This is a genomic window from Neorhizobium huautlense (assembly GCF_030811685.1).
Lineage (GTDB): Bacteria > Pseudomonadota > Alphaproteobacteria > Rhizobiales > Rhizobiaceae > Neorhizobium > Neorhizobium huautlense_A.
On record NZ_JAUSRF010000024.1, the window covers coordinates 1 to 54858 of the forward strand.

Annotated in this window: 59 protein-coding genes and 1 tRNA gene (1 of these 60 only partly in view); 38 read left to right on the forward strand and 22 right to left on the reverse strand. The window is 59.8% G+C overall.

Translation table 11 applies throughout. The features are described from left to right. Positions 1 to 49: 49 nt before the first annotated feature. Positions 50 to 313 (reverse strand): hypothetical protein, encoded by a 264-nt coding sequence (locus tag J2T09_RS24730; RefSeq protein WP_306839649.1) that lies wholly within the window; start codon positions 311 to 313, stop codon positions 50 to 52. 199 nt (positions 314 to 512) lie between these two features. Here J2T09_RS24730 and murJ point away from each other — a divergent pair, with 199 nt between their 5' ends. Then, positions 513 to 2108: a murein biosynthesis integral membrane protein MurJ gene (gene murJ / locus J2T09_RS24735; protein WP_306839650.1), complete on the forward strand. Its 1596-nt coding sequence runs from the start codon at positions 513 to 515 to the stop codon at positions 2106 to 2108. On the opposite strand, the gene J2T09_RS24740 is transcribed toward murJ, so the two are convergent. Continuing rightward, on the reverse strand, positions 2109 to 2603 hold the full coding sequence (locus tag J2T09_RS24740) for a D-Ala-D-Ala carboxypeptidase family metallohydrolase (RefSeq protein WP_306839652.1): 495 nt from the start codon (positions 2601 to 2603) through the stop codon (positions 2109 to 2111). Positions 2604 to 3218: 615 nt separating this feature from the next. Here J2T09_RS24740 and trpS point away from each other — a divergent pair. From trpS to trmB, 15 genes are all read left to right on the forward strand, one after another. Continuing rightward, positions 3219 to 4283 carry a tryptophan--tRNA ligase gene (gene trpS / locus J2T09_RS24745; RefSeq protein ID WP_306839654.1) on the forward strand — a complete coding sequence of 355 codons (1065 nt, stop codon included), beginning with the start codon at positions 3219 to 3221 and terminating at the stop codon, positions 4281 to 4283. Between the two features lie 128 nt (positions 4284 to 4411). Beyond that, positions 4412 to 4903: a universal stress protein gene (locus J2T09_RS24750; protein WP_306839656.1), complete on the forward strand. Its 492-nt coding sequence runs from the start codon at positions 4412 to 4414 to the stop codon at positions 4901 to 4903. A gap of 138 nt (positions 4904 to 5041) precedes the next feature. Continuing rightward, positions 5042 to 5608: a NifU family protein gene (locus J2T09_RS24755; RefSeq protein WP_306839658.1), complete on the forward strand. Its 567-nt coding sequence runs from the start codon at positions 5042 to 5044 to the stop codon at positions 5606 to 5608. A 52-nt stretch (positions 5609 to 5660) separates the two neighbouring features. Next, entirely contained in the window at positions 5661 to 6344 is a 684-nt protein-coding gene (gene tsaB / locus J2T09_RS24760) for a tRNA (adenosine(37)-N6)-threonylcarbamoyltransferase complex dimerization subunit type 1 TsaB (protein WP_306839660.1), read from the forward strand. Between the two features lie 7 nt (positions 6345 to 6351). Beyond that, complete coding sequence (locus tag J2T09_RS24765) at positions 6352 to 6846, forward strand: GNAT family N-acetyltransferase (protein WP_306839662.1); 495 nt, start codon at positions 6352 to 6354, stop codon at positions 6844 to 6846. A gap of 40 nt (positions 6847 to 6886) precedes the next feature. Next, positions 6887 to 7315: a Fur family transcriptional regulator gene (locus tag J2T09_RS24770; RefSeq protein WP_112733765.1), complete on the forward strand. Its 429-nt coding sequence runs from the start codon at positions 6887 to 6889 to the stop codon at positions 7313 to 7315. Beyond that, complete coding sequence (locus J2T09_RS24775; protein ID WP_373458638.1) at positions 7312 to 8166, forward strand: lysophospholipid acyltransferase family protein; 855 nt, start codon at positions 7312 to 7314, stop codon at positions 8164 to 8166. The genes J2T09_RS24770 and J2T09_RS24775 overlap by 4 nt, the downstream gene beginning before the upstream one ends. 43 nt (positions 8167 to 8209) lie before the next feature. Then, on the forward strand, positions 8210 to 9613 hold the full coding sequence (gene miaB / locus J2T09_RS24780; protein WP_306839666.1) for a tRNA (N6-isopentenyl adenosine(37)-C2)-methylthiotransferase MiaB: 1404 nt from the start codon (positions 8210 to 8212) through the stop codon (positions 9611 to 9613). Positions 9614 to 9645: 32 nt separating this feature from the next. After that, positions 9646 to 10704: a PhoH family protein gene (locus J2T09_RS24785; RefSeq protein ID WP_306839669.1), complete on the forward strand. Its 1059-nt coding sequence runs from the start codon at positions 9646 to 9648 to the stop codon at positions 10702 to 10704. Between the two features lie 18 nt (positions 10705 to 10722). Next, the gene (gene ybeY / locus J2T09_RS24790; RefSeq protein ID WP_306839670.1) at positions 10723 to 11232 is read left to right on the forward strand and encodes an rRNA maturation RNase YbeY; all 510 of its coding nucleotides are present in this window, start codon (positions 10723 to 10725) and stop codon (positions 11230 to 11232) included. A gap of 9 nt (positions 11233 to 11241) precedes the next feature. Continuing rightward, positions 11242 to 12432, forward strand: a complete 1191-nt coding sequence (locus J2T09_RS24795; protein WP_306839673.1) for a hemolysin family protein — start codon at positions 11242 to 11244, stop codon at positions 12430 to 12432. Positions 12433 to 12583: 151 nt separating this feature from the next. Beyond that, entirely contained in the window at positions 12584 to 14185 is a 1602-nt protein-coding gene (lnt, locus tag J2T09_RS24800) for an apolipoprotein N-acyltransferase (RefSeq protein WP_306839675.1), read from the forward strand. Positions 14186 to 14337: 152 nt separating this feature from the next. Then, complete coding sequence (locus J2T09_RS24805; protein ID WP_306839677.1) at positions 14338 to 14757, forward strand: helix-turn-helix domain-containing protein; 420 nt, start codon at positions 14338 to 14340, stop codon at positions 14755 to 14757. 208 nt (positions 14758 to 14965) lie between these two features. Further along, positions 14966 to 16210, forward strand: a complete 1245-nt coding sequence (metK, locus tag J2T09_RS24810; RefSeq protein WP_306839679.1) for a methionine adenosyltransferase — start codon at positions 14966 to 14968, stop codon at positions 16208 to 16210. Between the two features lie 85 nt (positions 16211 to 16295). Further along, positions 16296 to 16997 (forward strand): tRNA (guanosine(46)-N7)-methyltransferase TrmB, encoded by a 702-nt coding sequence (gene trmB / locus J2T09_RS24815; RefSeq protein WP_306839682.1) that lies wholly within the window; start codon positions 16296 to 16298, stop codon positions 16995 to 16997. Positions 16998 to 17068: 71 nt separating this feature from the next. Here trmB and J2T09_RS24820 read toward each other — a convergent pair whose 3' ends face one another. The 4 genes from J2T09_RS24820 to J2T09_RS24835 all read right to left on the reverse strand — a co-directional run bounded on the left by J2T09_RS24820 (position 17069) and on the right by J2T09_RS24835 (position 20102). Further along, complete coding sequence (locus J2T09_RS24820) at positions 17069 to 17326, reverse strand: DUF1150 family protein (protein WP_112733747.1); 258 nt, start codon at positions 17324 to 17326, stop codon at positions 17069 to 17071. Between the two features lie 44 nt (positions 17327 to 17370). Then, positions 17371 to 17796 carry an Hsp20 family protein gene (locus tag J2T09_RS24825; RefSeq protein WP_306839685.1) on the reverse strand — a complete coding sequence of 142 codons (426 nt, stop codon included), beginning with the start codon at positions 17794 to 17796 and terminating at the stop codon, positions 17371 to 17373. Between the two features lie 127 nt (positions 17797 to 17923). Further along, on the reverse strand, positions 17924 to 18823 hold the full coding sequence (locus J2T09_RS24830; RefSeq protein WP_306839688.1) for a ribokinase: 900 nt from the start codon (positions 18821 to 18823) through the stop codon (positions 17924 to 17926). A gap of 58 nt (positions 18824 to 18881) precedes the next feature. Next, on the reverse strand, positions 18882 to 20102 hold the full coding sequence (locus J2T09_RS24835; RefSeq protein ID WP_306839690.1) for a DNA recombination protein RmuC: 1221 nt from the start codon (positions 20100 to 20102) through the stop codon (positions 18882 to 18884). Positions 20103 to 20263: 161 nt separating this feature from the next. On the opposite strand from J2T09_RS24835, the gene def reads away from it, so the two are divergent. The 5 genes from def to truA all read left to right on the forward strand — a co-directional run bounded on the left by def (position 20264) and on the right by truA (position 23279). Next, positions 20264 to 20776, forward strand: a complete 513-nt coding sequence (gene def, locus J2T09_RS24840) for a peptide deformylase (protein ID WP_306839692.1) — start codon at positions 20264 to 20266, stop codon at positions 20774 to 20776. 63 nt (positions 20777 to 20839) lie between these two features. Further along, on the forward strand, positions 20840 to 21130 hold the full coding sequence (locus tag J2T09_RS24845) for a FitA-like ribbon-helix-helix domain-containing protein (RefSeq protein WP_306839694.1): 291 nt from the start codon (positions 20840 to 20842) through the stop codon (positions 21128 to 21130). Further along, positions 21127 to 21546, forward strand: coding sequence for a type II toxin-antitoxin system VapC family toxin (locus J2T09_RS24850; protein WP_306839696.1), 420 nt, complete (start codon positions 21127 to 21129; stop codon positions 21544 to 21546). The genes J2T09_RS24845 and J2T09_RS24850 overlap by 4 nt, the downstream gene beginning before the upstream one ends. A gap of 21 nt (positions 21547 to 21567) precedes the next feature. After that, the gene (gene fmt, locus J2T09_RS24855) at positions 21568 to 22524 is read left to right on the forward strand and encodes a methionyl-tRNA formyltransferase (RefSeq protein ID WP_306839698.1); all 957 of its coding nucleotides are present in this window, start codon (positions 21568 to 21570) and stop codon (positions 22522 to 22524) included. Beyond that, entirely contained in the window at positions 22524 to 23279 is a 756-nt protein-coding gene (truA, locus tag J2T09_RS24860; protein ID WP_306839700.1) for a tRNA pseudouridine(38-40) synthase TruA, read from the forward strand. The genes fmt and truA overlap by 1 nt, the downstream gene beginning before the upstream one ends. Before the next feature lie 17 nt (positions 23280 to 23296). Here truA and J2T09_RS24865 read toward each other — a convergent pair whose 3' ends face one another. From J2T09_RS24865 to dapD, 3 genes are read right to left on the reverse strand one after another with little or no spacing between them, the layout of a single operon-like run. After that, complete coding sequence (locus J2T09_RS24865) at positions 23297 to 23893, reverse strand: hypothetical protein (protein ID WP_306839702.1); 597 nt, start codon at positions 23891 to 23893, stop codon at positions 23297 to 23299. Continuing rightward, on the reverse strand, positions 23877 to 25073 hold the full coding sequence (gene dapE / locus J2T09_RS24870) for a succinyl-diaminopimelate desuccinylase (RefSeq protein ID WP_306839704.1): 1197 nt from the start codon (positions 25071 to 25073) through the stop codon (positions 23877 to 23879). Before dapE ends, J2T09_RS24865 begins: the two co-directional genes overlap by 17 nt. A 26-nt stretch (positions 25074 to 25099) precedes the next feature. Next, on the reverse strand, positions 25100 to 25960 hold the full coding sequence (dapD, locus tag J2T09_RS24875; RefSeq protein WP_306839706.1) for a 2,3,4,5-tetrahydropyridine-2,6-dicarboxylate N-succinyltransferase: 861 nt from the start codon (positions 25958 to 25960) through the stop codon (positions 25100 to 25102). Positions 25961 to 26101: 141 nt separating this feature from the next. Between dapD and J2T09_RS24880 the strand changes: the two genes are divergently transcribed. Next, positions 26102 to 26962 carry an LOG family protein gene (locus J2T09_RS24880; RefSeq protein ID WP_306839709.1) on the forward strand — a complete coding sequence of 287 codons (861 nt, stop codon included), beginning with the start codon at positions 26102 to 26104 and terminating at the stop codon, positions 26960 to 26962. A 63-nt stretch (positions 26963 to 27025) separates the two neighbouring features. On the opposite strand, the gene J2T09_RS24885 is transcribed toward J2T09_RS24880, so the two are convergent. Then, positions 27026 to 27643, reverse strand: a complete 618-nt coding sequence (locus J2T09_RS24885; RefSeq protein WP_306839711.1) for a hypothetical protein — start codon at positions 27641 to 27643, stop codon at positions 27026 to 27028. 142 nt (positions 27644 to 27785) lie between these two features. After that, a complete protein-coding gene (locus J2T09_RS24890; protein ID WP_306839713.1) occupies positions 27786 to 28496 on the reverse strand; it encodes a pyrimidine 5'-nucleotidase in 711 nt (236 codons plus the stop codon). Between the two features lie 62 nt (positions 28497 to 28558). Here J2T09_RS24890 and J2T09_RS24895 point away from each other — a divergent pair, with 62 nt between their 5' ends. After that, complete coding sequence (locus tag J2T09_RS24895) at positions 28559 to 29098, forward strand: methylated-DNA--[protein]-cysteine S-methyltransferase (protein ID WP_306839715.1); 540 nt, start codon at positions 28559 to 28561, stop codon at positions 29096 to 29098. Between the two features lie 15 nt (positions 29099 to 29113). Here J2T09_RS24895 and argB read toward each other — a convergent pair whose 3' ends face one another. Further along, positions 29114 to 30001, reverse strand: coding sequence for an acetylglutamate kinase (argB, locus tag J2T09_RS24900; RefSeq protein ID WP_306839717.1), 888 nt, complete (start codon positions 29999 to 30001; stop codon positions 29114 to 29116). Between the two features lie 149 nt (positions 30002 to 30150). Here argB and J2T09_RS24905 point away from each other — a divergent pair, with 149 nt between their 5' ends. The 3 genes from J2T09_RS24905 (at position 30151) to J2T09_RS24915 (ending at position 32149) form a co-directional block, all read left to right on the forward strand. Beyond that, complete coding sequence (locus J2T09_RS24905; protein ID WP_306839720.1) at positions 30151 to 30693, forward strand: sigma-70 family RNA polymerase sigma factor; 543 nt, start codon at positions 30151 to 30153, stop codon at positions 30691 to 30693. Then, positions 30690 to 31403, forward strand: a complete 714-nt coding sequence (locus tag J2T09_RS24910) for an anti-sigma factor (protein WP_306839722.1) — start codon at positions 30690 to 30692, stop codon at positions 31401 to 31403. The genes J2T09_RS24905 and J2T09_RS24910 overlap by 4 nt, the downstream gene beginning before the upstream one ends. A gap of 191 nt (positions 31404 to 31594) precedes the next feature. Continuing rightward, entirely contained in the window at positions 31595 to 32149 is a 555-nt protein-coding gene (locus J2T09_RS24915; RefSeq protein ID WP_306839724.1) for a fasciclin domain-containing protein, read from the forward strand. A gap of 128 nt (positions 32150 to 32277) precedes the next feature. On the opposite strand, the gene yihA is transcribed toward J2T09_RS24915, so the two are convergent. The 4 genes from yihA to rpmH all read right to left on the reverse strand — a co-directional run bounded on the left by yihA (position 32278) and on the right by rpmH (position 35434). Further along, entirely contained in the window at positions 32278 to 32919 is a 642-nt protein-coding gene (yihA, locus tag J2T09_RS24920) for a ribosome biogenesis GTP-binding protein YihA/YsxC (RefSeq protein WP_306839726.1), read from the reverse strand. A gap of 149 nt (positions 32920 to 33068) precedes the next feature. Further along, positions 33069 to 34880 carry a membrane protein insertase YidC gene (gene yidC, locus J2T09_RS24925; protein WP_306839728.1) on the reverse strand — a complete coding sequence of 604 codons (1812 nt, stop codon included), beginning with the start codon at positions 34878 to 34880 and terminating at the stop codon, positions 33069 to 33071. Further along, positions 34864 to 35286, reverse strand: a complete 423-nt coding sequence (gene rnpA, locus J2T09_RS24930; RefSeq protein ID WP_306839831.1) for a ribonuclease P protein component — start codon at positions 35284 to 35286, stop codon at positions 34864 to 34866. The genes yidC and rnpA overlap by 17 nt, the downstream gene beginning before the upstream one ends. Before the next feature lie 13 nt (positions 35287 to 35299). Next, a complete protein-coding gene (gene rpmH / locus J2T09_RS24935) occupies positions 35300 to 35434 on the reverse strand; it encodes a 50S ribosomal protein L34 (protein WP_109458303.1) in 135 nt (44 codons plus the stop codon). 431 nt (positions 35435 to 35865) lie between these two features. Between rpmH and J2T09_RS24940 the strand changes: the two genes are divergently transcribed. From J2T09_RS24940 to J2T09_RS24950, 3 genes are all read left to right on the forward strand, one after another. Further along, the gene (locus J2T09_RS24940) at positions 35866 to 37923 is read left to right on the forward strand and encodes a methyl-accepting chemotaxis protein (protein WP_306839733.1); all 2058 of its coding nucleotides are present in this window, start codon (positions 35866 to 35868) and stop codon (positions 37921 to 37923) included. A 166-nt stretch (positions 37924 to 38089) separates the two neighbouring features. After that, entirely contained in the window at positions 38090 to 39592 is a 1503-nt protein-coding gene (locus tag J2T09_RS24945) for a sensor histidine kinase (RefSeq protein ID WP_373458640.1), read from the forward strand. A 158-nt stretch (positions 39593 to 39750) separates the two neighbouring features. Then, positions 39751 to 39827 (forward strand) — tRNA-Arg (locus tag J2T09_RS24950). A gap of 80 nt (positions 39828 to 39907) precedes the next feature. On the opposite strand, the gene J2T09_RS24955 is transcribed toward J2T09_RS24950, so the two are convergent. Continuing rightward, positions 39908 to 40117: a hypothetical protein gene (locus J2T09_RS24955; protein ID WP_306839735.1), complete on the reverse strand. Its 210-nt coding sequence runs from the start codon at positions 40115 to 40117 to the stop codon at positions 39908 to 39910. A 161-nt stretch (positions 40118 to 40278) separates the two neighbouring features. On the opposite strand from J2T09_RS24955, the gene hemN reads away from it, so the two are divergent. Continuing rightward, on the forward strand, positions 40279 to 41622 hold the full coding sequence (hemN, locus tag J2T09_RS24960; protein WP_306839737.1) for an oxygen-independent coproporphyrinogen III oxidase: 1344 nt from the start codon (positions 40279 to 40281) through the stop codon (positions 41620 to 41622). Positions 41623 to 41625: 3 nt separating this feature from the next. Here hemN and cysQ read toward each other — a convergent pair whose 3' ends face one another. Continuing rightward, complete coding sequence (gene cysQ, locus J2T09_RS24965; RefSeq protein WP_306839739.1) at positions 41626 to 42411, reverse strand: 3'(2'),5'-bisphosphate nucleotidase CysQ; 786 nt, start codon at positions 42409 to 42411, stop codon at positions 41626 to 41628. 115 nt (positions 42412 to 42526) lie between these two features. Between cysQ and J2T09_RS24970 the strand changes: the two genes are divergently transcribed. Next, positions 42527 to 43573 (forward strand): proline racemase family protein, encoded by a 1047-nt coding sequence (locus J2T09_RS24970; RefSeq protein WP_306839741.1) that lies wholly within the window; start codon positions 42527 to 42529, stop codon positions 43571 to 43573. A gap of 102 nt (positions 43574 to 43675) precedes the next feature. Here J2T09_RS24970 and J2T09_RS24975 read toward each other — a convergent pair whose 3' ends face one another. Next, a complete protein-coding gene (locus J2T09_RS24975; protein WP_306839743.1) occupies positions 43676 to 44539 on the reverse strand; it encodes a tetratricopeptide repeat protein in 864 nt (287 codons plus the stop codon). On the opposite strand from J2T09_RS24975, the gene J2T09_RS24980 reads away from it, so the two are divergent. From J2T09_RS24980 to J2T09_RS25005, 6 genes are all read left to right on the forward strand, one after another. Continuing rightward, the gene (locus J2T09_RS24980; protein ID WP_306839745.1) at positions 44538 to 44717 is read left to right on the forward strand and encodes a hypothetical protein; all 180 of its coding nucleotides are present in this window, start codon (positions 44538 to 44540) and stop codon (positions 44715 to 44717) included. The two genes, J2T09_RS24975 and J2T09_RS24980, sit on opposite strands and share 2 nt — an antisense overlap. A gap of 150 nt (positions 44718 to 44867) precedes the next feature. After that, complete coding sequence (gene pyrC / locus J2T09_RS24985) at positions 44868 to 45905, forward strand: dihydroorotase (RefSeq protein WP_306839748.1); 1038 nt, start codon at positions 44868 to 44870, stop codon at positions 45903 to 45905. A 166-nt stretch (positions 45906 to 46071) separates the two neighbouring features. Next, the gene (locus J2T09_RS24990) at positions 46072 to 47247 is read left to right on the forward strand and encodes a sensor domain-containing diguanylate cyclase (RefSeq protein WP_306839749.1); all 1176 of its coding nucleotides are present in this window, start codon (positions 46072 to 46074) and stop codon (positions 47245 to 47247) included. Between the two features lie 98 nt (positions 47248 to 47345). Next, positions 47346 to 48038: an orotate phosphoribosyltransferase gene (locus tag J2T09_RS24995; RefSeq protein WP_153352214.1), complete on the forward strand. Its 693-nt coding sequence runs from the start codon at positions 47346 to 47348 to the stop codon at positions 48036 to 48038. A 92-nt stretch (positions 48039 to 48130) separates the two neighbouring features. After that, positions 48131 to 49057 (forward strand): carbohydrate kinase family protein, encoded by a 927-nt coding sequence (locus J2T09_RS25000; RefSeq protein ID WP_306839755.1) that lies wholly within the window; start codon positions 48131 to 48133, stop codon positions 49055 to 49057. Positions 49058 to 49073: 16 nt separating this feature from the next. Beyond that, positions 49074 to 49475 (forward strand): SMI1/KNR4 family protein, encoded by a 402-nt coding sequence (locus J2T09_RS25005; RefSeq protein WP_306839757.1) that lies wholly within the window; start codon positions 49074 to 49076, stop codon positions 49473 to 49475. A gap of 59 nt (positions 49476 to 49534) precedes the next feature. Here the strand turns inward: J2T09_RS25005 and pgi are convergent, their stop codons facing one another. From pgi to J2T09_RS25020, 3 genes are all read right to left on the reverse strand, one after another. After that, on the reverse strand, positions 49535 to 51160 hold the full coding sequence (gene pgi, locus J2T09_RS25010) for a glucose-6-phosphate isomerase (protein WP_306839759.1): 1626 nt from the start codon (positions 51158 to 51160) through the stop codon (positions 49535 to 49537). Positions 51161 to 51312: 152 nt separating this feature from the next. Further along, positions 51313 to 52554 (reverse strand): alpha/beta hydrolase, encoded by a 1242-nt coding sequence (locus J2T09_RS25015; RefSeq protein WP_306839761.1) that lies wholly within the window; start codon positions 52552 to 52554, stop codon positions 51313 to 51315. Positions 52555 to 52698: 144 nt separating this feature from the next. After that, complete coding sequence (locus J2T09_RS25020; protein WP_306839765.1) at positions 52699 to 54399, reverse strand: long-chain fatty acid--CoA ligase; 1701 nt, start codon at positions 54397 to 54399, stop codon at positions 52699 to 52701. A gap of 303 nt (positions 54400 to 54702) precedes the next feature. Here J2T09_RS25020 and J2T09_RS25025 point away from each other — a divergent pair, with 303 nt between their 5' ends. Continuing rightward, on the forward strand, positions 54703 to 54858 hold the 5' portion of the coding sequence (locus J2T09_RS25025) for a PRC-barrel domain-containing protein (protein ID WP_306839768.1). The gene runs 237 nt beyond the window's last position; only the first 156 of its 393 coding nucleotides appear in the window; its start codon is at positions 54703 to 54705; the stop codon falls past the right edge of the window.

Genomic DNA, 54858 nt, shown 5'->3' on the forward strand with positions numbered 1-54858 from the left:
CTCGGTGACATCATCAGCCTCTTCTCAGTCGATGAGTGCAGAAACTTCTTCAAGGCAGCAGGATATGAGGCCGAATAGATGCGACACGCTTTAGCGGAACCATGAAGACTGCTCCAGGGTTGTATCGACCTACATCCTCCAGTAGCAATATCGCGACGATCACGATGCCGATCGTGAATACTGCGTAGAAGAGACGCAGGATTGATCCCAGAAAACCAGGCACATCTTTTCTCAGGATGTTTCCGCAATGAACGCAGGTCATCGCATTGCTGGATACCGTACCTTGACAATCCGTGCACATCAAAAGCGCCATGGAACTCCCCCGCTGTCGGTATTAACACGATGCACGATTTAGGGTTGTGTTTCAATCTGAGTTTCACGTGTTTCCACTGTTGCTGGAGTGACCTGGTCGCGAGTTGACATAACGCTTTCCTCTTTGTGTGAAACATAGCCGTCCGCCCCACCTGCCGCTATAACACCTCCACGAATCGAACCTCCCGGTGAGCCCCCGCATGAGCCTTGTGAAAAAATTCGCCACCGTCGGCGGTGCCACGCTCGGCAGCCGCATTTTTGGTTTTGCCCGCGAAACCCTGATGGCGGCAGCACTCGGCACAGGCCCGATGGCCGACGTGTTTTACGCAGCCTTCCGCTTCCCTAATCTTTTTCGTCGCCTGTTTGCCGAAGGCGCATTCAACGCCGCCTTCGTGCCGCTCTTCTCCAAGGAGATCGAGGCAAATGGCGTCGAAGGCGCCAAGCGGTTTTCGGAAGAGGTGTTCGGCGTTCTTTTTTCGGCGTTGATGATCATCACCATCGCCATGGAACTGGCCATGCCGTGGCTGGTCACCTGGATCATCGCCCCCGGTTTTGCCGATGATCCGGAAAAGACGTCGATCACCATTCGCCTCGCGGCGGTGATGTTCCCTTACCTGATGTGCATGTCGCTGACGGCGATGATGAGCGGCATGCTCAATTCGCTGCATCACTTCTTTGCCGCCGCCATCGCGCCGGTCTTCCTGAACGTGGTGATGATCGGCGCGCTGTTTTACGCGCTCTGGACCGGTGCCGATCCGCTCTCCACCGCCTGGTATCTGTCCTGGAGCGTGCTGGTCGCCGGTGTTCTGCAGCTGGCCGTGGTCTATTTCGGCGTGCGCCATGCCGGCATAAAAATCGGTTTCCGCCGTCCGCGCATGACCCCCAATGTCAAACGCCTGCTGGTTCTGGCCGTGCCCGCCGCCATTACCGGCGGTGTTACGCAGATCAACCAGATCATCGGCCAGGCCATCGCATCCGGCAAGGAAGGCGCGATCGCCGCCCTGCAATATGCCGACCGCATCTATCAGCTGCCATTGGGCGTGGTCGGTGTTGCCGTCGGCGTCGTGCTTCTGCCGGAACTGGCTCGGGCGCTGAAGGGCGGCAATCTCAAGGAAGCCGCCAATATCCAGAACCGCTCGATCGAATTCGTGCTGTTTTTGACGCTGCCGGCTGCCGCAGGGCTCTGGGTGCTGTCGGATGCCATCATCCGCGTGCTTTATGAGCGCGGTGCATTCTCGGCGGAAAACACCGCCGTGGTCGGTTCCATCCTCGCCATTTATGGTCTGGGTCTTCCCGGTTTCGTGCTGATCAAGGCGCTGCAGCCCGGTTTTTATGCCCGCGAGGACACCAAGACGCCGATGCGCTTCACCATGATGGCCGTCGTCGTCAATTCCGCTCTGGCCATCTCGCTTTTCCCGCTGCTCGAGGAACGCGGCATCGCGACGGCGGAAGCTGCCGCCGGCTGGATCAACACCATCTTCCTGTTTGCAACGCTGGTCTGGCGCGGCCACCTGAAATGGGAATGGGCGTTTGCCCGTCGCACCGCATTGTTGCTGGTCTCGGCCGGCGTCATGGCGGCGGCTTTGACCTATGCGCTGCGTTACGCCGCCCCGTGGCTTTCATCCGGTTCGCATTTCCTGCAGCAGGTCGCGGCGCTCGGCGTGTTGATCGCCATCTCGATGCTCGTCTACTTCTCCGTCGCCTTTTTGATCGGCGGTGCCGATCTCGGCATGATCCGCCGCAATATCAAGCGCAAGCCGAAACAGGCTGCCGCAACGGCTGATCCAGAAAGCTGATCAGCCGCGGCGGTGGTGCCGCTTGAGGTTGGCCAGGCCACCCTTGCCCTTGGATTTGCCGCCGCAATGGGCCCAGCGGCGTTTTGGGCCGATATCGACATGCACGATGCCGTTGCAATAACGGCCGATGCCGCCAATGCCCGGTGCGCCGGCGGCGGCCGCCAGGATCGCCTTTTCCGAAACACCCGGCACGCGGATGTCGGCGGCATAACAGCGGCTGTGCTGCGATGTGCCGGAGCGCGGACGGTGGCCGGAAGTCACCATCGGTTTCTTGCCGGTCTTGGCGCGGATATGGGCGAGGATCGCTTCCAGTTTTTCCGGAAAACAGGCAGTGCGCACGCTGACGCGCTGAACCGTGTAGGCGGCTGAATAGTCATGCTTGAAGGTCGTGCCGCGGCGTTTGCCGCTTTTATCCGCCGCGTCTGCGGAAATGGCTGAAAGGACGACGCTGGCTGTCATAAGGCAGGCAAGCGCGACGCGGGAAAAAATGCGCATTCTGGACTCCGAAACCGTGTCCGTCACTGATGGCGAACGTAAAGCTGATTTCGGGGTATTTCTTTTCTAAAAGTGACGGCAATAAGGGCAAAAATACTCTAATTTAGCAAATCAGTCGCCACAATGATGAATATCCGTTAATGTTTGCGCATTTTTTTACTCAATTTCGGAGTTTTCACGCGGCTTTCGAGTTGTTGTTCACCAATCGCGATACACCCGGTAGCCGGCCATGGTTATCATTCATATTTTCGTAAAATTACCTTCATATTCCGATAGTTGGCATTTTATAGCGAAAGCCGCGTTTCGATGCTGGATCGGGTAAAAATTGCCTTGAAAAGGTGTGTTTCGATCCACCGGGATGATTTGAGGCAGAGATCGCGAAAAAAATCACTCCAGACTTTAAAAAAATGGGGAGGGGGACTGCGCCAATGCCATTTCGGCGGTCTCGAATGGGGCTTTCAGGTGCTCGGAGGCGGTTATCGCCCACTTGATCCCGCCCCATCCGCCGTGCATAAGCCCGGCCGTTAGCAACATGGGCGACATGAGCGCCAAAGGCGGTGTTATCCGTCCTGCTCACCATGCCCTGGGGCCTTCCACAAGCCTGATGAGGACGACATGAACACGTTTAAGCCGCTCGTATTTTCCGGCGTACAGCCGACGGGCAATCTCCATCTCGGAAATTATCTCGGCGCCATTCGCAAATTCGTGGCGCTGCAACAAGATAACGACTGCATCTATTGCGTCGTCGATCTCCACGCCATTACCGCCCAGCTCGTCCATGACGACCTGAAGGGCCAGATCCGCTCCATCGCCGCCGCCTTCATCGCCTCGGGCATCGATCCGGTCAAACATATCGTGTTCAACCAGTCGGCCGTGCCGCAGCATGCCGAGCTCGCCTGGATCTTCAATTGTGTCGCGCGCATCGGCTGGATGAACCGCATGACGCAGTTCAAGGACAAGGCCGGCAAGGACCGCGAAAACGCCTCGCTTGGCCTGCTCGCCTATCCGAGCTTGATGGCTGCCGACATTCTCGTCTATCGCGCCACCCATGTGCCGGTCGGTGACGACCAGAAGCAGCATCTGGAACTGGCCCGCGACATCGCCCAGCGTTTCAACATCGATTTCGGCCCCAAAATCCGCGAGACCGGCACGGGTGTGGACATGATCGTCGGCGAAGAGCCGATCCACGGTTATTTCCCGCTGGTCGAACCGCTGATCGGTGGCCCGGCGCCCCGCGTCATGTCCCTGAAGGACGGCACCAAGAAGATGTCGAAGTCGGATCCGTCGGATCTGTCGCGCATCAACCTGATGGACGATGCCGACACGATTCTCAAAAAGATCCGCAAGGCCAAGACCGATCCGGACGCGCTTCCGAGCGAAGTCGATGGTCTCGAAGGTCGCCCGGAGGCCGGCAATCTTGTCGGCATCTACGCAGCACTTTCGGATCGCACCAAGGCCGACGTGCTTGCCGAATTCGGTGGCCAGCAGTTTTCGGTGTTCAAGCCGGCGCTTGCCGATCTGGCGGTCGAAGTCTTGGCCCCGATCACTACGGAAATGCGCCGCCTGATGGACGACACGACGCATATCGACGCGATCCTCAAGGATGGTGGCGAACGCGCCCGTGCCCGTGCCGAAAACACCATGAACGAGGTTTCCGACATCATCGGCTTCCTGCGCTGATTTCTGCTCGATCTTTGGTCTTTAATAACCCGCCGGTCCACCTGGATCGGCGGGTTTCGCATTTCCGCTCTTTTGTATAATGTCCATCACGACCAGACGGGTCGTGTCAGCGCATTAGGGGGATCGGCATGGTTTCAACTCGGCTTTCGCGCCTCGAAGGGCACCGTCGAAAGTTCATGGCGGTCATCGATGGCACGCCGGAATGCGAAAAGGCCGTGCATTATGCCGGTCGCCGCGCCAAAAATTCCAATGGTGCGTTGCTGTTGCTCTACCTCATCCCCGAAGGCGATTTTCAGCAATGGCTGGGTGTCGAGGCGATCATGCGCGCCGAAGCCCGCGAGGAAGCGGAAGCCGTGATGGCCAAGGCGGCCCAGCGCGTGCGCGAAACCATCGGCATCGATCCGGAAGTGGTGATCCGCGAAGGCAATGCCGCCGAAGAGATCAACACACTGATCGAGGAAGATCAGGATATCGCCATTCTCGTTCTCGCCGCCGGTTCCGCCAAGGAGGGGCCGGGTCCGCTCGTCACCTCGATTGCCGGCCGCACTGCTGCTTTCCCCATTCCTGTCACGGTGCTGCCGAGCACGCTGACCGACGAGGAAATCAACGCTCTGGCCTGACGGTCTTTTGTCCTTGCGCATAAGTCTTCGCTCTTGACCTTGTTTGTGCAAAGGCGCACTTGAACGCAAACCTGAACGGTCTTATCTTCTTTGGAAGAATTCTAAACGAGCGAACGCGTTTTCGCCGGGAGACATGAAATGTTCATTCAGACGGAATCCACGCCGAACCCGGCCACCCTGAAATTCCTGCCGGGCAAGGTCGTGCTGGAAAACGGCACGGCCGAATTCCGTTCCGCTGCCGAGGCTGAAAAGTCTCCGCTTGCTGCGCGTCTGTTCGACGTGCCGGGCGTCACCGGCGTCTATTTTGGTTATGACTTCATCACCGTCAGCAAGAACGATGCCGAATGGCAGCACCTGAAGCCGGCCATTCTCGGCTCGATCATGGAACACTTCATGTCCGGCCAGCCGGTCATGGGCGGCGGTTCCGCCATGGCCGAAGACCTCGATGAAGAAGGCGAGTTCTTTGAAGAAGGTGACGAGACCGTTGTTGCCACCATCAAGGAACTCTTGGAAACCCGCGTTCGTCCGGCTGTTGCGCAGGATGGCGGCGATATCACCTTCAAGGGTTACAAGGACGGCACCGTCTACCTGAACATGAAAGGCGCCTGCGCCGGTTGCCCGTCTTCGACCGCGACGCTCAAGCATGGCGTCCAGAACCTGCTCAAGCATTTTGTGCCGGAAGTTCAGGCCGTCGAAGCCCTCTGATGGATCCCTGCGCCGGCTTGAGGTCGGCGCACCAAACTGCCGGTAATTTTTCATGATCGTTCTTGCCCTCGACACCGCCGGCATCGATTGTTCGGTCGCGCTCTATGACGCGACGGCCGACAAAATCCTCTCCGTACAGACCGAGATGATCGGCAAGGGCCACGCTGAAAAGCTGATGGCGCAGATCGAAGCGGCGTTGGCGCAGGCTGGCATCACGCTGAAGGATGTGGGGCGCATCGCCGTCACCATCGGTCCCGGCTCGTTCACCGGCATCCGCGTCGGTGTCGCGGCTGCCCGTGGATTTGCGCTGTCGCTCGGTATCGAGGCGGTCGGCATCACGACGCTCGAAACCATGGCCACGCATCAACTGGAAAGCGCTGCCGGCCACCCGGTCATCGCCGCCATGGATGCCAAGCGCGGCGAGATTTACGCCCAGCCCTTTGGCGCCGATGGTTCGCCGCTGGAAGAGGCGCAGGCATTGCCGCCGGAAGCCGTCACCGCTCTCGCCACGCATTACAGCGCAACCATTTTTGGTACCGGAGCCGTCGCCATTGCCGCCGCTGAAGCCGGTGAAATCAGCGAACCCGGCATAAAAACCGTGCCGGACCGGTTCGATATCGCCACTGTTGCAAAGCTCGGCGCTGCAAAACCCTTCGGCAGTGCAAAACCGAAACCGCTTTACCTTCGCGGGCCGGATGCTAAACCTCAGACAGGATTCGCATTGGCCCGTTCCTGAGAAGCGCATGAGCGACGATTACCTGAGTTTGAAACCCACGTTCGAAATCGTCGCCATGAAGGCAGATGACTGCCATGCCGTTTCGGAACTGCATGGGGCACGTTTCGCCCGCCGCTGGAATGATGGCGAAATCCACAGCCTTCTGTCCCAGGAAAACACTTTTGCTTTTGTCGCCTACCAGACCAATGCCTTCTTTCGTCGTCCGCTAGGCGGTTTCGTTCTCGCCCGTGAAGTGGCGGGCGAAGCCGAGATTTTGACGGTTGCCGTGTCAGAAAAAGTCGGTCGCACAGGCCTCGGTTGGCGGCTCATGCAATCGGCCATCAGGGAAGCCGCGGAACGCGGCGGTGAGACGATGTTTCTGGAGGTGGAAGACGGAAATGTCGCTGCCATCGGCCTTTATCGCAGGCTCGGTTTTTTGACGGTCGCTACCCGTCCGGCCTATTACGAAACAGCCGATGGCAAGAAGGCGGCGGCGCTTGTCATGCGCCGTGATCTTGGTTAGACCCGACCTTTACTAAACGCATGAAGCAGGACCGAACGACGTGACAGATCTTACCAAATCTCTGGAGGAACTGTGTGCCGAGCGGGGTATGCGGATGACCGACCAGCGTCGCGTCATAGCCCGCACGCTGCAGGAATCGGACGACCACCCGGATGTCGAGGAGCTCTATCGCCGCTCCTCCAAGGTCGATCCGCGCATCTCCATCTCGACCGTCTACCGCACGGTCAAACTGTTCGAGGATGAGGGCATCATCGAGCGCCACGATTTCCGCGATGGCCGCTCGCGGTATGAAACCGTGCCGGAAGAACACCATGATCACATGATCGACGTGCAGTCGGGCACGGTGATCGAGTTCCATTCGGCCGAAATCGAAGCCTTGCAGGAACGCATCGCCCGCGAACATGGCTTTCGCCTCGTCGGCCACCGGCTCGAGCTTTACGGCATCCCGCTCGACAAGGACGATCCTTGATCACCTGGATACGGATCTTTTTCATCATCACGGGCCTCGTGTTGACGACACTGGTTCTTTTGCCGTTCCAGCTGGTCGGCCTCGCGTTTGATCTGAAAATCCGCCGATACATTCCCCGCATATGGCACCGTATCGCTTGCTGGCTGATGGGTATCCGCATCCGCGTGCATGGCTCGGTCGAGCGCCGCCGCCCGGTCTTGCTGTCGGCGAACCACGCCTCCTGGAAGGATATTCTCGTTCTCGGCGCGGTCGCCGATGTCGCTTATATCGCCAAGATCGAGGTGGCCGGCTGGCCGGTCTTCGGAACATTGGCCAAGTTGCAAAAGACGATTTTTGTAGTGCGTGAGCAGAAGCGCCGCACCGGTGAACAGGTCAACGAAATCGCCCAGCGCATGACTGGCGGTGAAATCGTCGTGCTGTTCCCAGAGGGCACGACATCGGATGGCAACCGCCTTCTTGATGTCAAATCCTCGCTGTTCGGCGCCGCCACCGCTGCCGCGCCGCATACGCCTGACAAGGTCGTTTATGTCCAGCCGGTGACGATCGCCTATACCGGCATCTACGGCATGCCGATGGGCCGTTACCACCGTCCGATCGCCGCATGGCCCGGCAGTATCGAATTGCTGCCGCATCTGATGGGCATTTTCAAAGCCGAGGCGATCGATGTGGATGTCGATTTCGGCGAGGCAATCCCTTTTCGCGAGGGCGATAATCGCAAACACCTGAGCGCCGCCGTCATTGCGTCGATGAAGCGCATGTTGCGGGATCGGCTTTATGGCGTGCGCAAGAAGACGCCGGATGCCGAAATCGCCGAAACCGGTCTTGAGCCAGCCGAAGAAGAGGCGCCGTAACAGAGCCCTTCAAATCCGGCCTTTCTTGCGGTAAAGAGCGGCCATGAACCAGATCACCGTCATTTCCCCGGACACGGCCGAAAAGGCTGACGTCGCCAGTAACACCCGCAAGGTTTTCATCAAGACCTACGGCTGTCAGATGAACGTTTACGACAGCAATCGCATGGGCGATGCGTTGGCGAGCGAAGGTTATGTGACGACCGAGGAAATGGGCGAGGCGGATCTGATCCTCTTGAACACCTGTCACATCCGCGAAAAGGCGGCCGACAAGGTCTATTCGGCGCTCGGCCGTCTGCGCGACATGAAGCGCACCCGCGCCGAACATGGCCGCGAACTGATGATCGGCGTGACCGGCTGTGTGGCCCAGGCCGAAGGCGAGGAAATTCTGCGCCGTGCACCGGCTGTCGATGTCGTGGTCGGCCCGCAGACCTATCACCGCCTGCCGCAGGCCTTGGCCCGCGCCCGTCAGGGTGAACGTGTGGTCGAGACGGATTATGCCGTCGAGGACAAGTTCGAGCACCTGCCGAAGGTGGACAAGGCCAAGGCGCGTTCGCGCGGTGTCACCTCTTTCCTGACCGTGCAGGAAGGTTGCGACAAGTTCTGCACCTTCTGCGTCGTGCCTTACACACGCGGTTCGGAAGTGTCCCGCCCGGTTTCGCAGATCATCGATGAAGCCATGCGACTGGTGGACAGTGGCGTGCGTGAAATCACTTTGCTGGGCCAGAACGTCAATGCCTGGCGCGGCGAAAGCCCGAAGGGCGGCGAATGGGGCCTTGGCGAACTGCTCTATCGCCTCGCCGAAATCCCCGGCCTTGCGCGCCTGCGTTACACGACCAGCCATCCGCGCGACATGGACGACTGTCTGATCGAGGCGCATCGCGATCTGCGGGCGCTGATGCCTTATTTGCACCTGCCGGTTCAGGCCGGTTCCGACCGTATCCTAAAGGCCATGAACCGCCGCCACACCGGCGCCGAATATCTGCGCCTGATCGAGCGCATCCGTAACGCCCGTGCCGATATCGCCATGTCGGGCGATTTCATCGTCGGTTTCCCGGGCGAGACGGATCAGGATTTCGAAGACACGCTGAAAATCGTCGAGGACGTGAAATACGCCTCTGCCTATTCGTTCAAATATTCCACCCGTCCGGGAACACCCGGCGCCGAACTCGGTTCGCAGGTAGATGAAGCAGTGAAGACCGAAAGGCTGGAACGGCTTCAGGCTCTGCTGCTTCGCCAGCAGCAGGAATTCGCCGAAGGCTGCGTTGGAAAAACCATCGATCTTCTGCTGGAAAAACCCGGCCGCATGCCCGGCCAGCTGATCGGCCGGTCGCCTTGGCTGCAGTCTGTGAATGTTGATGCAAAAGAATCGCAAATCGGTGACATTATTCAGGTACGAATCATCGGAACGGGGCCGAACAGCTTGTTTGCCGAGAGGGCAGGGGCTTAATATAGGCACCATCAGCAACAGGAGCCTGCCTATTGGTCGAACGTGAATTGGTTTCTTCATCAGCGCGCCAGCCACGCCCAGCCGCGACCGACGCAAATCACTTCATTCTGACGTTCGAGAACAACAGGCTCGCCAGCGAACTGTTTGGTCAGTTCGACCAGAACCTCAAGCTTTTGGAACAGCGGCTCAACGTGGATGCCCGCGCACGCGGCAATTCCGTGACCATCTCGGGTGAAGTAACGGCCACCAATCAGGCCCGCCGCACTCTGGATGTTCTCTATGAGCGTCTGCAGAAGGGCGGTTCGGTGGAGCTCTCGGATGTCGAAGGTGCCATCCGCATGGCGCAGGCGGCCGATGATCAGCTGCAGCTGCCGACGCTGGAAAAGAAAGCCCGGCTGTCGATGAGCCAGATCTCCACCAAGAAGAAGACCATTCAGGCCCGCACGCCGACGCAGGACGCTTATATGCGCGCTCTGGAACGCACCGAGCTGGTTTTCGGTGTCGGTCCTGCCGGTACGGGCAAAACCTATCTCGCCTGCGCCCACGCGGCCCAGCTTCTGGAGCGCGGTGCCGTCGACAAGATCATCCTCACCCGCCCCGCCGTCGAAGCGGGCGAGCGCCTCGGTTTCTTGCCGGGTGACATGAAGGAGAAGGTCGATCCCTATCTGCGCCCGCTTTATGACGCGCTTTACGACATGATCCCGGCCGACAAGGTCGACCGTGCGATCACCGCCGGTGTCATCGAGATCGCGCCTCTTGCCTTCATGCGCGGACGCACGCTGTCCAATGCTGCGATCATCCTCGACGAGGCCCAGAACACCACATCGATGCAGATGAAGATGTTCCTGACGCGTCTGGGTGAGAATGGACGCATGATCATCACCGGTGACCCGAGCCAGGTCGACTTGCCGCGCGGCGTCAAATCCGGTCTGGTCGAGGCATTGCATATCCTGAAAGGTGTCGAAGGCCTCGCCGTCGTCCGCTTTCAGGATACGGATGTCGTGCGTCACCCGCTGGTCGGCCGCATCGTGCGTGCCTATGACGCGCAATATGCCGTCCATGAGGAAAGCGAGGAACTCGACCGCCGATAAGCGGCCGAGAATTTTTTGATGCCCGAACTCGATATTCAGATCAGCGTGGAAGAAGGCGGCTGGCCGGACGAGGAAACCCTGTTCGCGCTCAGCGAAAAGGTGCTCCAGGCCGCCGCAAACTTTCTTTCGGAAGAAGAAAAACAACCTTTTCCGCCGCTGCCGGTAGAAATTTCTCTCGTCTTTACCGACGACGAATCCATCCGCCAGATCAATGCCGAATGGCGGCAAAAGGATAAGCCGACCAATGTCTTGTCCTTCCCCGCCTATCCGCTGGAACCGGGTGGCAAGCCCGGTCCCATGCTGGGCGATATCGTGATTGCACGTGAAACGGTTGCTCGCGAGGCGGTTGATCTCGACAAGGATTTCGACGATCATCTCACACATCTGATGGTGCACGGGTTCCTGCATCTCTTCGGTTACGACCACATCGAAAAGGATGAGGCGGAAGAGATGGAAGGGCTCGAGACTCGCATTTTGGCCGCACTTGGGCTATCTGACCCCTATGCGGGACAAGACCCGATAATATAGTCTGGAACAATGAACGATCATTCGAGCAATGCTGCCGCCCGTGACGGCAATGCGGAATCGTCCTCCTCAGAAGAGGGCGGAAGTCCGTTACGTCACGAAAATACCAACCGGACCCAGTCGTCCTTCTGGTCTCGCGCCGTTCGGCTGCTGAGACCCTCGCAGGGCGAAAGACTGCGTGAGGATCTGGCCGACGCGCTGATGACCGATGCGGCCGTCAGCAACGCGTTCTCGCCCGAAGAGCGGGCAATGCTGCACAACATCCTGCGCTTCCGCGAAGTCCGCGTCGAAGATGTGATGATCCCCCGCGCCGACATCGAAGCCGTCGACATGACGATGACATTAGGCGACCTCCTGATCCATTTCGAAGAAACCGGCCGTTCGCGCATGCCCGTCTATGCCGATACGCTGGATGATCCGCGCGGCATGGTGCATATCCGCGATCTCTTGTCCTATCTGGCCAAGCAGGCCCGCAACAAGCGCCGTGGTGCTACGCCGCGCACCGTGCAGGTGGATGTCGCGGCAGATGGTGCAACTGCCGAAAAGCCCGTGCGCACCGCCAAGGCCGCCTTCGATCTCGGTCGTGTCGATCTGACCAAGACCGTTGCCGATGCCGGTCTGGTGCGAAAGATCCTGTTCGTGCCGCCCTCCATGCTTGCCTCCGAGCTTCTGAGCAGCATGCAGGCCGCCCGCACCCAGATGGCTCTGGTCATCGATGAATATGGTGGCACCGATGGTCTCGTCAGCCACGAGGATATCGTCGAGATGGTCATCGGCGATGTCGAGGACGAACACGACGATGACGAAGTCATGTTCTCGCAGGTCAGCGAAGATGTGTTCGTTGCCGATGCCCGCGTCGAGCTGGAGGAGATCTCCGAGGCGATCGGTCCGGATTTCGATGTGCGTGTGCAGCTCGAAGACGTCGATACGCTCGGCGGCCTGATCTTTTCCGCGCTGGGTCGCATCCCGGTGCGGGGCGAGGTCGTGCAGGCGGTGCCGGGCTTCGAATTCCAGATCCTCGAGGCCGATCCACGCCGCATCAAGCGCGTCCGCATCCTGCGCAAACGGGCTGCCGCTCGTCGTCGCCTCAAGAGCGATCTCGAGCATTCGCCGGAAGCAGAAGCTGCGGTTGGCGGTGAAGTGACGCCGATCAACGGCATCGTGCCGCCACAGCCGACGCGCGTGGAACAACCGCGCACCTGACCGATTTCAAATGCAGGTTTCATGCGGCACGCGAAAGCGTGCCGTTTTGCATTCTGCAACGCGAGACAAACTGCACGGACAAGCTGCACGACAAGAGCCGGTTTTTTTGGAACACTGCCGCGGGTTTGATTCGGGCGATATGAGGGTGTGAATGGAGCGGCTTGCAGGCAAGGTCATGCTTCTTTGGGGCTGGCGGCGGGCGCTTCTGGCGATCGTGGCCGGAGCGATTGGTGCCTTGGCACTGCCTCCGGTGGGTTTTTTCGCCGCCTTCTTTATCTCCTTCACATTGCTCGTCTGGCTGATGGATGGCTCGACTGCGGGTTCGGAAGGCGGTTTTTTCCGGCGCTTCCGCTCCACCTTCATTCTCGGCTGGCTGTTCGGTTTCGGGTATTTCGTGGCGGGCCTCTGGTGGCTCGGCAATGCGCTTCTGGTGGATTCCGATGAATTTGCCTGGGCGCTGCCGCTGGCGATCTTTGGTCTGCCGGCCTATCTCGCGCTGTTTTACGGACTGGCGGCGGCGCTCGCCGGCATCCTCTGGTCGGATGGTCTGGGGCGTCTGGCGGCGCTGGCGCTTGGTTTCGGTATCGGTGAATGGCTGCGCAGCTTCATCCTCACCGGGTTTCCGTGGAACACGATTGCTTATGGCATCATGCCGATCCCGCTGATGATGCAATCGGCCGGCGTGGTCGGCATTTTCGGTCTCTCCATGCTCGCCGTCTTCATCTTTGCGGCGCCGGCATTGATCGGCACCCGCAAGGGCATGGTCGGCGGCCTTGCGATCGCCGTTCTGCTGTTTACCGCCCATCTCGGTTATGGCGCATGGCGGTTGCATGGCGCGGATGCGCTGATGGCAGCGCGCCCGCAACAGGATGTGTCGGTACGCCTCGTTCAGCCGGTCATCGATCAGGCTCGAAAAATGGACAATAGCGACCGCGTGGCGATCTTCGAGGAACATCTGGCTCTGAGTTCCGCTCCGCCCGCCGAAGGCGCCAGGCGCCCCGACGTGATCGTCTGGCCGGAAACCTCTCTGCCCTTCATTCTCACGCAGAACCAGGATGCATTGGCACGTATTGCCGATGTTCTTGAGGATGGTCAGGTGCTGATTGCCGGTGCCGTACGCGCCGAAGATGCGGGGCCGGGGCGTCCGCCACGTTATTACAATTCGGTCTATGCGATCGACAGCCAAGGCCAGATTATCGGCGCCAGCGACAAGGTGCATCTTACACCCTTTGGCGAGTACCTGCCTTATGAAGACTTTTTTAACTCTGTCGGCATCGGCAACATCGTTGACATGCCCGGTGGTTACACGGCCGGTAGCCGGCGTTCGTTGATCACGCTTCCGTCCGGTGCCAGCTTCTATCCGCTGATATGCTACGAGGCGATTTTCCCGGACGAGATTTCTGCGGATGCCGAAAAGGCGAGTGTTATCCTCAACATAACCAATGATGCCTGGTTCGGCATCACGCCGGGTCCTTACCAGCATTTTCAGCAGGCGAGGGTGCGTGCAATCGAGACGGGTCTTCCTCTGATTCGGGATGCCAACAACGGCATATCGGCGGTGGTAGACCCCTTCGGACGCATGTCCACAGGTTTAGATCTTAATCACAAAAGCGTGATCGATTCTACTTTTGGTGGTGGACCTGTCTCGCATTGGACCAATTTTGCTCGTGAAACGCACCTATGGTTGATTGCAGCTGCAATGTTTCTGATTGCAGTGATTTCGCGTCAAGGTTTTAAATCTCGCGTCAATTGACCAAAAACCCCCAAAATTGCATAGTATGGGCAGCCTATCGTGTTGCCATATACTTTCTCGTTTATGTTGCGTGCAGCTAAATTAGCAATGAGTGTATTTACACACGTGATACGGGTCATGGGGATTGATAGCAACTTAAGTAGGACTGTGAGATGATTGAAAACAAGAAGAAGCCGAATCCGATCGACATTCATGTTGGTAGCCGTATTCGTCTTCGCCGCACGATGCTGGGTATGAGTCAGGAAAAGCTGGGCGAAAGCCTCGGCATTACTTTCCAGCAGATCCAGAAATACGAGAAGGGTACCAACCGCGTTGGTGCAAGCCGTCTTCAGAATATTTCGAGCATACTGAACGTACCGGTCTCTTTCTTCTTTGAAGATGCGCCGGGCGATCAGGCCAATGGCCAGTCCGGAATGGCTGAAGCCTCCAGCTCGAACTACGTTGTCGACTTCCTGTCGTCCTCGGAAGGCCTGCAACTCAACCGCGCGTTCGTGAAGATCTCCGATCCCAAGGTCCGTCGCCGTCTGGTTGATCTGGTCAAGACGCTCGCTGCCGAAGCGGATACTGAATAACGCTTTCCTCCCAAGACTGCGTATTCGAAAGCGGCCTCACGGCCGCTTTTTTCGTTTCCGCATCAGGGTCATCGCATCAGAACTGTCGCAAGCCTGCCGCATCGGCGCGAAATCATCGCATAAAGATATATTTATGTCGTTGTGTTCTTGTTTTCAAAGGCCGAAGTCACTAAACATTCGGCGAGTTGTTCTTGAGGGGAATCCCAACATGCGTGCCAACTACCTCTTCACCAGCGAATCCGTTGCTGAAGGCCATCCTGACAAGGTTTGCGATCGTATTTCGGATGAGATCGTGGATCTGGTCTACCGGGAAGCGGTCAAGACCGGTGTAAATCCCTGGAGTGTACGCATTGCCTGCGAAACGTTGGCAACGACCAACCGCGTCGTGATTGCCGGTGAGGTTCGCCTGCCGCCAAGCCTGATGAAGAAGGACAAGAACGGCAACGACGTCATCAATCCGTCGAAGTTCAAGTCCGCCGCCCGCAAGGCCATTCGTGACATCGGTTACGAGCAGGAGGGTTTCCACTGGAAGACGGCAAAGATCGACGTGCTTCTGCATTCGCAGTCGGCCGATATCGCGCAGGGCGTCGATAGCGCAGCCGACCAGCAGGGTGACGAGGGCGCCGGCGACCAGGGCATCATGTTCGGTTACGCCTGCAAGGAAACGCCGGACCTGATGCCGGCTCCGATCTATTATTCGCACAGGATCCTGTCGCTGCTCGCGACCGCCCGCAAGAAGGGCGAGGGCGATGCCGGCAAGCTTGGCCCCGATGCCAAAAGCCAGGTGACGGTGCGTTACGAAAACGGCAAGCCGGCCGGTGTTGCCTCGATCGTTCTGTCCACGCAGCATCTCGACGAAAGCTGGGATTCCAAGAAGGTTCGCCAGGTTGTCGAGCCCTATATCCGCGAAGCCATCGGCGACCTGCCGATCGATGCGGATTGCAAGTGGTACATCAACCCGACCGGCAAGTTCGTCATCGGCGGTCCGGATGGTGATGCGGGCCTGACCGGCCGCAAGATCATCGTCGACACCTATGGTGGTGCGGCCCCGCATGGCGGCGGCGCCTTCTCCGGCAAGGACACGACCAAAGTCGACCGTTCGGCAGCCTATGCCGCCCGTTACCTCGCCAAGAACGTTGTTGCAGCAGGCCTCGCCGAGCGTTGCACGATCCAGATTTCCTACGCGATCGGTATTGCCCAGCCGCTGTCGATCTATGTCGATCTGCACGGCACCGGCAACAATGTCACGGAAGATCAGGTCGAAGCGGCCATCCGCAAGACCATGGACCTGTCGCCGGGCGGCATTCGCCGTCACCTCGATCTCAACAAGCCGATCTATGCCAAGACCGCATCCTACGGCCATTTCGGCCGCAAGAGCGGCCGCGACGGTTCCTTCTCCTGGGAGAAGACCGATCTCGTCAAGCCGCTCAAGGAAGCCCTGAAGGTCGCCTGATCGGCCTTTACGGACCATCGCAAAAAACTGTAAAGCGGGTATCTCTTCGCGGAGATATCCGCTTTTTGATTTCGAAAGACCGACCATGACCGAACCATCGCATCCCACCCGCGCGACCGAAGCCTTTTTCGGCAGACGCAAGGGCAAGCCGCTGCGCGAACGCCAGGCGGAAACGATGGATACAGTCCTGCCGGCGCTTTCCGTCGATCTCAACACCGAGGCGCCCAAAAACCTGGGTGAGCTGTTTCCGTTCACGCCGGAGCGTATCCGTCTCGAGATCGGTTTCGGCGGCGGCGAACATCTGGTGCATCGCGCACAGGAAGAGCCGACGACCGGCTTTATCGGCGTCGAGCCCTTCGTCAATTCGATGGCCAAGCTTCTGGGCCGCGTCGGCGAACTGGAGCTGAAGAATGTCCGCGTTTACGCCGACGATGCGACGCAGCTCCTCGACTGGATGCCGGAAGCCTGTGTGGATCGCATCGATCTTCTCTACCCGGACCCATGGCCGAAAAAGAAGCATTGGAAGCGCCGCTTCGTGTCACAGGTCAATCTTACCCGCTTTCACCGCGTGCTGAAACCGGGCGGGCTGTTCTGCTTCGCCTCGGATATCGATACCTATGTGAACTGGACGCTGACCCATTGCCATGAACACGGTGGCTTTGCCTGGACGGCACAAGAGCCCGCAGACTGGCTGACGCCTTTCGCCGGCTGGCCGGGCACGCGCTACGAAGCCAAGGCCAAGCGCGAAGGCCGTTCCTCGGCCTATCTCACCTTCAAGCGCGTCTGACGCGCAAGCATCTCGGCAGAGACAATAATGGCGCGGTTGTTTTCACACACCCGCGCCAGAATGTATTTAATTTAGTGAAGGCTGACGGTGCGCAACTCGTCTTCCGCTGCCTTGAAAAAGGTGCTGGAACGGTTGTCGCTCAGGAGGATCGGCGTGCCGTCGGCGCCGAACAGCGCCCAGAGGTCAAGAGCCGGATCGATATCGGGAGCTTCCGGAAAACAGCGCGACACTTCTTCCGAGCGCATCCTGCGGATATAGCCGACTTCACCGGCGCCGAGGTCCACAAGTTCATTCTGCGTCAGGCGCGCAGTGGCTTCTTTAAGCAGCATTCCAGCCTCCGTCTTGAGGGCATTCCGGCATCGTCGCCGTTGACCTACTCTGAGACGGAAATATTAATTTTTCGCACCATGCGCTCCGGTTCCGGGCGAATGAGATCCACCGAGAGCAATCCGTTGCGCAATCCCGCACCCCCCACCTGCATGCCGTCGGCCAGCACGAACACGCGCTGGAACTGGCGCGCCGCAATGCCGCGATAGAGGTAGTCGCGATCGGGAACGTCGATCTGGCGGCCGCGGATAATCAGCTGATTTTCCTCGACGGTGACCTCTAGTTCCTCTTCGGAAAACCCGGCGACGGCTATGGTGATGCGCAACCGTTCGACGCCGCTGGCATCGGCGGCAATGCGTTCGATATTATAGGGCGGATAACCGTCATTCGCCTTGGCAAGGCGTTCGAGGGTCTTTTCCATCGCATCGAAACCCAGAAACAGCGGGCTCGCGAAGGTCGTGGTTCGGCTCATGTCTTTCAGTCCTTGAATTCAAGCGACCATGTCCGCACCCAAAGAAGGCATGCGGTTGTGACATTCATATGGGAAATCCGGGGCCTTGCTGCAAGCGCTGAAAGCGCCCGCAGCCAAGGGAAATGCCTCAAAGATGTGCGGCAACCTCTTCCGCCGTCGGGATCGACGGCTGCGCACCGGCCTTCAGGCAGGCAAGCGAACCGGCGACAGCGGCGCGACGAAGCGCATCGGGGAAATCCAGCCCCTGTTCGAGGCCGGAAACGAGGTAACCACAGAACGTGTCGCCGGCGCCGACCGTATCGACGGGCACGATGTCCAGCCCCTTGGCCTTGTGAACCATGCCGTTGCGCACCGCGATGACGCCTTCGCTGCCGAGCGTGACGACCAGTGCCTGCCCCCGCTTCGAATGCCATTCCAGCATCGCGGCTTCGCGCTCGTCGGCGCGTGTAATGGTCCGGCCGACCAGCAGCGAAAATTCCGTCTCGTTGGCAACGACGATATCGGCAAGCGTTGCCAGCTCGGCCGCTTCAGGTGTCAGCGGCGCGGTGTTGAGAATGCTGACGATATGCTGGGCGCGGGCGGAGCGCAGCGCGCGCTCGACGCTTGCCGCCGGGATTTCCAGCTGCAGCATCAAGAGGCTGCCAGCGCGCATCGTGCCGACGGCGATATGGGCCTGATCGTCATCGATCGTGCCATTGGCGCCGGGCACCACAACGATCATGTTTTCACCGTCACCGCCCACGAGGATCTGTGCCGTGCCGGTCGGTTCGCTGCTGCGGCTCACGGCGGAAAGATCGACGCCGGCCTGATCGAGAAGCTCCAGAGCCGGTTTGGCAAACTCGTCCTCACCCACGGCACCCGCCATGCGCACACTGCTGCCGGCGCGTCGCGCTGCCAGCGCCTGGTTGGCGCCTTTGCCGCCGGCGGCCGTGGAAAAGCCGGTGCCGGCCACGGTTTCGCCGGGCTGCGGCAGGCGGGGCGTGGTGGCGATAAGGTCCATGTTGATGGAGCCGAGGACAGTGATCATGAAAAGCCTGTGCGTGCGTTCGAAGCCGATATTTTGCGGGCGACACTGCCCGACTGTGTCAGTCCTCGTCAACCACCCGCAGTTTCAGAAGGCCTGTACGGCTTTCGACGCCATGCGATGGCTGTGGGTTATGGTTTTCAATACCGGCATTGTGTGGTGCGGGAGCCTCAAGCTCCAGTGCGCCGATTTTTGCGCCGCGACGATTGAGCTTGTCGGAGGAGGTGAGGATCTGTTCGACATCCTTCTGCGCCGCCAGAAAATGGCTTTGCAGTTTGCGGGTGCGGTCGTCCAGTCGGCCAAGGTCGTCCATCAGCAGCGCCACTTCGCCCTGAATGAGATGGGCCTGTTCTCGCATGCGCTGGTCCTTCAGCACGGCCTGAATGACCTGAATGGAGAGCATTAGCAGGGAAGGGGAAACGATCACAATGCGGGCGCGCTGCGCCTTCTGCACCACGCTTTCGAAATGCTCGTGGATCTCGGCAAAGATCGATTCCGACGGCACGAACAGAAAGGCGGTTTCCTGCGTTTCGCCGTGGATCAGGTATTTTTCGGAAATGTCCTTGATATGAACTTCAAGGTCGCGGCGAAATTGCTGGCCGGCATTGCGGCGCAGGTCCGGATCGGTCGCCTCGCGAAACACGTTCCAGGCTTCCAGCGGGAATTTTGCATCGATCACCAGCGGCGGTGCGCCATTCGGCATCACGATCGTGCAGTCCGGCCGCGTGCCGTTGGAAAGCATGGTCTGGAAACCGTAGGCGCCCTGCGGCAAGGCATCGGCGACAATGGTTTCCATCCGGCCCTGTCCGAAGGCGCCACGCGTCTGCTTGTTGGAGAGAATCGCCTGCAGGCCGACGACATCCTTGGCAAGCGTCTGGATATTGTCCTGCGCCGCATCGATGACGGCCAGCCGTTCCTGCAGGGCGCGCAGATTGTCGTGGGTGGATTTGGTCTGTTCCGTGATCGTTGCGCCCAGACGATGGCTCATGCCATCGAGACGCTGGCTGACGGCGCGGTTGAGTTCCGACTGGCGGCTGCTCAGCGCCTCGCCCATCGCCGCCATGCGTCCCTGCATTTCCGACTGCAACCGCAACACTTCGGCAAGCCGCGCATCCGCCTCCGCCGCCCGCCGCGCCGCTTCGTCCCGCGCATAAGCGGCGGCACGCCTGCCCGAGGCCATCATGACGAGGGCGAACAGAAACAGAAGAACGGCGATGCCGACAACGGCAACAAGCAGAGGATTGCCGGTCAGCGCGGCCAGGAGGGAGTTTTGGGTTTCCATCTCTCAAGCCTAGCAGATTTATTCTTGGCGAAAAGATCAAAACAGGAACAGATTGCGATGGGCTGCTAAGCCGAGGCGACATTCATCAGCTTTTAATGGTTGGGAAAGCCGAGGCTTCAATTTTTGTTTTCCCTGCCGAAAAGATGAGATAATGGGAGGCCATGACGATCAAGCCGCTTATTATCCTGCCCGATCCAGTGCTGCGCACGGTATCCGCCCCCATCGAACGTGTCGACGACGCGGTGTTGAAGCTCGCCGACGACATGCTGGAAACCATGTACGATGCCCCCGGCATCGGCCTTGCCGCCATTCAGATCGGCGTGCCACGCCGCCTGCTGGTGATCGACGTCGCCAAGGAAGGCGATCCGGCGCAGCCGATGGTGTTCATCAACCCGGAAATCGTGAAATCCTCGGATGAGCGCTCGGTTTACGAAGAGGGCTGCCTGTCGATCCCGGAATATTATGCCGAGGTGGAACGTCCGGCGACGGTGACGGTCAAGCACATTGGCCGCGACGGCAAGGAGCACATGCTGGAGGCCGACGGTCTTCTGGCCACCTGCTTCCAGCATGAACTGGATCACTTGAACGGTATTCTCTTCATCGACCATATTTCGCGGCTGAAACGCGAAATGGTGATCAAGAAATTCACCAAGGCCGCCAAGGCGAAGGTCTGACGCCTGCGTTGTAAAAGCGCTGTGCTGCACCTATGATATCGAAGATGTCGCAAGGAGGTGGCCATGGCTGATCTTTTGGTGCGCAATGTTTCCGATGAATTGCGAGAAAACCTTGCGGCGCGCGCCGACAAGGCCGGACACAGCGTGTCCGACGAAATCAAATCGATCCTGCAGCAGGAAGTGGGAGAGGTTTGGAAGAAGCTTGACCTGACTGGCATGTCGGCGCTCGAAGCCCTTCGATCGATCATGAAGGCAGACAGCGAGGAAGAAGCCGCAGCCTATATAGAGATCATGGAGGAAATCGAGGCGGAGCGGAAACGCGATTTCGGTCGGCCGGTCGAGGGTTTCGAGTGATCGTTCTCGATACAAACATCATTTCCGAACTCACGCACGCCAATCTCCATCCGTCTGTGGGGCGATGGTATGAGGCCAATCGCCGGTCTGACGTATATCTCTGTGATATCGTGGTGATGGAGCAGGCTTATGGTGCAGAGCGATTTCTGGGCCGCACCGGATCCAGCCGGCATCAGGACAAGCTCGAGGAAACACTGGTGAGGTTTGACGGCAGAATTCTGCCGTTTACACACGCAGATGCAGTTCTTGCCGGAAAACTCCGTGCGCGCCGCGAAAACATCGGTCGGCCGCTCGGTGTGCAGGATGCGATGATCGCCGCCACCTGCCTCGCGCATGGCGCGACGCTTGCCACCCGCAACCGAAAAGATTTCGCGGGGCTTGATCTTCTTCTGGTAAACCCGTTTGAAGACCACTGAATAAACAACGGGCGCAAATGCATGTCTCTTCGCATCATCTTCATGGGCACGCCGGATTTTTCCGTGCCGACGCTTCGGGCTCTGAAAGAGGCAGGTCATGAGATCGTCGCGGTCTACAGCCAGCCGCCACGGCCGGCGGGACGGCGCGGGCTTGATCTCACAAAGTCTCCAGTCCATCAGGCCGCCGAACTGCTCGGCATTCCGGTTCTGACGCCGCTGAACTTCAAGGCTGAGGAAGACCGCGAGATTTTTCGCGCGTTCAATGCGGATGTTGCCGTTGTGGTGGCCTATGGCCTGCTGCTGCCGGTCGCCATTCTCGAAGGCACGCGGCTCGGCTGCTATAACGGCCATGCCTCGCTTCTGCCGCGCTGGCGCGGTGCCGCCCCCATCCAGCGCGCCATCATGGCGGGGGACCAGAAAACCGGCATGATCGTCATGAAGATGGAAAAGGGTCTCGATACCGGCCCGATGGCGCTCACGAGAGAAGTCGAGATCGGCGAGGCGATGACGGCCGGCGAACTGCATGATCAACTGATGCTGGTCGGCGCCCGTGCCATGGTCGAGGCGATGGAAAAGCTGGAGGCCGACGATCTGCCACTGACGGTTCAGCCGGAAGAGGGCGTGCTTTACGCCGCGAAGATCGACAAGACAGAGACCCGCATCGATTTTTCGAAATCCGCCGTTGATGTCCATAACCACGTTCGCGGCCTGTCGCCTTTTCCCGGCGCATGGTTCGAACTGGAGATCAATGGCAAGCCGGAACGTGTGAAGGTTCTGGCTTCGGAGGTCGGTGAAGGGCAGGGCAAAACCGGTGAAGTGCTGGCTGACGATGCCTTGCTTGTCGCCTGCGGCGAGGGTGCAGTACGTCTCACGCGCCTGCAAAAGGCTGGCGGCAAGCCGCTCGATGCCGCCGATTTCCTGCGCGGCACACCGATTGCGGCCGGCACCATCCTGCCGTCGTCCGCCGGGGAAGCCTGATGCCACGCTTTCGCATGGTCGTCGAATATGACGGCACCGCCTATGTCGGCTGGCAGCGTCAGGAAAATGGTCACTCCGTGCAGTCGGCCATCGAAAAGGCCATTCTCAAGCTGACCGGCGAAACCGTGTCCATCCGCGGCGCCGGCCGTACTGACAGCGGCGTGCATGCGCGCGGCCAAGTCATCCATGCCGATCTGTCACGCGAATGGCTGCCGCACAAACTGCGCAATGCCGTCAACGCCCATCTGATGATGGCGAATGAAGCCGTGTCGATCATCGAGGTCATGTCCGTCGATGAGGCGTTCGATGCACGGTTTTCGGCGCTCAAGCGGCATTATCTCTACCGCATCCTCAATCGTCCGGCGCCTTTGGCGCTGGAGAAGAACCGCGCATGGTGGGTGGCCAGGGAACTCGATCACGAGGCCATGCATGCCGCCGCGCAGATGCTGGTCGGCCATCACGATTTCACCACCTTCCGCTCCACCCACTGTCAGGCCAAAAATCCGGTGCGCACACTGGATCGTCTGGATGTCACGCGCGTCGGCGATCTCATCGAAATCCGCGCCAGCGCCCAGAGTTTTCTGCACAACCAGATCCGTTCCTTCGCCGGCACGCTGAAAATTGCCGGAGAAGGCAAGGTGACGCCGGAGGATGTACGCAGAGCGCTCGAGGCACGCGACCGCAAGGAATGCGGACCGGTGGCGCCGCCGGAAGGGCTTTACTTCATGAAGGTGGAATATCCCGGCGATCCGTGATGCCGGGAGGTTTTTGCTTACGGGGGCGCGACACCAAGAAAAGTCTGCAGCGCGTCCGAAAGCAGCAGTGACGGAATGATCAGCGTCATCGAGGTCGCGGCGACGATCAGCGGCTGCGGCCCTATAATCATGCGCAGAATGCGCGACAGCGAAAACACCAGCCCCAGCAACAGTGCCAGCCACAAAAGGGCAATGAAACCCTCGCTGCCGGGCAGCAGGAAGGCGATGACGATCAGCACGGCGTAACCGTAGGAAAACGGCACGGACAGCCAGTTCGATATCGCCACGATGGCCGAAAAGCGACCGCGCAGGCCAAGTGTCATGCAGAGCACGGCAACAAGGATCAGCGGCATGATCCAGTTCATGCCGTCGATCAGGCCAAGCTTGAGGAAGAATGGCAGCCCCAGTTTCGTGCCGGGCGGGCTGTCTTCCAGCACTGCCAGACGCGCCCAGTTCCACGAGATCAGCATGGGCGGCAGGCACCAGACGATCGCCCAGAAGGATCTGTTCATTCCGCGATCGGTGAGGTCAAGGCGCTGAAAGCCCTGCGCGTCGCCTTTGACCAGCAGCCAGAGGCCCGAGATGTAAAGCTGGAGTTCAGCGAATGACGGCATCGGCAAACCACCGGGTGATGAAGTCGCCATAGATGCGGGTCAGCGTTTCGAGATCGGCCACCGCCACGCGTTCATCCACCATATGCATGGTCTGGCCGACAAGGCCGAATTCCACCACCGGGCAATAATCCTTGATGAAACGGGCATCGGAGGTGCCGCCGGTCGTGGAAAGTTTTGGTTCCTTGCCGGTGATGTCCTTCACGGACGCAGTCAGCGAGCCGATCAGCGCATCGTTACGGGTCAGGAAAACGTGGCTGGGACGGTCTGCCCAGGTCATCTCGTAGCGTGTGCTGTCACGGCCGGGGCGCAGCGGATTTGTGGCTGCGGCGGCATCCAGTCGACGCAGGATTTCGGCCTTCACCGTATCGGCGGTCCAGGTATCGTTGAAGCGGATGTTGAAGGCAAACGTCGCCTTCTCCGGTACAACATTGGTGGCCGGATTGCCGACATCGAGCGTCGTCACTTCCAGATTTGAGGCCGGGAATTCCGGCGTGCCGGTATCGAATGGCGGGTCCATCAGCGATGAGGCCAGGGACAGCGCACCACGCACGGCATTGTCGGCCAGATGCGGATAGGCGGCATGGCCCTGAACACCGTGAACGACCACCTTGCCGGAGACGGAGCCGCGGCGACCGATCTTGATCATGTCGCCGAGCACGTCCGGATTGGTCGGTTCGCCGACAAGGCAGGCATCCCAGCGCTCGCCCTTTTCGGCGGCCCATTTCAGCAGTTTTGTCGTGCCGTTAACGGCCGGGCCTTCCTCGTCGCCGGTGATCAGGAAGGAGATCGATCCCTTCGGCGCACCGTGCTGTTCGATGTGGCGGGCGACGGCTGCGACAAAGCAGGCAATACCGCCCTTCATGTCGACAGCACCGCGGCCAAACAATTCACCATCGGCGATCTCGGCGGCAAAAGGCGGATGGCTCCACGATGCTTCATCGCCGGGCGGTACGACGTCGGTATGCCCGGCAAACATCAGGTGCGGCCCGTCTGTGCCGATGCGGGCGTAAAGATTTTCGATGTCCGGCATGCCCGGTTCGCTTGCCACCATGCGCTCGACGGTGAAACCGAGCGGCTTGAGCATGGTTTCGAGGCCGGTCAATGCGCCGCCTTCCGCCGGAGTGACGGAAGGGCAACGGATCAGCGCCTGCAGGTTTGCGACCGGATCTGCAACGGACATCGGATAGGTCCTCGGTATGGCTGGGATCAGTCGCGCAGCAGTTCGTTGATGCCGGTCTTCGAACGGGTCTTTTCATCAACCGTCTTGACGATCACGGCGCAATAGAGATGCGGTGCGGCCAGACCATTCGGCATGGTGGCATTGCCCGACGGCATCGAGCCGGCCACGACAACCGAGTAAGGCGGCACTTCGCCGTAGAAAACTTCGCCGGTGGCGCGGTTGACGATTTTTGTCGACTTGCCGATGTAGACGCCCATGCCGAGAACGGAACCTTCGCGGATGATGCAGCCTTCGACGACTTCCGAACGGGCGCCGATGAAGCAATTGTCCTCGATGATGGTCGGGCCGGCCTGCATGGGCTCCAGAACGCCGCCAATGCCGACGCCGCCGGAAAGATGCACGTTCTTGCCGATCTGCGCGCAGGAGCCGACGGTGGCCCAGGTATCGACCATGGTGCCTTCATCGACATAGGCGCCGAGATTGACGAAGGACGGCATCAGCACGACGTTCTTGGCGACATAAGCCGAGCGGCGCACGACGGCATTCGGCACGGCGCGGAAACCCGCTGCGCGGAATTCGCTTTCGCCCCAGTTTTCGAACTTGGACGGAACCTTGTCCCACCATGTGGAATTGCCCGGACCGTTCTTGACGACTTCCATGTCGTTGAGGCGGAACGAGAGAAGGACTGCCTTCTTGAGCCACTGGTTGACGGTCCAGTTGCCATCTTCGCCACGAACCGCAACGCGAGCCTTGCCGCTGTCGAGCAGGTCCAGCGAGGTCTCGACCGCATCGCGCACTTCACCTTTGGTCGACACGTTGACACTGTCGCGGTTGTCGAAGGCGGTCTCGATTATCTTTTCGAGGGCGGCGAAGTCGAAGCTGCTCATGGGGAATCCTTAAACGTCAAGCGATACCGTCCACCCGATATCGTGAAGAGGGAAATGGCCTTGCCGTCTGGCAAAAACATGGGCTTTGGTCTAAGCGACCACCGATCAGGCGTCAATGCGATTTGGTACTGAGGGAATGGAATGACAAAGACTGAAAACGAAGCCGCACGGCGTGCGGACGGTTCATGGGATCCCCTGAAAGATAGCGGAACAGACAGGCGCAAGGCGCAGGCCGTTCCCAAAACCCCGCAGACCTTGTCACCTTCCTACCGCCTTGCCTATGCCGACGAGGATTTTCTCTGCAGCGAGGAACTGAGGCCGGTGCGCCTGCAGCTCGAGCTTCTGAAGGTCGAACTGTCGCTGAAGGAAATGGGCATCAAGTCCACGGTCGTTCTGTTCGGCGGTGCCCGCATCCCGGCCCCGGGTGTCGAACCGTGGGCGGCGCGCAACGAAACGCAGCGCAAGAACCTCACGGCGGCCTCGGTCTATTACGAGGAAGCCCGCAAGTTCGCGGCCCTTTGCGCGCAGCAGTCACGGCTTGACGATTTCAAGGAATATGTGGTGGTGACGGGCGGGGGGCCGGGCGTGATGGAGGCCGGCAATCGCGGCGCTTCCGAAGTGGGTGCGCCGACCATCGGCCTCAATATCGTGCTGCCGCACGAACAGGCGCCGAACAGCTACGTGACGCCGGAACTGAGCTTCAATTTCCACTATTTTGCCATCCGCAAGATGCATTTTCTGACGCGTGCAAAGGCGGTCGTGGTGTTCCCGGGCGGTTTTGGCACGCTGGACGAAATGTTCGAGGCGCTGACGCTGATCCAGACCAAGCGCATGGAGCCAATCCCGATCATTCTGTTTTCGGAAAAATTCTGGCGCGGCATCATCGATTTCGGCGCGCTTGCCGATTTCGGCACGATCGCACCGGAAGACCTGTCGCTGTTCAATTTCGTTGAAACGGCGGAAGATGCGTGGAAGGTTGTTTCGGAATTTTACGGGCTATAAGCCGGACATAAAGAACCCGCCCCACGGGGAATTGGGGCGGGTTCTGCAACGCTCTGCCGGAAATTAGAGGGGGCGGTCCGGCAGGTCGTCGATGCTGATGGCACCATCCTTGTTGGTATCCATGAAGGCGAAGAATTTTTCCGTGGCGGCCGTGGCTTCGGCCTTGCTCACCTGACCGTTTTCGTCCGTATCTGCCATGCGGATCAGGCGCATCATGGGACCACCTTTCGCATGGCGGCCAGGACCCTTGGCTTGGTGGCGTTTGCCTTCCTTGCCTTCGGCACGTTCGTGTTTCGGACCATCGCTGTCCTTGGCGCCATCCTTGGCGGCTTCCTCACGCTCGGGGCGCGGATGATCCTTGCGAAAAGCTTCCATGGCGGCCTTGCGGTAGGCGCGGAATTCGCCCGGTGTCAGCGAGCCGTCCTTGTCGGCATCGATCTCGGTAAACTTCTTTTCCACGAAAGCAGTCAATTCCGCCTTGGTCACCTTGCCGTCCTTGTCGGCATCAGCGTTTTTCAGGAGGTAGATGAAGGCGCGTTCCTTCATCATCGGGCCGCCCATCTCATGGCGCGGTCCATGACCTTTCGGGCCGCGATCGCCCGGAGCCGCAAAGCTCGGCACGGTGGTGCCGAACACAAAAGCGGCTCCAAGGGCAGCAAGTGCGATCTTCTTGGCGTTCATGATGTTTCCTTCCTGATTGCTTGTTACAGCTTCAAGGTAAGGCCGTGGTCGGATCAGGACCACTTAAACATCGGTAAGGTGGATGAACTTTCGGTAAGGTGGCAAGGTGGCAAGGGGGGGGCGGATCGCAACCCGCCAGCCTTCACTTATGTTGAAGCGCCTGCAGGAAACCGGTGAGATCCTGCGTCAGGTAATCGATATGCACATCGTCGTCGCTGATCTTTTCCCAGCGCTCGATAACGATATCCGCCGTCACTTCCGGTGCCAGCAGGACGGTACGCATGCCCAGTGCCTTCGGTGCGATCAGGTTGCGTGGCAGGTCTTCGAACATGGCCGCATTCTTCGTGTCGACCTTGTTCAGCGCCGCGAACTTGTCATAGGTGGCGCTGGCCGGTTTCGGCAGGTAGTCGGCCGCGACGATATCAAAGATGTCGTCGAACTGGTCGAGAATGCCCATGGCGCCGGCAGCCGCTTCCGCATGCGGAACCGTGCCGTTGGTCAGGATGAATTTGCGGCCCGGCAGTGCCTTGATGGCTTCGCCCAGATCCGGCTGTGGCTGCAGCAGCGAATAATCGATCGCATGCGCGCGTTCCAGAAAGGCGGCGGGATCGACGCTGTGATTGAGCATCAGGCCTTTCAGCGTCGTGCCGTGTTCGTGGTAATATTTTTTCTGAAGCAGTTTTGCTTCCGCCGGTTCCATCTGCAGCAGTTCCGCCACGAAGGCCGTCATGTTGGTATCGATCTGCGCGAACAGATTGATGTGATGCGGATAGAGCGTATTGTCGAGATCGAACACCCATTCGGTGACATGGGCGAAATCGGCGGCGTCGGGAAGTGTCTTCAGATGAGGCATGGCGCGGTTATGCACTGCCGCTGAAATAAAGGCCAGCGCGAAAAGGTGGGAGAAGCGACGGGATGGAAGAGATCGGCCTTTATGCAAAATGGTTCGAAACGCCGATCGGCCTGATCCTCGCCGTCACCAGCGAAACGCATCTTTTCGCCGTCGAATTCTATGACGCGAAGACACGTGTCCACGCGATCTCGCGACTGGAGCGCAAGTTGAATGCCCGCATCGTTCCGGGCAGCAGTGAGGCGCTTGAGCAGTTTTCGGATGAATTCGCCGAGTATCTGGCCGGCAGAAGCTTCGATTTCCGCGTGCCGCTTCACTATGACGGCACGGAGTTCGAACGCCGTGTCTGGCAGGCTCTGCTGGACGTGCCGCTTGGGGAAACCTGTTCCTACGGCGATCTGGCCCGGGCGATCGGCGAGCCAACGGCGTTTCGGGCGGTGGCTCAGGCCAATAATGCCAACCGTATCCCGATCGTCATTCCCTGCCACCGCTGCATCGGGTCTGATGGCTCGCTGACCGGTTTTGGCGGCGGCTTGTGGCGCAAGAAATGGCTCCTGCGCCACGAAGGCGATATGCGGCCGGTGGGGCTGTTCGCCCTTTCCTGACCGCTTGTTCTGCGATCAGGGAACGATCAGCGTGCCGGCGCCATGCTCGGTGAAGATTTCGAGCAGCACGGAATGCGCGGTCTTGCCGTTGAGGATGACGACACCCTGAACGCCGGAGCGGATGGCATCGATGCAGGTTTCGACCTTGGGGATCATGCCGCCGGAAATCGTGCCGTCCTTGATCAGCGCCTGCGCCTGCGCGACGGTCAGTTCCTTGATGAGGTTCTTGTCGCGGTCGAGCACGCCCGGAACGTCGGTGAGGAACAGAAGGCGGGTGGCATGCAGCGCACCGGCGATTGCACCGGCAAACGTATCGGCATTGATGTTGTAGGTGGCGCCGTCACGGCCGGGAGCGACCGGTGCGATGACCGGGATCATTTCCGACTTGGCGAGCAGGTCGAGCAGGGTGCGGTCGACTTCGACCACTTCGCCGACAAAACCGAGATCGAGCACGCGCTCAATGTTGCTGTCGGGGTCGATCACGGTCTTCTTGGCCTTTTCGGCAAACACCATGTTGCCGTCCTTGCCGCACAGCCCGATCGCCCATTCGCCGGTCTGGTTGATCAGCGCGACGATTTCCTTGTTGATCGAACCGGCGAGAACCATTTCGACGATCTCGACGGTCTTCGCATCGGTGACGCGCAGGCCGCCTTCGAATTTCGATTCGATGCCCATCTTCGACAGCATGGCGCCGATCTGCGGGCCGCCGCCGTGCACGACGATCGGGTTGACGCCGGACTGTTTCAGTAAGGCGATATCGGCAGCAAAAGCCTTGCCCAGCGCGTTGTCGCCCATGGCATGGCCGCCGTATTTCACGACGATCGTCTTGTTCTCGTATCGCTGCATGTAGGGCAAAGCCTGTGCAAGCAACTGAGCCTGGAGTTCGCTTTCGGAAGCCGTCATGGAAAATTTCCCTACATGTGAAGTGCCGCCTTTTAACGCATGTTTTTGACGGTGAAAACAATTCCTGCGCAGATTTAGCGATTGGGTATATTGACATTGTGCGCCATTGGCCAACCTTTGCGGGATAGGGACGCAGAGGGGATGCAAGCATGGCGGGTGAAGACCTCGCGACGATGATTTCGCGTGTCAGTCTTGGCGACAGGGCGGCGTTTTCCGCGCTTTATAGTGCAACATCGCCGAAACTTTTTTCCGTCTGCCTTCGTATTCTCAAGGACAGAACCGATGCCGAAGATGCCCTGCAGGAAATCTTCGTCAAGATCTGGCACCGCGCAGATCGATATGCTGCAAGCGGCATCAATCCGCTCGGCTGGCTGACGGCGATTGCCCGCAATCATTCGATCGACCTGTTGCGGGCACGCCGTCCGGTGGCCAGCAATATCGACGAGGAAGGGTGGGATATTGCCGACAGCGGTTCCAATCCCGAGCAGGCCGCCGTCCTGAAGGGCGAGGGCAAGCGCATTGACAGGTGCATGGAAGAGTTGGAATCTGACCGCGCAGGCGCCGTTCGCAGCGCCTATGTGGAGGGTTTGAGTTACCAGGAACTGGCAGACCGCCACGCCGTGCCGCTCAACACGATGCGCACCTGGCTGAGGCGGAGCCTATTGAAGCTGAGAGAGTGCTTGGACAGATGACCACACCAGACCAGAGCGAAGGCGACAGGGCCCGCGACCAGGTGATTGCCGGGGAATATGTGCTCGGCGTGCTGTCGCTGGAAGAGCGACGCAATGTCGAGGCGCGCATGTCGCGCGATACGACATTTGCAGCCATGGTTGGTCGCTGGTCGGAAAACCTGTCGAGCTTCAACGACGACTATGATCTCGCCAATCCACGTGCCGGCATCTATCCCCGTATCGAGGCAAGGCTGTTCCCGAAACCGGCGAAAAGCGGTTTTGCCGGCGTCTGGAGTTCGGTGGCGCTGTGGCGCTCCATGACGGCATTGTCCGTCATCCTGCTGGCGGGCACGGTCGTATTGCAGAACGTACCGTTCGGTGGGCAGGCGCCGGGCGAGCCGCTGGTGGCGCAGATGTCGGGCGAAGGCAATGCCATCAGCCTCGTTGCCAGCTATCAGGCCGATAGCGGCCGTCTGTCGGTCACCCCGGTTGCTGCTGGGCCGAGCGATCAGAAATCGCTGGAGCTTTGGATGATCTCCGGAAACGACCCGGCCGTATCGCTGGGCGTGCTGCCGCAAAGCGGTGAGGGCGAAATCGAAATCCCCCAAGCGATGCGAAGCCGCATTGCGGCGGGCGTAACGCTCGCCGTCAGTCTCGAGCCATACGGTGGTTCTCCGACGGGTACGGCAACCGGACCGGTCATCGCCGCAGGCCAGACTCGCGCGCCGTGACATGTTAACCTGCCACTTACGCAGTTGAAAAATCCGGCGCGCAATCGTCGGATTTTTTTATTTGAAATGCTCGTTTCGGCTGAAACTCTTTTCCTCAGGCAACCGTCTCTTCTTATGTTCCGAGGATGAGGAACCAGCGCTCCGGCAGCCCGCCGCGACCGCCGGATCAATTGTGGAAGAGGACTTCTGAAATGTTGAAATCCGTTATTCGCGCGCTGGCGATTGTCGGCGTGGTGGCTGCTGCTGGCGTGGCGCAGGCCAAGAACCCGATGGTCGGCGGTGCCGCCATGTATGAAAACAAGAACATCGTCGAAAACGCCGTCAACTCGAAGGATCACACCACGCTGGTTGCCGCCGTAAAGGCTGTCGGTCTGGTCGACACACTTTCGGGCAAGGGTCCCTTCACCGTCTTCGCACCGACGAACGAAGCCTTCGCAAAGCTGCCCAAGGGCACGGTCGACACTTTGCTGAAGCCGGAAAACAAGGCGCAGCTTACCAAGATCCTGACCTGCCATGTCGTTGCCGCCAATGCCATGTCCACGGCCATCGAAAAGATGATCAAGGACGACAAGGGCACACATGACGTCAAGACCGTCGGCGGCTGCGTTCTGAAGGCCAAGCAGTCCATGGGCAAGATCACGCTGACCGATGAAAACGGCGGCGTCGCCCATGTCACCATCGCCGACGTCAAGCAGTCGAACGGCGTCATTCACGTCATAGACGCTGTGCTTCTGCCGAAAATGTAACGAATAAGTCTGGCATGGCCGGAGCCGTGAGGCATTCCGGCCGTCCATCAGAATAACGGCCGCTTCTGCCCCGAACACGGCCGTTCGACCGGCCTGACGGTGTCCCCTGCCGTCCCCACAGCAATCCGTCAGGCCGGTTGCCCAACGGCGACGCCGATGGCGCGACGAAGATCGTCGATGCCGCCCGCTTTTTCCGAGGATGTCGCCAGCACTTCCGGGAAGGCCGCCGGCCGCTTGCGGATCTTTTCCGTCGTTTCCGCCAGCAGTTTGACTACGCCGGGTGCCTTGATCTTGTCGGTCTTGGTCAGCACGATCTGATAGGAAACGGCAGCCTTGTCGAGCAGGTCCAGCACGTCCTCATCATTCTTCTTGATGCCGTGGCGGCTATCGATCAGCACGTAGACGCGCTTCAGCGTGGCGCGGCCGCGCAGATAATCGAACACCAGTTTGGTCCAGTTGTCGACCATGGCTTTTGGCGCCTGCGCGTAACCGTAGCCCGGCATGTCGACGATCGCCATCGGCGGCATGTCGCCCTCTTGGCCGGAATAACCGTCGGGAACGAAATAGTTGAGTTCCTGCGTGCGGCCCGGCGTGTTTGATGTGCGGGCAAGGCCCTTCTTGGCCACCAGCGCATTGATCAGCGACGACTTGCCGACATTGGAACGGCCGGCAAAGGCCACTTCCAGCGGGCCTTCCGGCGGCAGGAAATCCATCGAGGGCACGCCACGGATGAAGATCCAGGGGCGGCCGAACAGAGGCTTGGCGTCCATGTTTCCGTCTGCGGGCATTGGTCTTGGTGTCCTGTCTTTGATCTGAAGGTCCGGGCTTCGGGGTTTTGCGGGCATATGTCAAGCTTTGCCGGATAAAGGCTCATTCAACGGGCCAAAGAAAAACCCCGCCGAAGCGGGGTTTGTCGATCTTATTTCTTGTCTTCGGCAGGCTTTTCCGCCGGTGGCTTTTTCTTGAACATGCTCGCCAGATTTCCGAACAGTTCGATCTTGGCGCCGTGGCGCTTCATGATGATCGCCTGCTGGGTGACCGAGAGCGTGTTGTTCCATGCCCAGTAGATGACGAGACCAGCCGGGAAGCTTGCCAGCATGAAGGTGAACACGACCGGCATCCAGGTAAAGATCATCGCCTGGGTCGGATCCGGCGGGGTCGGGTTCATGCGCATCTGCACGAACATGGTGACACCCATGATCAGCGGCCAGACGCCGATCATCAGCGCATGCGGCACGTCGTAGGGCAGAAGGCCAAACAGGTTGAACAGCGAGGTCGGGTCCGGAGCCGAAAGGTCCTGAATCCAGCCGAAGAACGGTGCATGGCGCATTTCGATGGTCACGTAGATGACCTTGTAGAGCGCGAAGAAGACCGGGATCTGCAGAAGAACCGGCCAGCAACCGGCGATCGGATTGATCTTTTCCTCCTTGTACAGCTCCATCATGCCCTTTTGCAGGGCCATGCGGTCGTCGCCATGCTTGGCCTTCAGCTCTTCCATCTTCGGCTGAACGCGCTTCATGTTGGCCATCGAAGCATACTGCTTGCTGGCCAGCGGGAAGAAGATCGCCTTGACGACGATGGTGGTGAGCAGGATGGCGACGCCAAAGTTGCCGACGTGACGGAAGAAGAAGTCCATCAGCTGGAACATCGGCTTGGTGAAGAACCAGAACCAGCCCCAGTCGATCATGCGGTCGAACAGCGGGATCGAGAACTGGGTTTCATACTGCGCGATCAGCGGCACTTCCTTGGCGCCGGCGAAGACGAGGTTCTTCAGTTCGGTCGAGCCGTTCGGCTGAATGGTGACGTTGTCTGTCTTGAAATCGGCCTGGTAACGCGGCTGGCCATCGGTGAAGTGCGAAAAACGCGACTCGTAGGCAACGCCCTGCGGCGGGACCAGCGCAGACGCCCAGTACTTGTCGGTGATGCCGAGCCAGCCACCGGTCGCCTTCGGATGCGTCACATTTTCTTTTTCGATGTTGGAATAGGTGTTTTCAGAGAGGCTGCCATCGGCGCCAGCGACGCCGAGGAAGCCTTCATGGATAACCCAGACGGAAGGCGTTGCCGGCTTGTTGTAGCGGGTCACGCGGCCGTAGGAGCCGATATTGACGGCGGCGGCAGTCGGGTTGTCGATCTTGTCGTCGATCGTCAGCATGTAATGCTCGTCGACTGAGATCTTGCGGGTGAAAACGACACCCTTGTCGTTGGTCCAGGTGAGTGTCACCGGCGTCTGCACGGTCAGCTTGTCGCCGCTGGCCACAGTCCACTGGGTGCCCGGGCCGGGAACGCTGCCGGAATCGGCGCTGCCGACAAAGCCGACTTCGCTGAAATAGCCATCCTTGGTGTCGGCCGGCGAAAACAGCGTGATGAGCGGGCTCGAGTCGTCTACCGTCTCATGATACTCGCGCAGCTTCAGGTCGTCGAAGCGTGCACCGGTCAGGTTGATCGAACCGGAAAGGGCTGGCGTGTCGATGACAACGCGTGGAGACTTGGCAAGCGATTCCTCGCGAGTTGCGGTCGCCTGCGCCTGTGTTGCACCGGGCAGGCCGGTGGTCGGCGAGGTCGCGCCCGGGCTTTCCGGCGTAATGGTCTGCTGCTGCGCCTGCTGGGCCAGGCGGGCCTCTTCGGCGCGCTGCTGGGCTTCCATGCGCGGGCCCATGTATAGGAACTGCCAGGCAAGAACGATCACGACCGATAGGCCGATCGCGATGAAGTAATTACGGTTTTTTTCCATCATGCTTTCCTGGGGCGGAGTTCCTCGGGGTGCCATGTCTCGGGCGGCTCTCGATGCGCTGGGAAAGCGCGGCCTCCAGATCGGCAAATTTCGCCGTCAGCACCTCGCGTCGGGCGACAATGACATAATCGTGTCCGTCTTTCATTGCAATTGCGGCACTGTGCCCAACGGCAGCCTTCAGCCTGCGGCGCATGCGGTTTCGTTCAACCGCGTTGCCATGCTTCTTGGTGACGGTGAACCCGACGCGGGCACCGGTATCCGGTTCTTGGCGGTCGAGCACTTCCAGAAGAAAGAACTTGCCCTTGCGGCGCTCTCCCTGCCGGACACGAAGAAACTGCGGACGGCTTTTCAGCCGCCCGACAGCATTTTTCGGAGGTGTGTCGTCTTTGGTCGCCCGGTTTGTCATCGGGCAGCCGGCCTTAGGCCGAAAGACGCTTGCGGCCGCGTGCGCGGCGAGCTGCCAGAACCTTCTGGCCGCCATTGGTTGCCATACGTGCGCGGAAACCGTGACGACGCTTGCGAACAAGCTTGGACGGCTGGTAAGTACGCTTCATTTTTTTAATACCGCGGTGTGCGGCCCTTCTTGGGTTTGCTTCTAAGAGCAAGAGCGTTGCGAAAGAAACGTTCCGCCATGAGGTTTGCGCTCGCGCAGACCAAGGGCTGGACGTTGGGGCGGCTTATAAGGGCAGTGGCCCGCGAAAGTCAATTGCCGAAGGGCTGAAAGCGCAATTGTGAAGCGTGCAGCGTCTTGCTGCACTGCGACGAAATATTGGCGCTATGTTGTGCGATGCAATAAATTCCCGGAATGGTTGATTTATGAGTTGAAGTATATTCTTGGATGTATTTGAATTAAAATAATATATCCATTCTGATTGTTTGTTTGTGAAAGTTTTTATTAAAATACCAATGGTAATTCTGCTGGCCTAGGTGCGAGCTACCGCAGTGTTCTGCGTGCCAACGTGCCCGTCGCCTTGGGGGAGGTTTCATGAAAATCCGTGGCAGAATTAATCTACTTGTCGGCCTGATGAGCCTGGTCGCATTCGCAATCGGTGGCCTGTCGCTGTTTGCAATCTTCGAATATCGTGATCGCATCGATACCTATGGCATTGCTGCCGAACGTGTTTACAAGGGCGAACACGTCAACCGCGTCGTGACCGCCGTTGTCATGGAGGCGCGCGGTATCTACGCGGCAGACAGCGTCGCCGCTTCGGAGCCTTTCGCCAAAGGCATTCTTGCCAATCTTGAGGAATTGAAAAAGGTGATCGGCGAATGGCAACCGCTGGTTCCCGTCGATCAGCGTGCCGATTTCGATGCGGTCGCGGTGCAGTCCCAAGGCTTTGCGCAGTTCCGGTCTGAAACGGTAAGGCTTGCCCGCGAACAGGGGCCTGAAGCCGCCGCCGTTCAGGGCAACAATGAAGCCAATCGTGCCAACCGCAAGGCATTCCAGGCAAGTATCGACAAGATCGTTGCTGCAGACCAGGCAGAGTTGGTGACGCTCGACAAGGAACTCGACGCGTTTGGCCAGACGGTTATCCTGCTCGTTTCCGCGGTTACCGTTTTCGGCGTTCTCATCGGCGCCGCATTCGGCCTCATCACCGGCCGTCGCCATCTCAGCAATCCGATCGTCGAACTGACGGGCGCAATGACCCGCATCGCCGGTGGTGATTTCAACACGCAGGTGCCGTCGGTCGGCCGCAAGGACGAGATCGGCGACATGGCCGGCACGGTCGAAGTGTTCAAGCGCAACGGCCTCGAAGTCTCGCGCATGAATGCCAGCGAGGCAGATATGCGTGGCAAGAACGAAGAGTTCCGCCGCCGCATGGCCGAGGTCGTGACCGCCGCCGTGGGGGGCGATTTCACCCGGCGCATCAATCATTCCTTCGGTGAGGCGGGTCTCGATGCCTTCGGCCGTGATGTCGATCAGCTGGTCGGCAGCGTCGATGCCGGCGTGTCGGAAGTCCGCCGTGTCGTTGCACGCCTTGCTGAAGGCGACCTGACCCAGTCCATGCACGGTGACTTCCGCGGTGCTTTTGCCGAACTGCAGCAGAATGTCGAGGGCGCCATGGGTAACCTGCGTAGCACGATGAAGGATGTGCGGGGCACGACCGGCTCGATCAACGACAATTCCAACGAATTGCGCGCGGCAACCGACGATCTTTCCAAGCGCACCGAACAGCAGGCGGCGGCGCTGGAAGAAACCTCCGCCGCGCTGGACCAGATCATGGCCGTTGTCCGCAATTCCGCTGAGCGTGCGCAGGAAGCCAGCACGATGGTGACGGAAGCCAAACAGAGTGCGGCCCAGTCCGGCACGGTCGTGCGCAACGCCGTCGAAGCCATGGGCCGTATCGAACAGGCATCCGGCGAAATCAGCCAGATCATCAACGTCATCGATGAAATCGCCTTCCAGACCAATCTTCTGGCACTGAATGCCGGTGTCGAGGCGGCACGTGCCGGCGAGGCGGGCAAGGGCTTTGCCGTCGTGGCGCAGGAAGTGCGCGAGCTTGCCCAGCGCTCTGCCAACGCCGCCAAGGATATCAAGGCGCTCATCACCAAATCCGGCCAGGAAGTATCGAGCGGCGTGACTCTGGTACAGAAAACCGGGGAATCGCTGACCGAAATCGAAAGCCGGGTGCATCGCATCAACGACCATATCCACTCGATTGCAACGGCTGCCCGTGAACAGGCAACCGGCCTTCAGGAAGTCAACACGGCCGTCAACCAGATGGATCAGGTGACCCAGAAGAACGCTGCCATGGTGGAGGAGACGTCTGCCGCCACGCACAAGCTGTCATCCGAAGCCAGTCATCTGTTCGGCCTCGTTTCCCGCTTCGATATCGGCACGGGAGCCGGTGCGAGCACTGTAGCCGCGCCGCGCGCTGCAGCTGTCTCGACCGTTCGCACGGCGGTCGCCGACAGTCATTCTGCTCCGCGTGTCTCTCCTGCACGCAAGATGGTCGGCACGCTTGCGCGCGCCTTCGGTGGAGGAGGGGCTTCTGTGGCGGCGGTTGCGGCACCATCCGGCGACAGTTGGGAAGAATTCTGAGCCCAAATTATCGATGTGAGAACACAACGGCGGCCGCCAAAACGGTCGCCGTTTTTGCGTTGCGCACCCTGTTTGGGCAAAGGATTGGAAAAACCGCATCCTGCCGCTAATATGCAGCCTCTGCGGCGCAATGATTTACGCCGATTGGCGTGCCATGGAGAAATGCATGACGGACGATGCGGCGGTTCTGCCTCGACAAGGCGAGACGCGACCGGCGGCGGATTTGCCGCTGGAGCCGATGCCGCGTGTCTTTGGTGGCCTGTCGGGACGTCTCCTCTGGCTCACCGTCATCTTCGTGATGCTCGCCGAAATCCTGATCTTTGTGCCGACCGTCGCCAATATGCGTGATGGCTGGCTGCGCGACAGGCTGGATACGGCCGCGGCCGCCGGCATCGTCATCGACGGTCTGCAGCCGGCCGAACTGCCGCGCGCCGTGCAGGACGATACGCTGCTGGCCACCGGTACCAAGGTGATCGCGCTGCGCAAGGATGGCACCTCGCGGCTGCTGGCGGCCATGGACATGCCGCCGCAGGTGGATGAGCAGATCGATCTTGCCGCCCAGACACCGCTCACCTCGATGCGTGACTCGATCGAAACATTGCTGTTCGGCGGCAATCGCGTCATGCGCGTCTACGGGCCGATCGGCGAAAGCGACATGATCATCGAGCTGGTGATGAGCGACAAGGCGCTGCACAAGGCCATGCTCAGTTTTTCGCGCGACATGTTCATCCTGTCGCTGATGATCTCGCTGATCACCGCCTTCCTGATCTACGTCGCCATCAACCGCATGATGATCAAGCCGATCCGGCGCCTGACGCGCGGCATGCAGATCTTTTCCGAACACCCGGAAGATCCCGGTCGCCTGTTCAGTCCCGGCAAGGAAAAGGGCGAGCTTGCCGTTGCCGGCCGTCACCTGACGAGCATGCAGATCGAGCTTCAACGAACCCTGAAGCAGCAGAAAAACCTCGCCGACCTCGGCCTCGCCGTTTCCAAGATCAATCACGACATGCGCAACATTCTGGCCTCGGCGCAGCTGATGTCGGACAGGCTGGTGGATGTCGAGGATCCGATGGTGCGCAGCTTTGCGCCCAAACTTCTGCGCACGATCGACCGCGCCGTCGAATATTCGACCGAGGTTCTGGCTTACGGTCAGGCTCGCGAGGCGGCCCCGAAGCGCCGGCGCATCCGGCTGGGGGGCTTGTGTCAGGAGGTGCGCGACATGCTGGCGCTCGATCCGGATGGGGATATCGAATATCTCGACCAGATCCCCGCCGATCTGGAAGTGGATGCCGACAGCGAACAGCTCTTTCGCGTGATCCACAATCTCTGCCGCAATGCCGTGCAGGCCTTGGCGCAGGCGGACGTGACCGATCCGCTCATCGGCCGTCGGGTCAGCGTCACGGCACAGCGTGTCGGCAGCGTGGTGGGCATCACCATCGATGATACCGGTCCGGGCATGCCGCGCAAGGCGAGAGAGAACCTGTTTTCCGCATTTCGCGGTTCGGCGCGTTCCGGCGGCACCGGCCTCGGCCTTGTGATTGCCCGCGAACTGGTTCTTGCCCATGGCGGCACGATCGGTCTGGTGGAAAAACCGGGGCCGGGAACGCAGTTCCGTATCGAGATTCCGGATCGTCCGGTTTCCTTCGAAGACTATCGGGCTCGGGCCTGATACGTTTTTCGTAATGAATTCAATGCCGAGCACGACTTATGTCGATAAAATGACAAATCGGGCGGGAAAATCGCTTGCATTCGTTTCCGGGACGTTTTAGAGGATCGCCACGCCAGCGGAACACGCCGCTGACGAGGCGGGACACACCGCCGACAGACGCACCCGTAGCTCAGCTGGATAGAGCACCAGACTACGAATCTGGGGGTCAGGAGTTCGAATCTCTTCGGGTGCGCCATTTCTCTTCTCTTTGAAATTTCGATGAAAGACCTCTCAGAGGTTTAACGTCTTTGCGCTTTGTCGAAGATGGGTCGTTTCCTAACGACGTCGCCAGAATGAGCCGGCGACATATCCCAATGCCAATGTCATCACCGCCACTGCAATCCCGGCGCTGACCACGCCGGCCGGCGTGATGCGGGCGCTGGCTTGCATGCTGATGTGTTTGCCGACGTGCATTTCGAAGTCCGACCGAATTTCCTGCGGATGCGGAAGCGGTGCCGGCAAAAGTGTTTCCTGAACCAATGACATTGCGATTCTCCTGATTCGAATGCGCCACATGTGCGTGGCTGTTGGCTGGATAGGCAGCCTACATCAATGCCGGCCCCATGGGGATGGCCGAGCAGACTTGATCGAAGTCAAGGAATTGTCTGTCGGACCCGCCTAGTTTCCGGCATGAAAAGGAGCCTTTCATGCACCCGGATCTTGTTGCCCGTTACGCCGCACCCGTTCCCCGCTACACCAGCTATCCCACCGCACCGCATTTCCATGCGGGGGTTGGTCCGGGCGATTACGCGGTCTGGCTCGGCGAGCATGATGGCCCGCTCTCGCTTTATCTGCATGTGCCCTTTTGCGACCGTCTCTGTTGGTATTGTGGCTGCCACACCAAGCAGGTGAAGCGATACGATCCGCTGGCGGCCTATCTCGATGCGCTGTTGCTGGAAATCGGTCTTGTCGCAGCGGCATTGAAGGATCGGCGGCAGGTGGTCGCCATCCATTTCGGCGGCGGCTCTCCGACCATGATCGCGCCAAGGGATTTGGTGCGTCTTCGCGAGGCGCTCGACCGGCATTTCGATATCACCGAGAACTGCGAGATCAGCGTCGAGATCGATCCCGGTTTCGTCGATGAGGAAAAGCTCACCGCATGGCGCGATTTCGGCGTCACCCGCGCCAGTATCGGTGTGCAGGATTTCGACGAGGCCGTGCAAAAGGCCATCAACCGCCCACAGAGTTTCGAGCAGACCGCCTTTGTCGTCGAAACGCTGCGCAAACTCGGCATCGGCGGCGTCAATCTCGATATCGTTTATGGCCTGCCGCACCAGACGATGGAAAGCGTCGAGCGCACGATCGAACTGTCGCTTGCCATGCAGCCGGATCGTTTTGCCATCTTCGGTTATGCGCATGTGCCGTGGATGAAAAAACACCAGACGCTGATCGATGAACAGGCGCTGCCGGGCGTGCAGGATCGTTTTGCCATGGCAGGGCTCGTCAGCGAGCGTCTGACGCAGGCCGGTTATCTGGCCGTCGGTATCGACCATTTTGCCAGGCCCGGCGACAGCCTTGCGACGGCGCTGGAGGCCGGCGAGGTGCATCGCAATTTCCAGGGTTACACGACCGACGCCGCCCCCGGTCTCGTCGGGCTCGGCGCATCCTCCATCGGCAGGGTCGGGCGTGGTTATGTTCAGAATATCGTGGCGACCGGCGAATACATGCGTGCCGTGAAAGAGGGGCGTCTGCCGGTCCTGCGCGGTAAGGAGTTGACGGATATCGACCGTGTCGTCGGTGCCGCCATCGAGGATCTGATGTGCGGCTATGCGTTTTCGGTCAGCGATCTGGAGCGGCGTTTCGGCCCGGCGGCATCGGTTTTGCGGCCGGAGGCGGCGCAGGTGCAGCAGCAGGATGGTGACGGCATGACGGCGTTTGACGGCGACGTGTTTTCGGTCACGCCGGAGGGCCGCATTTTCGTGCGCACCATCGCGTCGCGTTTCGACCGCTATTTTGGTCAGGGCGCAGCCCGGCATTCTGTGGCTGTATGAGGATCAGGCCGTTTCGGCGGCCCGGCCCCAGGCGATGAAGGAGGGGTTGGCAAAGTCGCTGTCGTGCGCCTGGTTGCGCTTTCCGTAGAGGAGCGGTTTGCCGTCCAGTCCGAGCGTCCTGCCGCCGGCCGCGCGAAGAACGGCGTCGCCGGCTGCCGTGTCCCATTCCATCGTGCGGGTAAAACGCGGATAGACGTCGGCGCCGCCCTCGGCCAGCATGCAGAATTTCAGCGACGAACCGATGCTGCGACAGTCCTTCACCGCGTGTTCGGCAACGAAGGCATGGGTTTTTGCATCGCAATGCGAACGGCTAATCAGGCCGACCGGCGGTTTCACCACGGTGCGGCTGGTAATCGGCACGCGAATGGTCACCTGACCTTCGTCTGAAACCGCCATTTTCCACGCCTTGTCGCCTTCGCCGGCATAAGCGACGCCAAGCGCCGGCGCATACACGACACCGGCCACCGGCACGCCGCCGTCGATCAGGGCGATGTTGACGGTAAAATCGCTGCTCTTGTTGATGAATTCCTTGGTGCCGTCGAGCGGGTCGACCAGGAAAAAGCGGCTGTCGATATCCGGTGCATGGCCGGCGGCAACCGCTTCCTCGGCGATCACCGGAATATCGGGAAAGGCTTCGGTGAGCGCGGAAACGATGATCTCTTCGGCGATTTCGTCGGCCTGCGTCACGGGGCTGTCATCGGCCTTCAGCGATACATCCATGCCGTTGTGGTAGATGTGAAGAATAGCGGCGCCCGCTTCCAGGGCAGCTTTTCCGAATATCGCGAGCATTCGAAGCTTTTTCCTCGATTTGGCGGTGCGGGCCGGTCTAGAAGTGTTCACTACTGCACCGCTTCACGCGTGCAGACAACGACAAAATACACCTGATCAGATAAGGAAGACGGAAATGAGGTGGAAACGCACGATCCAGTTGCTGGACGTCCACTGCGAAGGCGAGATCGGTCGCGTGGCGATCGGCGGCGTGCCAAAGATCCCCGGCGAGACCACGGCCGCAAAACTTGCCTGGCTCAACAGCGATCCGAAGGGGGAGGAACTGCGCCGCTTCCTCTGCCTCGAGCCGCGCGGCATGCCGCTCGGTTCCGTCAATCTTCTCCTGCCGCCGATTGATCCTGCAGCCGACGCCGCCTTCGTCATCCTGCAGCCGGATCAGGCGCATGCCAGCTCCGGTTCCAATTCGATCTGCGTCACAACGGCGCTTCTCGAATCCGGCATTGTCGAGATGCAGGAGCCGGAAACCGTCGTGACGCTGGAAACGGCGGCCGGCCTCGTGCGCGCCGTCGCCACTTGCCGCGATGGTCGCTGCGAAAAGGTCAGGCTCACCATGGTGCCGTCCTTCGTGCACGCGCTCGACCAGAAGCTTTCGACGCCGCAATGGGGCGATATCAGCCTCGATGTCTGCTACGGCGGCATTTTTTATGCGCTTGTGGATGTCGGCCAGATCGGCCTCACCATTTCCAAGGGCAATGCGGCAGCGCTCGTCAGCGCCGGAATGGTGATCAAGCAGCTCGCCAATGACGCATTTTCCGCCGTCCACCCGGAAATCCCGGCGATTTCCGGCATTGCCTATGTGATGTTCCGTGACGTGGATGCCGATGGCGCGGTGCGCACCTGCACCACCATGTGGCCGGGCCGGGCGGATCGCTCCCCCTGCGGCACCGGCAATTCCGCCAATCTGGCGGCGCTGCATGCGCGTGGAAAGGTCAAGGTCGGTGATGTCTTCACGTCACGCTCGATCATCGGTTCGGAATTCGAAGTGGGGCTGGAGCGGGAAACCACGATTGCCGGAAAACCTGCCATCGTGCCGACCATAACCGGCCGCGGTTTCACCTTCGGCCTGCATCAGGTGGCGCTTGATCCATTCGATCCGCTGGCCGCCGGTTTTGCCATGACCGATGTGTGGGGGCCGTCTGCAGGCGATATCCCCGACGCTTGAGAGGCCGCCTGAACATGAAGAAGCCCGGACCGGCATGACCGGTCCGGGCTCTCGAAGCGCTAGGGACCCGGGATGGAGCGGGCCGCGCCTCCCTGGGGTCTCTCAGATATCCTTCGGCTTGAGGCCAAAGGGCTCTACATCACCCTGTTTCAGAACAAGCGTGCTGACGCTTTCTGCCAGCTGGTCCGGCTCATGCGGGGCAGGCGGCGTCACACCGTGGTCTTCCAGCTGAGCCAGCTTGTAGGCACCGAACACATCGCCCTTGTCGGCAGCTGCACGGAACATTTCGGCGGCACGTTGCGGATTGGCGGCAATGCCTTCACCGTTTTCGTACATCAGGCCGAGATTGATCATGGCGTCCGTCGAACCGCGCTGGGCGGCGAGATCGTACCATGCAATGGCGGTCTGGTTGTCTTCGGGAACCAGCTTGCCTTCGTCATAAATCGAGCCGATGTTGAAGGCGGCCGTATCGTCACCGCCAACGGCGGCTTTTTCGAACCATTTCAGGGCCTGCTGCCCATCGGGATTGGTGCCGAGCCCATCACGATAGGCGACGCCAAGATTGTACTGGGCCAGAACATTGCCGCTCGTGGCCGCTTCGCTGTAAAGCTTGAACTCGGCCTGCACATCGCCAAGACGGCCCATCAGCATGCCGAAATTCACCTTGGCAGCGGAATATCCACCGCCGACGGCGGCTTCATAGGCCGCCATCGCCTCATCCGGCTCCTGCGCCTTGTTGAGCGCACGTCCAAGCTGATAGGCAAAACGCGGGTTTCCGGTCGCCTCGAAAGCGGTGCGGCAAACGCCGATAGCCTGGACATCGATATTGTCGATATCGACAGGCGCGAACGTGGCGTTGCGGTCCCTGTCATAGGCGCTGCCTGCCATACGGTCGCAATCGCTCTGCAATGCCGCCGTGTGCTCGACCTTGGCGCGCTGTTCCGCGTTCAGGGAAACGGTCAGCATGCACAGCGCGACCGCACTTCCTGTGGCCAGCAGCATCATTCGATTGACTTTATTGGAACGGGACACCATCCTCGCCTCCGATCACCATCACTTAAAGATTGATGAACGAACGCCGCAATTGCGTGTCGGTTCCGCGTTTTCCTGCGGATTTACTGGCGTTTGCCAGGCGGCGGTATGACTAACGCCGCCAAATCCGCGTTCTATGAAGCTGAAATAGCTTGGCTTTCCTCGTCATCGCGAATTTTAATCACGCTTTGGTGCACGGTTGTTTCGCCGGGGCTTTCGATGATATGGCAAGACCTCTAATCCATGAAAAAGGCCGCTTTCCATGACCCGCATCAGCATCCGCCGCCCCGATGATTGGCACCTGCATCTGCGTGACGGCGATATGTTGAAGGGCGTGATCGGCGATTCCAGCCGGCACTTTGCCCGCGCCATCATCATGCCGAACCTTGTTCCGCCGGTGGTGACGACGCAGGATGCGCAAGCCTATCGCCAGCGCATCATGGCGGCCCTGCCGGCAGGCGATCGTTTCGAACCGCTGATGACACTTTACCTCACCGAACATACGGATGCCGATGATGTCGAGGCCGGCAAGGCGAGCGGCCTCATCCACGCGGTCAAGCTTTATCCGGCCGGCGCCACCACCAACTCGCATGGCGGCGTGCGCGACATGGACAAGGCGATGCCGGTGCTGGAGCGCATGGCAAAGATCGGCCTGCCGCTCTGTGTGCATGGCGAAGTGACGACGCCGGAAGTCGATATTTTCGATCGCGAAGCCGTCTTCATTGAAACCGTGCTCGATCCGCTGCGCAAGCGTCTGCCGGAACTGAAGATCACCATGGAGCATGTCACCACATCCAATGGCATCGATTACATCAAGTCGGCTGAAAACAATCTGGCCGGTACCATCACCACCCACCACCTGATCATCAACCGCAACGCCATTCTGGTCGGCGGCATTCGCCCGCATTATTATTGCTTGCCGGTCGCCAAGCGCGAAAGCCATCGCCTGGCCCTGCGTGCCGCTGCCACTTCGGGCGACAGCCGTTTCTTCCTCGGAACGGATTCCGCGCCGCATGTCGATCCGCTGAAGGAATGCGGCTGCGGCTGCGCCGGCATCTATACCTCGATCAATACGATGAGCTGCCTTGCGCATGTGTTCGAAGAGGATGGCGCGCTCGACCGGCTGGAAGCCTTTTCCTCGCTCAACGGCCCGGCATGGTATGGCCTGGCTCCGAACGAAGATCGCATCACGCTGGAAAAACAGGCAGAGCCGGTTTCCTTCCCCGCCAAGATCGAAACGGGCGCCGGTCCGGTGACCGTATTTGACCCGATGTTTCCGGTACACTGGTCGGTTGTATGAGAGAAGATACAAATTCCCCCAGTAATGGTCGAATAACCGGAGCATTTTAGCAGCCCCGGTAATATTTTGATCATGAATCGGGTCCTAAGTTACCGCCCAACGTGAGGGCGGATGTTCGCCTTGGGGGAATGGCGGGACATGATGCCCGTCGGGGACACGGCGAGGCATGATGCTCGATTACAACTCACTTCTTCTTGCGCTGGGATTCTCGGCGATCTGCCTGCTGGTCGCGCTTTTCGCCACCTGGGCATCGCGCCGCAGCGACAGCTTCATGCTCACCTGGGTGGTCAGCCTGGCGCTGATCATCGTCGGCATTTTCAGCTACAGCGCTTATACGCTGGAGGCAGGCCTCATCATCGGCGCCATCTCCTATTTCTTCATCATGGCAGGCTTTTCCGTCATGTATGCGGCCGGATGCCAGTTTCGATCCGGGCGTTCGCCACTGCGCGTGTCTCTGGTTGCAGGCGCCATCGTCATGGCTCTCGGCCTGCCGGCCATGCTGCTGGGCTATGATGGCATTTCGATCATCATGATGAACGTCACGACGGCGATCCTTCTGATCGCCACGGGCCGCGAATATTGGCTGGTGCGGCACGAAGCGCCGGGGCCGCTGGTCGGCATGGCATCGCTTTATACGACGGCTGGAATTTCCTTTGCGCTTTGCGCAATTGTTCTGATCCATGGCCAGCAATGGGTGATCGGACATGCGCCGCAGAACTGGGCGGAAAAGCTCAACATCGCCATCTGCATTGCCAGCATGACCGGTGTCGGCGCCTTTTCGCTGGCGCTGCACCAATGGCGTCTGGCGGCCTTCCATCGCCGTGAAGCCATGACCGATCCGCTGACCGGCCTGCTCAATCGCCGCGCCGTGTTCGAGGAGTTCGGCGCAGCGCAGATGGACCAGTCCACCGCCGTCATCGTGTTCGATATCGACCGTTTCAAGTCGATCAACGACCAGCACGGTCATGCGGCCGGCGACGTGGTCATTCGCGCCTTTGCCACTGAGATGAAGGTACAGGCCGAGACGGCTACCATCGCCCGCCTTGGTGGCGAGGAGTTTGTGGTCATCGTCAGAAATGTTCTTCCCGGTCGTGCCGAAAGGATTGCCGAACGTATTCGTCGTGGTTTTGCCGACCGCATGATCGATATCGGCGGCACGGCTGTGTCCTGCACCGCCAGCGCCGGCATCGCTTTTGGCACCGCGGAAGGCCGTAGCTTCGATACCGTTCTCAATCTGGCCGATGGCGCGCTCTACGAGGCCAAGCGTGCCGGACGCAACCGGGTGGAGGTCGCCGGCTTCCTGCATGCGGTCGATCTGGAAGAGGTGCGCACCAGCGCCTGATGTTCTCGGCACTTTTAGCTCCTGAAGGCCGCGATCCACTGGAAGCGCGGCTTTCTTGCTGATATGCCGCAGCAACGGACGCACAAGGAGCACGAGACATGCACACCACATTTACCGATCGCACGGTCATGGCCGAACTCATGGCAAAGATGCTGTGGGAAATCGGGGCGGTGCATTTTAATGCGGAAAAGCACTACAAGTTCGCCTCGGGCATGATGAGCCCGGTCTATATCGATTGCCGCAAGCTGCTCTCCTATCCGCGTGTCCGCTCCACCATCATGGACTTTGCCGTTGCCACGCTGCTGCGTGATGCCGGTTTCGAAAAGTTCGATTGCATTGCCGGTGGCGAAACGGCTGGCATTCCCTTCGCGGCGCTTCTGGCGGACCGTCTCGGCTTGCCGATGATCTATGTCCGCAAGCAGCCCAAGGGCCACGGCCGCAACGCCCAGATCGAAGGCAACATGCCGGAAGGTTCGCGCGTTCTCGTCATCGAGGACCTGACCACGGCCGGCGGTTCGATGTTCAAGTTCATCGACGCCATTCGCGCGGCCGGCGGCGTTGTCGATCACGGCATGGCGCTGTTCTATTATGGCATTTTCGATGAAGGCGCGCTGCGTTTCGCCGATGGCAAGGTGCAGTTCCACCACATCGCCACCTGGCGCAATGTTCTGGCCGTCGCGCGCGACCAGAAACTGTTCGACGAAAAGACGCTTTCGGAAGTAGAGGCATTCCTCGACGCGCCGCTGGCATGGTCCGCCCGCAATGGCGGCATCAGCGAGTTGCCGCGCTAAGCGCAAATTTTTAAGCGAGCTTTTGCTCTGGTCAATTGTCAAAAGCTCGCTTATTCCTGTGCCAAACAGGTTATTCCTCGGGAGGGAAATCCATGATCTTGTGCTGCGGCGAAGCCCTTATCGACATGCTTCCGCGTGAAACCACGCTCGGCGAACCGGCGTTTTCGCCCTATGCCGGCGGTGCGGTGTTCAATACGGCGATCGCGCTTGGCCGTCTCGGCGTCAAGACCGGCTTCTTTACCGGTCTGGCTGACGACATGATGGGCGATATCCTTCGCGACACGCTGCGCAAGAGCAATGTCGATTTCAGCTATTGCGCGCTTGCCTCGCGCCCCTCGACGATTGCCTTCGTGAAATTGGTCGATGGCCACGCCACCTACGCCTTCTACGACGAAGGTACGGCCGGCCGCATGATCACCGAAGCCGATCTGCCGGCACTGGGCGATGATTGCGAGGCCCTGCATTTTGGCGCGATCAGCCTCATCCCGGAGCCCTGTGGTTCGACCTATGAGGCGCTGATGAAGCGCGAGGCGGCCACCCGCGTCATCTCGCTCGATCCAAATATCCGTCCCGGTTTCATCAAGGACAAGGCGGCGCATCTCGCCCGCATCAACCGCATGGCGGCGATGTCCGATATCGTCAAGTTTTCGGATGAGGACCTCGCCTGGTTCGGCATGGAAGGCGACGAAGATACGCTCGCCCGCCATTGGCTGCATCACGGCGCAAAGCTGGTCGTCGTCACCCGTGGTGCCGAAGGCGCGGTCGGTTACACGGCTGCCCACAAGGTCACCGTGCCGAGCGAGCGCGTGACGGTGGTCGATACGGTCGGTGCCGGCGACACGTTCGATGCCGGCATTCTCGCCTCGCTGAAGATGCAGAACCTGCTGACCAAGGCGCAGGTGGCGAACCTGACGGAAGACCAGATCGCCAAGGCGCTGGCGCTGGGTGCAAAGGCTGCGGCGGTCACGGTATCGCGGGCAGGGGCCAATCCGCCGTTTGCGGAAGAGATCGGGCTGTAAGCATCAAGGGTCCGAGGTGATATCGATCTACGAAGACCTTGTGCGGGATGCGCGAAAAGCCGGCCTCCTGAAAAAGCTAGTGCCGGTATCGGCCGAGCATCTGCCCGTGCTGGAAACGCAGTTCGGGCAGATCCCGGCGGACTATGTCGCGTTTCTGCGGGACGTCGGGGCGGGACCGCTCGGCGATGATCGCTACATGCTTTACACCGGCTTGCTGACCCCGGACGAAATTTTTGGCCAGGTCTCTCCGGCGCTGTCGGACCTGCTTCTTTTCGGCGACGACTTTCAAGGATTTTCGCAGGCGTTCGATCCGGGAACCTGGTCCGTGGTCGAAATCGATGGCACGGATATGGGCGTCACGGCGCTTGCCCCGTCTTTCGAAACCTTCATTCGAAACAGGATCGATCAGCTTCTTTAAATGAAAAAGGCTCCACCGATGTTCGTCGGCGGAGCCTTTTTATTATTCAATGCGACAGCTTATTTCTTCAGCCCCGCCAGCGTCTTCACCAGCCCTTGCGTCGACGAGTCATGGCCGGCAGCGCTTTCCTTGCCTTCCACCACCGGCAGCAGGCCGGTCGCAAGCTCCTTGCCGAGCTCGACGCCCCACTGGTCGAAGGAGTTGATGCGGAACAGCACGCCTTCCACGAACACGCGGTGTTCGTAAAGCGCCACCAGACGGCCGAAGGCAAACGGTGTCAGCTTGTCGTAGACAAAGGTGATCGACGGGCGGTTGCCGGTAAACACGCGATGCGGCGCGATGAAATCGGCTTGTCTGTCGTCCATGCCTTTGTCGGTCAGCTGCTTTTTGGCTTCCTCGAAGGTGCGGCCCTTCATCAGCGCTTCGGATTGCGCCAGAACATTGGCGATCAGCAGGTCGTGCTGGTGGCGAAGCTCCGGTTCAAAGCTATTGGCGGCGATCATGAACTCGGCCGGGATGATGCTCGTGCCCTGATGGATCAGCTGGTAAAACGCGTGCTGGCCGTTGGTGCCTGGCTCGCCCCAGACGACCGGGCCGGACTGGCCCTCGACCGGCGTGCCGTCGATGGTGACGCCCTTGCCGTTGGATTCCATGTCGAGCTGCTGCAGATAGGCCGGAAAACGCGACAGGCGCTGGTCATAGGGCAGGATGGCGCGGGTCGGGTAACCCAGCGCATTGCGATGGTAATAACCGATCAGGCCGAGCAGCATCGGAAGGTTCTTTTCCGTCGGCGCGGTGCGGAAATGCGTGTCCATCGCATGCGCGCCGTCGAGGAAATGGCCAAAATTTTCCGGGCCGATGGCGATCATGAGCGGCAGGCCGATGGCAGACCAGATCGAATAACGGCCACCGACCCAATCCCAGAAACCGAACACTCGGTCCTGATCGATGCCGAAAGCGGCAACCTTGTCGAGGGCCGTGGAAACGGCGCAGAAATGATGCTGAACGGCGTCGTCACCCAGGGCGTCGGCCACGAACCTGCGCGCCGTCTGGGCATTGGTCATGGTCTCGATGGTGGTGAACGTCTTGGAAGCGACGATGAACAGCGTCGTTTCCGGCTCCACCAGTTTCAGCGTATCGGCAATATGCGCGCCATCGATATTGGAAACGAAATGGGCGCGCGGCCCGTCATGATAAGGCGCGAGCGCCAGCGTCGCCATGACCGGGCCGAGATCAGAGCCGCCGATGCCGATATTGACCACGTCGGTGATCGCCTTGCCGGTCGCACCCTTCAGCGATCCGGAACGGATGCCTTCTGCGAACTTGCCCATGGCGGCCAGCACGGCGTTGACGTCGGGCATCACATCCTTGCCATCGACCAATACCGGATTGTTGGTACGGTTGCGCAGCGCAGTGTGCAAAACGGCGCGGTTCTCGGTGAAATTGATGGCAACGCCGGAGAACATGTCTTCGCGTTTTTCGGCCACGCCACCGGCTTCCGCCAGTTCGACGAGCAGGGCAAGGATTTCGGCATTCACAGCGGTCTTGGAGAAATCCATGGTGAGATCCTCGGCGGAAACGCTGAATTTCTCGAAACGCTGCGGGTCGCTCGCAAAGGCGGCGCGAATATCGGTTGCCTTGGTGGCGGCAGCGGTGGATTTCAGTTTTTCGACGATCGCCTGCATGGCTTGCTCCTGACGGTGCGCACATAAAATGCGGAATGGGAGGTACGGATAGGATGAACGGGAACCTATTCGCTTTGCCGTGCAAATCAAGCCTTGTCGGCCCGCCAAGTGGCCTGGGCGAGCCATGTTCGCATGGCGGATAAAAATATCGATCAGCGGCCGACGGCGGTCTCGACCGTGTTGCCGACGGCACGACCAAAGCGGTCTACCTGATCGCCATAATTGCGACGTGTGGCCGGATCGAAGATCGAAATCGGCGCATTGACGGCAACGCTTGCGGCTCCGCCGACCGTCTGCGCCGTGCCGAGCGCCACCGCGCCGATGCGGTCACCCAGGCCGACGTCGCTGTCGGTCACGGTCTGGCCGGCGATCAGGCGGTTGCCGAGCAGTTTGACCACTTCCGGGCTTTCCGCAAATTTGCCGTGATTGAGCCGGTCGCCGCCTTTCAGCGCCGTCAGGTCGAGAACGACGATGCCCTGTTTTTCGAATTCGGAACGATAGGGCTCGACGGTCGGGTCCACCTGGCCGAGCCGGTCGATATTGCCGGAAATTCGGCGCGACAGGCTGAGCGCGCGGTCGTCACGGGATACGAACAGGGTGAAATGCGGGCCCTTGGGGCCGATCTCGGCGATCTGCCGGCCAAACACGTCGACGTCGAGGTCAGGGGAGGCAAGGATGACGTTCTGGATTTTCGGGGCCACCCGGCCGTCGCGGATGGCCATCTGGCGCAATGCTTCCACCGTCACCCACGAACCCATGGAATGCGCCATCACCACCACTTCACCCACTTCCGGGTTTTTCGCGATGGTGCGCAACATGTCTTCCAGCGCATCGCGCGAATAGTTGGTGCTTTCCTTGTCGTAATTATAGGCGAAGATGCTGCCGCGCGACGGCCACGTGAACAGGATCGGTGCCACGTCTGCACCACTGTCATGCACGATCTGCGCATAACGATAGATGGCGTCTTCATAACGGTTGTTGAAGCCGTGAACGAACACCATCACCCGTTTGCTCTTGGGCAGGTGATCGTGCAGCCAGCGATGCGCCTGTGGCTTCTCCATCGGGGTTACCGAAAGCGTGGCGAATTCCTTGTCCGGGTTGGCCGGCAGTTTTTTCGGCCACTGGACCTGACCTGCCTCGCGCGCGCTGTCGGGCGGAATGGATACGGCGATCTCGGTAATGGCCGGTTCGGCGCCGCGTTCACCGGAAAAAAGCACGCCGGGCGTTTCCGAAGGGCGGCGCGTTGTGGCAACCAGAACATCGACCTTGGAAGCACCGGAAACAGATGCTGCAGCCGTGGGGATCAGCACACCTTCAGGCCGGCCGGCGCAGCTCGAAAGAACGCCGAGCACTGCCGAAAGCGCAATGATCCGATGATAAGAGGTGATACGCACGCACGCTCCACGTTGCCAGCCAGGGGCTACAGCTAGTTCACCTTGGGGCGTGCGTCCATTGTTTTGAGGATGTTCAGGCCGGACATGGCTGGAGACTGTCGCAAGGATGCAACGCGTTTTCAGTCACTCCAGCCCTGCCAACCGTCAGGCACGCAGCATCCGCCGCAGAATCTTGCCGACATTCGATTTCGGCAGCTCATCACGGAACTCGATGAAACGCGGCCGCTTGTAATTGGTGAGATTGGCCACGCAGTGGGCCTTCAGGTCCGCTTCGGTCAGGTTCGGGTCCTTCTTCACCACGAAGATTTTCACCGCCTCGCCGGAATGTTCACAAGGCACGCCGATCGCCGCGCATTCCAGCACGCCCGGATGCATGGCGACCACTTCCTCGACTTCGTTCGGATAAACGTTGAAGCCGGAAACGAGGATCATATCCTTCTTGCGGTCGACGATCTTCGTGTAGCCGCGTGCATCCATGTAGCCCATGTCGCCGGTGCGGAAGAAACCGTCCGCCGTCATCACCTTGGCTGTTTCGTCGGGCCTGTTCCAGTAACCGGCCATGACCTGCGGGCCACGGATGCAGATTTCCCCGACGCCACCCAGTTCGACGTCGTTTCCGTCATCGTCGCGGATGGCGAGGTCCGTCGAAGAAACAGGCAGACCGATCATGCCGGAAAATTCGCGATTGTTGCAGCGGTTCGCCGTGGCGACCGGCGAGGTTTCCGACAAGCCGTATCCCTCGGTAATCGGGCAACCCGTCATGGAGAGCCATCGCTCCGCCACCGGTCGCTGTACCGACATGCCGCCACCGAAGGCCAGCATCAGGGACGAGAAATCGAGTTTCTGGAATTCGGCATTGTTCATCAGTGCGTTGAACAATGTGTTGAGACCCGGGAAAACGTGGATCGGGTATTTCTTCAACTCGCCCACAAGCGCCGGCAGATCGCGCGGATTCGGGATGAGGATATTGTTGCTGCCGGTCGCCATGCCCATCAGCGAATTCACGGTCAATGCGAAAATGTGATAAAGCGGCAGTGCGCAGAGAAACTGCAGCTGTTCCGGGCGCTGCTTGCCGATAAAGGCAGAATCGAGCCAGACACTCATCTGCTCCTTGTTGGCAAGCAGGTTGGCGTGCGTCAGCGCCGCGCCTTTGGAAATGCCGGTCGTGCCGCCCGTATATTGCAGGAAGGCGATATCACTGGCCGAAACCTCGACCGGTTGCAGCGACTGGCTCGCCCCCGTGGAAAGCGCCGACTTGAAGCTGAGGGCAGAAGGGATAGACCATGCCGGTACCAGCTTTTTCACCCGGCGCACGACGAGATTGACGATATGGCCCTTGAGGCCCAGCATGTCGCCCATGGTGGTCACCACGACATGGCGCAAAGGCGTCTTTCCCAGAACCTGCTGAACCGTGTTGGCAAAATTCTCCAGCACAAAAATCACGGTCGCGCCGGAATCGTTGATCTGGTGTTCCAGTTCGCGCGGCGTATAGAGCGGGTTGACGTTGACCACGATCATGCCGGCGCGAAGAATGCCGTAGACCGTCACCGGGTTCTGCAGGATGTTCGGCATCATCACGGCAACGCGGTCGCCCTTTTTCAGGCCTTGAGCCTGCAAAAAGGCTGCAATCTTGCGGCTTTCGCGTTCCATCGCCTCATAGGTGAGGCCCTTGCCCATGCTGGTGAAAGCAGTGCGGCCGGCGTAGCGCTGGCAGCTTTCCTCGAACAGTTCACCCAGCGACTGGTGGCTGAGCGGCGGCAGTTCGGCCGGCACGTTCGGTGGATAGGATGCCAGCCAGATTTTTTCGACAGGCGTCTGCGCCTGTGCGGCAGCAAGATCAGTCATTTCATTCTCCCTCCCTTTTGTCGGCGTTCCGTCTCCGGCCGCCCTTAGCTGGGAAGCGGAAGCCATACTGCCTCAATGTGACAAGCGCAAAGGTCCTCCCACCTTTTCACCTGTCCAGCAGTATCGCACGGACATGGCCTGATCGGCCAATCACGAGAAGATTAGATAACCTTGACGTAAACGTCAATTGAGCTTGACGACCGTCACTTCCGAAAGAGTCTCGGTATTTTTCAGGAACCAAGCCGGCAGTGGCGGGTTGTGTCTGTGTAATTCGAACGTGCAATCAACAAGAGGAGGTGCATCATGTTGCATCAGGAACCCCGCGCCGGTCAGGACCCTTACGTCAAGGACAGCCACTCCCTGATTGCCAGCGACAAGGTCGAGGGCACCAAGGTCTACGGTGCCGATAACAAGCGTATCGGTTCGATCGAGCGACTTCTTCTCGAAAAACGCGGCGGC

Excerpts from the sequence above, each read along its gene's own strand:
- J2T09_RS24730 (WP_306839649.1), bottom strand. The coding sequence starts at position 313 with ATGGCGCTTTTGATGTGCACGGATTGTCAAGGTACGGTATCCAGCAAT.
- murJ (WP_306839650.1), top strand. The coding sequence starts at position 513 with ATGAGCCTTGTGAAAAAATTCGCCACCGTCGGCGGTGCCACGCTCGGC.
- J2T09_RS24740 (WP_306839652.1), bottom strand. The coding sequence starts at position 2,603 with ATGCGCATTTTTTCCCGCGTCGCGCTTGCCTGCCTTATGACAGCCAGC.
- trpS (WP_306839654.1), top strand. The coding sequence starts at position 3,219 with ATGAACACGTTTAAGCCGCTCGTATTTTCCGGCGTACAGCCGACGGGC.
- J2T09_RS24750 (WP_306839656.1), top strand. The coding sequence starts at position 4,412 with ATGGTTTCAACTCGGCTTTCGCGCCTCGAAGGGCACCGTCGAAAGTTC.
- J2T09_RS24755 (WP_306839658.1), top strand. The coding sequence starts at position 5,042 with ATGTTCATTCAGACGGAATCCACGCCGAACCCGGCCACCCTGAAATTC.
- tsaB (WP_306839660.1), top strand. The coding sequence starts at position 5,661 with ATGATCGTTCTTGCCCTCGACACCGCCGGCATCGATTGTTCGGTCGCG.
- J2T09_RS24765 (WP_306839662.1), top strand. The coding sequence starts at position 6,352 with ATGAGCGACGATTACCTGAGTTTGAAACCCACGTTCGAAATCGTCGCC.
- miaB (WP_306839666.1), top strand. The coding sequence starts at position 8,210 with ATGAACCAGATCACCGTCATTTCCCCGGACACGGCCGAAAAGGCTGAC.
- ybeY (WP_306839670.1), top strand. The coding sequence starts at position 10,723 with ATGCCCGAACTCGATATTCAGATCAGCGTGGAAGAAGGCGGCTGGCCG.
- J2T09_RS24795 (WP_306839673.1), top strand. The coding sequence starts at position 11,242 with ATGAACGATCATTCGAGCAATGCTGCCGCCCGTGACGGCAATGCGGAA.
- lnt (WP_306839675.1), top strand. The coding sequence starts at position 12,584 with ATGGAGCGGCTTGCAGGCAAGGTCATGCTTCTTTGGGGCTGGCGGCGG.
- J2T09_RS24805 (WP_306839677.1), top strand. The coding sequence starts at position 14,338 with ATGATTGAAAACAAGAAGAAGCCGAATCCGATCGACATTCATGTTGGT.
- metK (WP_306839679.1), top strand. The coding sequence starts at position 14,966 with ATGCGTGCCAACTACCTCTTCACCAGCGAATCCGTTGCTGAAGGCCAT.
- trmB (WP_306839682.1), top strand. The coding sequence starts at position 16,296 with ATGACCGAACCATCGCATCCCACCCGCGCGACCGAAGCCTTTTTCGGC.
- J2T09_RS24820 (WP_112733747.1), bottom strand. The coding sequence starts at position 17,326 with ATGCTGCTTAAAGAAGCCACTGCGCGCCTGACGCAGAATGAACTTGTG.
- J2T09_RS24825 (WP_306839685.1), bottom strand. The coding sequence starts at position 17,796 with ATGAGCCGAACCACGACCTTCGCGAGCCCGCTGTTTCTGGGTTTCGAT.
- J2T09_RS24830 (WP_306839688.1), bottom strand. The coding sequence starts at position 18,823 with ATGATCACTGTCCTCGGCTCCATCAACATGGACCTTATCGCCACCACG.
- J2T09_RS24835 (WP_306839690.1), bottom strand. The coding sequence starts at position 20,102 with ATGGAAACCCAAAACTCCCTCCTGGCCGCGCTGACCGGCAATCCTCTG.
- def (WP_306839692.1), top strand. The coding sequence starts at position 20,264 with ATGACGATCAAGCCGCTTATTATCCTGCCCGATCCAGTGCTGCGCACG.
- J2T09_RS24845 (WP_306839694.1), top strand. The coding sequence starts at position 20,840 with ATGGCTGATCTTTTGGTGCGCAATGTTTCCGATGAATTGCGAGAAAAC.
- fmt (WP_306839698.1), top strand. The coding sequence starts at position 21,568 with ATGTCTCTTCGCATCATCTTCATGGGCACGCCGGATTTTTCCGTGCCG.
- truA (WP_306839700.1), top strand. The coding sequence starts at position 22,524 with ATGCCACGCTTTCGCATGGTCGTCGAATATGACGGCACCGCCTATGTC.
- J2T09_RS24865 (WP_306839702.1), bottom strand. The coding sequence starts at position 23,893 with ATGCCGTCATTCGCTGAACTCCAGCTTTACATCTCGGGCCTCTGGCTG.
- dapE (WP_306839704.1), bottom strand. The coding sequence starts at position 25,073 with ATGTCCGTTGCAGATCCGGTCGCAAACCTGCAGGCGCTGATCCGTTGC.
- dapD (WP_306839706.1), bottom strand. The coding sequence starts at position 25,960 with ATGAGCAGCTTCGACTTCGCCGCCCTCGAAAAGATAATCGAGACCGCC.
- J2T09_RS24880 (WP_306839709.1), top strand. The coding sequence starts at position 26,102 with ATGACAAAGACTGAAAACGAAGCCGCACGGCGTGCGGACGGTTCATGG.
- J2T09_RS24885 (WP_306839711.1), bottom strand. The coding sequence starts at position 27,643 with ATGAACGCCAAGAAGATCGCACTTGCTGCCCTTGGAGCCGCTTTTGTG.
- J2T09_RS24890 (WP_306839713.1), bottom strand. The coding sequence starts at position 28,496 with ATGCCTCATCTGAAGACACTTCCCGACGCCGCCGATTTCGCCCATGTC.
- J2T09_RS24895 (WP_306839715.1), top strand. The coding sequence starts at position 28,559 with ATGGAAGAGATCGGCCTTTATGCAAAATGGTTCGAAACGCCGATCGGC.
- argB (WP_306839717.1), bottom strand. The coding sequence starts at position 30,001 with ATGACGGCTTCCGAAAGCGAACTCCAGGCTCAGTTGCTTGCACAGGCT.
- J2T09_RS24905 (WP_306839720.1), top strand. The coding sequence starts at position 30,151 with ATGGCGGGTGAAGACCTCGCGACGATGATTTCGCGTGTCAGTCTTGGC.
- J2T09_RS24910 (WP_306839722.1), top strand. The coding sequence starts at position 30,690 with ATGACCACACCAGACCAGAGCGAAGGCGACAGGGCCCGCGACCAGGTG.
- J2T09_RS24915 (WP_306839724.1), top strand. The coding sequence starts at position 31,595 with ATGTTGAAATCCGTTATTCGCGCGCTGGCGATTGTCGGCGTGGTGGCT.
- yihA (WP_306839726.1), bottom strand. The coding sequence starts at position 32,919 with ATGGACGCCAAGCCTCTGTTCGGCCGCCCCTGGATCTTCATCCGTGGC.
- yidC (WP_306839728.1), bottom strand. The coding sequence starts at position 34,880 with ATGGAAAAAAACCGTAATTACTTCATCGCGATCGGCCTATCGGTCGTG.
- rnpA (WP_306839831.1), bottom strand. The coding sequence starts at position 35,286 with ATGACAAACCGGGCGACCAAAGACGACACACCTCCGAAAAATGCTGTC.
- rpmH (WP_109458303.1), bottom strand. The coding sequence starts at position 35,434 with ATGAAGCGTACTTACCAGCCGTCCAAGCTTGTTCGCAAGCGTCGTCAC.
- J2T09_RS24940 (WP_306839733.1), top strand. The coding sequence starts at position 35,866 with ATGAAAATCCGTGGCAGAATTAATCTACTTGTCGGCCTGATGAGCCTG.
- J2T09_RS24945 (WP_373458640.1), top strand. The coding sequence starts at position 38,090 with ATGACGGACGATGCGGCGGTTCTGCCTCGACAAGGCGAGACGCGACCG.
- J2T09_RS24955 (WP_306839735.1), bottom strand. The coding sequence starts at position 40,117 with ATGTCATTGGTTCAGGAAACACTTTTGCCGGCACCGCTTCCGCATCCG.
- hemN (WP_306839737.1), top strand. The coding sequence starts at position 40,279 with ATGCACCCGGATCTTGTTGCCCGTTACGCCGCACCCGTTCCCCGCTAC.
- cysQ (WP_306839739.1), bottom strand. The coding sequence starts at position 42,411 with ATGCTCGCGATATTCGGAAAAGCTGCCCTGGAAGCGGGCGCCGCTATT.
- J2T09_RS24970 (WP_306839741.1), top strand. The coding sequence starts at position 42,527 with ATGAGGTGGAAACGCACGATCCAGTTGCTGGACGTCCACTGCGAAGGC.
- J2T09_RS24980 (WP_306839745.1), top strand. The coding sequence starts at position 44,538 with ATGCACAGCGCGACCGCACTTCCTGTGGCCAGCAGCATCATTCGATTG.
- J2T09_RS24975 (WP_306839743.1), bottom strand. The coding sequence starts at position 44,539 with ATGCTGACCGTTTCCCTGAACGCGGAACAGCGCGCCAAGGTCGAGCAC.
- pyrC (WP_306839748.1), top strand. The coding sequence starts at position 44,868 with ATGACCCGCATCAGCATCCGCCGCCCCGATGATTGGCACCTGCATCTG.
- J2T09_RS24990 (WP_306839749.1), top strand. The coding sequence starts at position 46,072 with ATGATGCTCGATTACAACTCACTTCTTCTTGCGCTGGGATTCTCGGCG.
- J2T09_RS24995 (WP_153352214.1), top strand. The coding sequence starts at position 47,346 with ATGCACACCACATTTACCGATCGCACGGTCATGGCCGAACTCATGGCA.
- J2T09_RS25000 (WP_306839755.1), top strand. The coding sequence starts at position 48,131 with ATGATCTTGTGCTGCGGCGAAGCCCTTATCGACATGCTTCCGCGTGAA.
- pgi (WP_306839759.1), bottom strand. The coding sequence starts at position 51,160 with ATGCAGGCGATCGTCGAAAAACTGAAATCCACCGCTGCCGCCACCAAG.
- J2T09_RS25020 (WP_306839765.1), bottom strand. The coding sequence starts at position 54,399 with ATGACTGATCTTGCTGCCGCACAGGCGCAGACGCCTGTCGAAAAAATC.